Source organism: Amycolatopsis sp. NPDC049252 (assembly GCF_043197175.1).
Lineage (GTDB): Bacteria > Actinomycetota > Actinomycetes > Mycobacteriales > Pseudonocardiaceae > Amycolatopsis.
In genome coordinates, this window is sequence record NZ_JBICSQ010000002.1 from 153,349 (window position 1) to 206,134 (window position 52,786).

The 52,786-nt window shown below is 71.1% G+C and carries 62 protein-coding genes, 3 tRNA genes and 1 pseudogene (1 of these 66 cut by a window edge); 38 read left to right on the forward strand and 28 right to left on the reverse strand.

All coding sequences use genetic code 11. From position 1 onward, the window contains the following. Positions 1-450: 450 nt before the first annotated feature. The 9 genes from ACGFMK_RS03540 to ACGFMK_RS03580 all read left to right on the forward strand — a co-directional run bounded on the left by ACGFMK_RS03540 (position 451) and on the right by ACGFMK_RS03580 (position 4,288). Complete coding sequence (locus tag ACGFMK_RS03540; RefSeq protein WP_392758086.1) at positions 451-705, forward strand: hypothetical protein; 255 nt, start codon at positions 451-453, stop codon at positions 703-705. A 167-nt stretch (positions 706-872) separates the two neighbouring features. Continuing rightward, entirely contained in the window at positions 873-1,658 is a 786-nt protein-coding gene (locus tag ACGFMK_RS03545) for a hypothetical protein (RefSeq protein ID WP_392758088.1), read from the forward strand. A 101-nt stretch (positions 1,659-1,759) separates the two neighbouring features. Further along, positions 1,760-1,832 (forward strand) — tRNA-Glu (locus tag ACGFMK_RS03550). A gap of 28 nt (positions 1,833-1,860) precedes the next feature. After that, positions 1,861-1,934, forward strand: a tRNA-Asp gene (locus ACGFMK_RS03555). A gap of 31 nt (positions 1,935-1,965) precedes the next feature. Beyond that, positions 1,966-2,039: transfer RNA gene (locus ACGFMK_RS03560), tRNA-Phe, on the forward strand. Between the two features lie 246 nt (positions 2,040-2,285). Then, positions 2,286-2,801: a hypothetical protein gene (locus tag ACGFMK_RS03565; RefSeq protein WP_392758089.1), complete on the forward strand. Its 516-nt coding sequence runs from the start codon at positions 2,286-2,288 to the stop codon at positions 2,799-2,801. After that, a complete protein-coding gene (locus ACGFMK_RS03570; RefSeq protein WP_392758090.1) occupies positions 2,798-3,346 on the forward strand; it encodes a class I SAM-dependent methyltransferase in 549 nt (182 codons plus the stop codon). Before ACGFMK_RS03565 ends, ACGFMK_RS03570 begins: the two co-directional genes overlap by 4 nt. 233 nt (positions 3,347-3,579) lie before the next feature. Next, on the forward strand, positions 3,580-3,843 hold the full coding sequence (locus tag ACGFMK_RS03575) for a cytochrome P450 (RefSeq protein WP_392758612.1): 264 nt from the start codon (positions 3,580-3,582) through the stop codon (positions 3,841-3,843). A gap of 94 nt (positions 3,844-3,937) precedes the next feature. Then, positions 3,938-4,288, forward strand: a complete 351-nt coding sequence (locus ACGFMK_RS03580) for a YciI family protein (protein WP_392758091.1) — start codon at positions 3,938-3,940, stop codon at positions 4,286-4,288. Positions 4,289-4,329: 41 nt separating this feature from the next. Here ACGFMK_RS03580 and ACGFMK_RS03585 read toward each other — a convergent pair whose 3' ends face one another. Together ACGFMK_RS03585 and ACGFMK_RS03590 are read right to left on the reverse strand one after the other, a co-directional pair. Continuing rightward, positions 4,330-6,645: an EAL domain-containing protein gene (locus tag ACGFMK_RS03585; protein ID WP_392758093.1), complete on the reverse strand. Its 2,316-nt coding sequence runs from the start codon at positions 6,643-6,645 to the stop codon at positions 4,330-4,332. A gap of 40 nt (positions 6,646-6,685) precedes the next feature. Beyond that, positions 6,686-7,438 (reverse strand): rhomboid-like protein, encoded by a 753-nt coding sequence (locus ACGFMK_RS03590; protein ID WP_392758095.1) that lies wholly within the window; start codon positions 7,436-7,438, stop codon positions 6,686-6,688. A gap of 130 nt (positions 7,439-7,568) precedes the next feature. Here ACGFMK_RS03590 and ACGFMK_RS03595 point away from each other — a divergent pair, with 130 nt between their 5' ends. Continuing rightward, positions 7,569-8,093, forward strand: a complete 525-nt coding sequence (locus ACGFMK_RS03595; protein ID WP_392758096.1) for a hypothetical protein — start codon at positions 7,569-7,571, stop codon at positions 8,091-8,093. Here ACGFMK_RS03595 and ACGFMK_RS03600 read toward each other — a convergent pair whose 3' ends face one another. Both ACGFMK_RS03600 and ACGFMK_RS03605 read right to left on the reverse strand, forming a co-directional pair. Continuing rightward, positions 8,094-8,243: a hypothetical protein gene (locus ACGFMK_RS03600; protein WP_392758098.1), complete on the reverse strand. Its 150-nt coding sequence runs from the start codon at positions 8,241-8,243 to the stop codon at positions 8,094-8,096. After that, positions 8,240-9,571 carry a nucleobase:cation symporter-2 family protein gene (locus tag ACGFMK_RS03605; RefSeq protein ID WP_392758099.1) on the reverse strand — a complete coding sequence of 444 codons (1,332 nt, stop codon included), beginning with the start codon at positions 9,569-9,571 and terminating at the stop codon, positions 8,240-8,242. The genes ACGFMK_RS03600 and ACGFMK_RS03605 overlap by 4 nt, the downstream gene beginning before the upstream one ends. Before the next feature lie 132 nt (positions 9,572-9,703). On the opposite strand from ACGFMK_RS03605, the gene ACGFMK_RS03610 reads away from it, so the two are divergent. The 5 genes from ACGFMK_RS03610 (at position 9,704) to ACGFMK_RS03630 (ending at position 14,087) form a co-directional block, all read left to right on the forward strand. Continuing rightward, positions 9,704-10,843 (forward strand): 5-methyltetrahydropteroyltriglutamate--homocysteine S-methyltransferase, encoded by a 1,140-nt coding sequence (locus ACGFMK_RS03610; protein WP_392758101.1) that lies wholly within the window; start codon positions 9,704-9,706, stop codon positions 10,841-10,843. Next, positions 10,843-11,160, forward strand: a complete 318-nt coding sequence (locus tag ACGFMK_RS03615; protein WP_392758102.1) for an NIPSNAP family protein — start codon at positions 10,843-10,845, stop codon at positions 11,158-11,160. Before ACGFMK_RS03610 ends, ACGFMK_RS03615 begins: the two co-directional genes overlap by 1 nt. 75 nt (positions 11,161-11,235) lie before the next feature. Next, positions 11,236-12,021, forward strand: a complete 786-nt coding sequence (locus tag ACGFMK_RS03620) for an IclR family transcriptional regulator (RefSeq protein WP_392758104.1) — start codon at positions 11,236-11,238, stop codon at positions 12,019-12,021. 58 nt (positions 12,022-12,079) lie between these two features. Beyond that, positions 12,080-13,294 carry an NAD(P)/FAD-dependent oxidoreductase gene (locus ACGFMK_RS03625; protein WP_392758614.1) on the forward strand — a complete coding sequence of 405 codons (1,215 nt, stop codon included), beginning with the start codon at positions 12,080-12,082 and terminating at the stop codon, positions 13,292-13,294. A 52-nt stretch (positions 13,295-13,346) separates the two neighbouring features. Continuing rightward, positions 13,347-14,087: a Clp protease N-terminal domain-containing protein gene (locus ACGFMK_RS03630; RefSeq protein WP_392758105.1), complete on the forward strand. Its 741-nt coding sequence runs from the start codon at positions 13,347-13,349 to the stop codon at positions 14,085-14,087. 157 nt (positions 14,088-14,244) lie between these two features. On the opposite strand, the gene gndA is transcribed toward ACGFMK_RS03630, so the two are convergent. Together gndA and ACGFMK_RS03640 are read right to left on the reverse strand one after the other, a co-directional pair. Next, the gene (gene gndA, locus ACGFMK_RS03635) at positions 14,245-15,684 is read right to left on the reverse strand and encodes an NADP-dependent phosphogluconate dehydrogenase (RefSeq protein ID WP_392758107.1); all 1,440 of its coding nucleotides are present in this window, start codon (positions 15,682-15,684) and stop codon (positions 14,245-14,247) included. An 85-nt stretch (positions 15,685-15,769) separates the two neighbouring features. Continuing rightward, positions 15,770-16,690 (reverse strand): MBL fold metallo-hydrolase, encoded by a 921-nt coding sequence (locus ACGFMK_RS03640; protein ID WP_392758109.1) that lies wholly within the window; start codon positions 16,688-16,690, stop codon positions 15,770-15,772. A 237-nt stretch (positions 16,691-16,927) separates the two neighbouring features. On the opposite strand from ACGFMK_RS03640, the gene ACGFMK_RS03645 reads away from it, so the two are divergent. The 4 genes from ACGFMK_RS03645 (at position 16,928) to ACGFMK_RS03660 (ending at position 20,180) form a co-directional block, all read left to right on the forward strand. Beyond that, on the forward strand, positions 16,928-17,791 hold the full coding sequence (locus ACGFMK_RS03645; RefSeq protein ID WP_392758111.1) for a helix-turn-helix domain-containing protein: 864 nt from the start codon (positions 16,928-16,930) through the stop codon (positions 17,789-17,791). A 102-nt stretch (positions 17,792-17,893) separates the two neighbouring features. Beyond that, positions 17,894-18,724, forward strand: a complete 831-nt coding sequence (locus ACGFMK_RS03650) for an SAM-dependent methyltransferase (RefSeq protein WP_392758113.1) — start codon at positions 17,894-17,896, stop codon at positions 18,722-18,724. Continuing rightward, entirely contained in the window at positions 18,721-19,569 is an 849-nt protein-coding gene (locus ACGFMK_RS03655; protein WP_392758115.1) for an SAM-dependent methyltransferase, read from the forward strand. Before ACGFMK_RS03650 ends, ACGFMK_RS03655 begins: the two co-directional genes overlap by 4 nt. 2 nt (positions 19,570-19,571) lie before the next feature. Further along, a complete protein-coding gene (locus ACGFMK_RS03660) occupies positions 19,572-20,180 on the forward strand; it encodes a class I SAM-dependent DNA methyltransferase (protein ID WP_392758616.1) in 609 nt (202 codons plus the stop codon). A gap of 64 nt (positions 20,181-20,244) precedes the next feature. Here the strand turns inward: ACGFMK_RS03660 and ACGFMK_RS03665 are convergent, their stop codons facing one another. Then, positions 20,245-20,493, reverse strand: a complete 249-nt coding sequence (locus ACGFMK_RS03665; protein ID WP_392758117.1) for a hypothetical protein — start codon at positions 20,491-20,493, stop codon at positions 20,245-20,247. A gap of 3 nt (positions 20,494-20,496) precedes the next feature. After that, positions 20,497-20,766, reverse strand: a complete 270-nt coding sequence (locus tag ACGFMK_RS03670) for a hypothetical protein (RefSeq protein WP_392758119.1) — start codon at positions 20,764-20,766, stop codon at positions 20,497-20,499. 284 nt (positions 20,767-21,050) lie between these two features. Here ACGFMK_RS03670 and ACGFMK_RS03675 point away from each other — a divergent pair, with 284 nt between their 5' ends. Then, the gene (locus ACGFMK_RS03675) at positions 21,051-21,305 is read left to right on the forward strand and encodes a DUF397 domain-containing protein (RefSeq protein WP_392758121.1); all 255 of its coding nucleotides are present in this window, start codon (positions 21,051-21,053) and stop codon (positions 21,303-21,305) included. A gap of 130 nt (positions 21,306-21,435) precedes the next feature. On the opposite strand, the gene ACGFMK_RS03680 is transcribed toward ACGFMK_RS03675, so the two are convergent. The 5 genes from ACGFMK_RS03680 to ACGFMK_RS03700 all read right to left on the reverse strand — a co-directional run bounded on the left by ACGFMK_RS03680 (position 21,436) and on the right by ACGFMK_RS03700 (position 25,854). Continuing rightward, positions 21,436-21,981: a hypothetical protein gene (locus ACGFMK_RS03680; protein WP_392758122.1), complete on the reverse strand. Its 546-nt coding sequence runs from the start codon at positions 21,979-21,981 to the stop codon at positions 21,436-21,438. Further along, complete coding sequence (locus tag ACGFMK_RS03685) at positions 21,974-23,116, reverse strand: hypothetical protein (protein ID WP_392758124.1); 1,143 nt, start codon at positions 23,114-23,116, stop codon at positions 21,974-21,976. The genes ACGFMK_RS03680 and ACGFMK_RS03685 overlap by 8 nt, the downstream gene beginning before the upstream one ends. A 16-nt stretch (positions 23,117-23,132) precedes the next feature. Further along, positions 23,133-23,525: a FixH family protein gene (locus ACGFMK_RS03690; protein ID WP_392758126.1), complete on the reverse strand. Its 393-nt coding sequence runs from the start codon at positions 23,523-23,525 to the stop codon at positions 23,133-23,135. Beyond that, positions 23,522-24,922 (reverse strand): hypothetical protein, encoded by a 1,401-nt coding sequence (locus tag ACGFMK_RS03695; RefSeq protein WP_392758128.1) that lies wholly within the window; start codon positions 24,920-24,922, stop codon positions 23,522-23,524. The genes ACGFMK_RS03690 and ACGFMK_RS03695 overlap by 4 nt, the downstream gene beginning before the upstream one ends. A 95-nt stretch (positions 24,923-25,017) precedes the next feature. Further along, on the reverse strand, positions 25,018-25,854 hold the full coding sequence (locus ACGFMK_RS03700; protein WP_392758130.1) for an alpha/beta fold hydrolase: 837 nt from the start codon (positions 25,852-25,854) through the stop codon (positions 25,018-25,020). A 71-nt stretch (positions 25,855-25,925) separates the two neighbouring features. On the opposite strand from ACGFMK_RS03700, the gene ACGFMK_RS03705 reads away from it, so the two are divergent. After that, a complete protein-coding gene (locus ACGFMK_RS03705; RefSeq protein ID WP_392758131.1) occupies positions 25,926-26,471 on the forward strand; it encodes a CGNR zinc finger domain-containing protein in 546 nt (181 codons plus the stop codon). 49 nt (positions 26,472-26,520) lie between these two features. Here ACGFMK_RS03705 and ACGFMK_RS03710 read toward each other — a convergent pair whose 3' ends face one another. The 3 genes from ACGFMK_RS03710 to ACGFMK_RS03720 are packed head-to-tail and all read right to left on the reverse strand — an operon-like array spanning position 26,521 to position 29,326. Continuing rightward, the gene (locus ACGFMK_RS03710; protein ID WP_392758133.1) at positions 26,521-27,399 is read right to left on the reverse strand and encodes an oxygenase MpaB family protein; all 879 of its coding nucleotides are present in this window, start codon (positions 27,397-27,399) and stop codon (positions 26,521-26,523) included. Then, the gene (locus tag ACGFMK_RS03715) at positions 27,399-27,974 is read right to left on the reverse strand and encodes a TetR/AcrR family transcriptional regulator (RefSeq protein ID WP_392758135.1); all 576 of its coding nucleotides are present in this window, start codon (positions 27,972-27,974) and stop codon (positions 27,399-27,401) included. Before ACGFMK_RS03715 ends, ACGFMK_RS03710 begins: the two co-directional genes overlap by 1 nt. Next, entirely contained in the window at positions 27,941-29,326 is a 1,386-nt protein-coding gene (locus ACGFMK_RS03720; RefSeq protein ID WP_392758136.1) for an amidase, read from the reverse strand. Before ACGFMK_RS03720 ends, ACGFMK_RS03715 begins: the two co-directional genes overlap by 34 nt. Positions 29,327-29,450: 124 nt before the next feature. On the opposite strand from ACGFMK_RS03720, the gene ACGFMK_RS03725 reads away from it, so the two are divergent. Then, positions 29,451-30,014, forward strand: coding sequence for a dihydrofolate reductase family protein (locus tag ACGFMK_RS03725; RefSeq protein WP_392758138.1), 564 nt, complete (start codon positions 29,451-29,453; stop codon positions 30,012-30,014). Further along, positions 30,011-31,039, forward strand: coding sequence for a D-cysteine desulfhydrase family protein (locus tag ACGFMK_RS03730; protein WP_392758140.1), 1,029 nt, complete (start codon positions 30,011-30,013; stop codon positions 31,037-31,039). The genes ACGFMK_RS03725 and ACGFMK_RS03730 overlap by 4 nt, the downstream gene beginning before the upstream one ends. An 81-nt stretch (positions 31,040-31,120) precedes the next feature. On the opposite strand, the pseudogene ACGFMK_RS03735 reads toward ACGFMK_RS03730, so the two are convergent. Beyond that, a pseudogene (locus tag ACGFMK_RS03735) lies at positions 31,121-31,684 on the reverse strand (DUF998 domain-containing protein); the annotation flags it as partial. Positions 31,685-31,736: 52 nt separating this feature from the next. Beyond that, the gene (locus ACGFMK_RS03740; RefSeq protein WP_392758142.1) at positions 31,737-32,522 is read right to left on the reverse strand and encodes a hypothetical protein; all 786 of its coding nucleotides are present in this window, start codon (positions 32,520-32,522) and stop codon (positions 31,737-31,739) included. Positions 32,523-32,612: 90 nt separating this feature from the next. Between ACGFMK_RS03740 and ACGFMK_RS03745 the strand changes: the two genes are divergently transcribed. Both ACGFMK_RS03745 and ACGFMK_RS03750 read left to right on the forward strand, forming a co-directional pair. Beyond that, the gene (locus ACGFMK_RS03745) at positions 32,613-32,822 is read left to right on the forward strand and encodes a helix-turn-helix domain-containing protein (RefSeq protein WP_323329256.1); all 210 of its coding nucleotides are present in this window, start codon (positions 32,613-32,615) and stop codon (positions 32,820-32,822) included. After that, the gene (locus ACGFMK_RS03750; RefSeq protein WP_392758144.1) at positions 32,822-33,349 is read left to right on the forward strand and encodes a Clp protease N-terminal domain-containing protein; all 528 of its coding nucleotides are present in this window, start codon (positions 32,822-32,824) and stop codon (positions 33,347-33,349) included. The genes ACGFMK_RS03745 and ACGFMK_RS03750 overlap by 1 nt, the downstream gene beginning before the upstream one ends. On the opposite strand, the gene ACGFMK_RS03755 is transcribed toward ACGFMK_RS03750, so the two are convergent. After that, positions 33,346-33,993 (reverse strand): YitT family protein, encoded by a 648-nt coding sequence (locus ACGFMK_RS03755; RefSeq protein ID WP_392758146.1) that lies wholly within the window; start codon positions 33,991-33,993, stop codon positions 33,346-33,348. The genes ACGFMK_RS03750 and ACGFMK_RS03755 overlap by 4 nt on opposite strands. Before the next feature lie 61 nt (positions 33,994-34,054). On the opposite strand from ACGFMK_RS03755, the gene ACGFMK_RS03760 reads away from it, so the two are divergent. Next, positions 34,055-35,509, forward strand: a complete 1,455-nt coding sequence (locus ACGFMK_RS03760) for a PLP-dependent aminotransferase family protein (protein WP_392758147.1) — start codon at positions 34,055-34,057, stop codon at positions 35,507-35,509. Between the two features lie 496 nt (positions 35,510-36,005). Here the strand turns inward: ACGFMK_RS03760 and ACGFMK_RS03765 are convergent, their stop codons facing one another. Beyond that, on the reverse strand, positions 36,006-37,223 hold the full coding sequence (locus tag ACGFMK_RS03765; protein ID WP_392758149.1) for a hypothetical protein: 1,218 nt from the start codon (positions 37,221-37,223) through the stop codon (positions 36,006-36,008). Between the two features lie 523 nt (positions 37,224-37,746). Further along, positions 37,747-38,913 carry a pyridoxal phosphate-dependent aminotransferase gene (locus ACGFMK_RS03770; protein WP_392758150.1) on the reverse strand — a complete coding sequence of 389 codons (1,167 nt, stop codon included), beginning with the start codon at positions 38,911-38,913 and terminating at the stop codon, positions 37,747-37,749. Positions 38,914-38,942: 29 nt separating this feature from the next. Here ACGFMK_RS03770 and ACGFMK_RS03775 point away from each other — a divergent pair, with 29 nt between their 5' ends. After that, a complete protein-coding gene (locus tag ACGFMK_RS03775; protein ID WP_392758151.1) occupies positions 38,943-40,241 on the forward strand; it encodes a DUF445 domain-containing protein in 1,299 nt (432 codons plus the stop codon). Positions 40,242-40,452: 211 nt separating this feature from the next. On the opposite strand, the gene ACGFMK_RS03780 is transcribed toward ACGFMK_RS03775, so the two are convergent. Further along, positions 40,453-40,914, reverse strand: a complete 462-nt coding sequence (locus ACGFMK_RS03780) for a CGNR zinc finger domain-containing protein (RefSeq protein WP_392758153.1) — start codon at positions 40,912-40,914, stop codon at positions 40,453-40,455. 90 nt (positions 40,915-41,004) lie between these two features. On the opposite strand from ACGFMK_RS03780, the gene ACGFMK_RS03785 reads away from it, so the two are divergent. Genes ACGFMK_RS03785 through ACGFMK_RS03795 form a run of 3 tightly spaced genes read left to right on the forward strand, consistent with a single transcriptional unit; the run spans position 41,005 to position 42,362 of the window. Further along, entirely contained in the window at positions 41,005-41,373 is a 369-nt protein-coding gene (locus ACGFMK_RS03785; protein ID WP_392758155.1) for a VOC family protein, read from the forward strand. Between the two features lie 7 nt (positions 41,374-41,380). After that, positions 41,381-41,758 carry a zf-TFIIB domain-containing protein gene (locus ACGFMK_RS03790; RefSeq protein WP_392758157.1) on the forward strand — a complete coding sequence of 126 codons (378 nt, stop codon included), beginning with the start codon at positions 41,381-41,383 and terminating at the stop codon, positions 41,756-41,758. A gap of 1 nt (position 41,759) precedes the next feature. Then, the gene (locus ACGFMK_RS03795; protein WP_392758159.1) at positions 41,760-42,362 is read left to right on the forward strand and encodes an ABC transporter ATP-binding protein; all 603 of its coding nucleotides are present in this window, start codon (positions 41,760-41,762) and stop codon (positions 42,360-42,362) included. 322 nt (positions 42,363-42,684) lie between these two features. On the opposite strand, the gene ACGFMK_RS03800 is transcribed toward ACGFMK_RS03795, so the two are convergent. Beyond that, positions 42,685-43,857, reverse strand: a complete 1,173-nt coding sequence (locus ACGFMK_RS03800) for a methyltransferase domain-containing protein (RefSeq protein ID WP_392758161.1) — start codon at positions 43,855-43,857, stop codon at positions 42,685-42,687. Between the two features lie 149 nt (positions 43,858-44,006). On the opposite strand from ACGFMK_RS03800, the gene ACGFMK_RS03805 reads away from it, so the two are divergent. From ACGFMK_RS03805 to ACGFMK_RS03830, 6 genes are all read left to right on the forward strand, one after another. Next, positions 44,007-44,432 (forward strand): helix-turn-helix domain-containing protein, encoded by a 426-nt coding sequence (locus ACGFMK_RS03805; protein WP_392758163.1) that lies wholly within the window; start codon positions 44,007-44,009, stop codon positions 44,430-44,432. Further along, complete coding sequence (locus tag ACGFMK_RS03810; RefSeq protein WP_392758165.1) at positions 44,429-45,115, forward strand: hypothetical protein; 687 nt, start codon at positions 44,429-44,431, stop codon at positions 45,113-45,115. The genes ACGFMK_RS03805 and ACGFMK_RS03810 overlap by 4 nt, the downstream gene beginning before the upstream one ends. An 84-nt stretch (positions 45,116-45,199) precedes the next feature. Next, positions 45,200-45,499, forward strand: a complete 300-nt coding sequence (locus tag ACGFMK_RS03815; RefSeq protein ID WP_392758167.1) for a DUF2516 family protein — start codon at positions 45,200-45,202, stop codon at positions 45,497-45,499. Between the two features lie 51 nt (positions 45,500-45,550). After that, positions 45,551-46,093, forward strand: a complete 543-nt coding sequence (locus tag ACGFMK_RS03820; RefSeq protein WP_392758169.1) for a YbaK/EbsC family protein — start codon at positions 45,551-45,553, stop codon at positions 46,091-46,093. After that, positions 46,090-47,097 carry an ornithine cyclodeaminase family protein gene (locus ACGFMK_RS03825; RefSeq protein ID WP_392758170.1) on the forward strand — a complete coding sequence of 336 codons (1,008 nt, stop codon included), beginning with the start codon at positions 46,090-46,092 and terminating at the stop codon, positions 47,095-47,097. Before ACGFMK_RS03820 ends, ACGFMK_RS03825 begins: the two co-directional genes overlap by 4 nt. Then, positions 47,094-48,515 (forward strand): aromatic amino acid lyase, encoded by a 1,422-nt coding sequence (locus ACGFMK_RS03830; RefSeq protein WP_392758171.1) that lies wholly within the window; start codon positions 47,094-47,096, stop codon positions 48,513-48,515. The genes ACGFMK_RS03825 and ACGFMK_RS03830 overlap by 4 nt, the downstream gene beginning before the upstream one ends. 364 nt (positions 48,516-48,879) lie before the next feature. Here the strand turns inward: ACGFMK_RS03830 and ACGFMK_RS03835 are convergent, their stop codons facing one another. Together ACGFMK_RS03835 and ACGFMK_RS03840 are read right to left on the reverse strand one after the other, a co-directional pair. Continuing rightward, the gene (locus tag ACGFMK_RS03835) at positions 48,880-49,119 is read right to left on the reverse strand and encodes a GNAT family N-acetyltransferase (RefSeq protein ID WP_392758173.1); all 240 of its coding nucleotides are present in this window, start codon (positions 49,117-49,119) and stop codon (positions 48,880-48,882) included. Positions 49,120-49,474: 355 nt separating this feature from the next. Continuing rightward, entirely contained in the window at positions 49,475-49,618 is a 144-nt protein-coding gene (locus ACGFMK_RS03840) for a hypothetical protein (RefSeq protein WP_392758175.1), read from the reverse strand. Between the two features lie 60 nt (positions 49,619-49,678). Here ACGFMK_RS03840 and ACGFMK_RS03845 point away from each other — a divergent pair, with 60 nt between their 5' ends. Then, positions 49,679-50,242 carry a cadmium resistance transporter gene (locus tag ACGFMK_RS03845; protein ID WP_392758176.1) on the forward strand — a complete coding sequence of 188 codons (564 nt, stop codon included), beginning with the start codon at positions 49,679-49,681 and terminating at the stop codon, positions 50,240-50,242. Here the strand turns inward: ACGFMK_RS03845 and ACGFMK_RS03850 are convergent. Together ACGFMK_RS03850 and ACGFMK_RS03855 are read right to left on the reverse strand one after the other, a co-directional pair. Further along, complete coding sequence (locus ACGFMK_RS03850; protein WP_323329294.1) at positions 50,239-50,949, reverse strand: ABC transporter permease subunit; 711 nt, start codon at positions 50,947-50,949, stop codon at positions 50,239-50,241. The genes ACGFMK_RS03845 and ACGFMK_RS03850 overlap by 4 nt on opposite strands. Next, the gene (locus ACGFMK_RS03855; protein ID WP_392758177.1) at positions 50,946-51,644 is read right to left on the reverse strand and encodes an ABC transporter permease; all 699 of its coding nucleotides are present in this window, start codon (positions 51,642-51,644) and stop codon (positions 50,946-50,948) included. The genes ACGFMK_RS03850 and ACGFMK_RS03855 overlap by 4 nt, the downstream gene beginning before the upstream one ends. Before the next feature lie 138 nt (positions 51,645-51,782). On the opposite strand from ACGFMK_RS03855, the gene ACGFMK_RS03860 reads away from it, so the two are divergent. Continuing rightward, positions 51,783-52,706 (forward strand): ABC transporter substrate-binding protein, encoded by a 924-nt coding sequence (locus tag ACGFMK_RS03860; protein WP_392758178.1) that lies wholly within the window; start codon positions 51,783-51,785, stop codon positions 52,704-52,706. 39 nt (positions 52,707-52,745) lie between these two features. Here ACGFMK_RS03860 and ACGFMK_RS03865 read toward each other — a convergent pair whose 3' ends face one another. Next, positions 52,746-52,786, reverse strand: partial view of a class I SAM-dependent methyltransferase gene (locus tag ACGFMK_RS03865; RefSeq protein ID WP_392758180.1) — the 3' end only. 748 nt of this gene lie beyond the right edge of the window; 41 of the gene's 789 nt are visible here — the last part of the coding sequence; its start codon lies off the right edge, out of view — the gene reads right to left on this strand; it ends in the stop codon at positions 52,746-52,748.

Sequence of the window (52,786 nt, forward strand, 5' to 3'; positions counted from 1 at the left end):
AAAAAACCAACACTCCGGCCCACCCAACCCCCCCCCGGGCGCGCCCGGGGGGGGGGGGGGGGGGGGGCCCCCCCCCCCCCCGCAAAACACCGAAATGATCGGGGTCCGAAGGGCGAAGCCCGAAGGCCCCCGAGAAATGGAGGACCCCCGCGCCAGGGGGAGGAACGCGGGGGTCGGAGGGGATCTCCACAGGCGCTGACCGGGGGTGTGTCAGCACTTCGATTGTTGCACGTCTTGCGTGGTTGGGCGAGTGGAGAGCGGGAAATTTCCGCGTGTGGTGTCACTTCGCGTCCGGGGTGACGTTCGTTCGGGTGGAGTTGTTCTCCGGGTGTGCTGATTGCGCTGCGTTGAGCGGAGCGTGGCCTCAGGTTCACTCTCCGGGGGGCTGTGTGTGGCGGCTCGCGCTGGTTAGCCTCGCGGCCAAGTTGTTGTGAGCCGTATGGAGGGGCTATGAGCGGGTCTGTTGAAGTGCGGCAGTTCCTCCTTCGGTACGAAGGTGCCGATGGGGGTGCTGCTCCGTTCGCCGGAGGGTTGCCGGCGCAGCGGACCGGTGCCGCGGATGCGCAGCGGGTTTCGGACGATCAGGTCCGGCGGGCTCGGCTGGCGGTGGCGAACGGTGCGCTGGGGGTCGAGGACTGCGTCCAGTTGCTGGAGATGCTGGGCTTGAACCTGGACGAGGACGGGCAGGCGCCGGTCCAGCGTTGAGCGGGTGGTCGGCCGGGGGTCCGGTGGGCGGTGCGGGTGCCGCCGGGCCTGTCCGGTGATGTTCGTGCAGGTTGTCGCCCTTTTTCGGGGGTAATTTCCGAGTGGTCGCCGGTTTCTTGACGCCCGTTTCGTAACAGTGTTACGTTTGCCGCGTCGAAAGGGTGGACATGACGGCGATCGAGGACGCGGCCGGGGTGGCGAACCGGATCCGGTCGGTGGTGCAGGTGCTGGGCGGCAGGTTCATGACGTCGCCGGAGCTCGCGGCGGTCGAGAGTGAGGTGGGGCTCCCGCCGCGTTCGCTGTACATGCGGGGCCGGTCGGCGGTGCTCGGCGACGTGCCGCCGCACGTGGCCGCGGAGCTGTTCGGCATCTTCCCGCACTGGCTGTTCGACTACGTCCTGCCGCCGGCGACGGAGATCTTGGATTCGGCCGCCGCGGTGCGTGCCTACGCGGAGTCATCGGCGCGCTGGTCCCGCGTCAACCTTTCGGCCGTACCGGAGCCGGGTCGCGTGGCGGACCTGCTGTTCCGCGTGGTCGACGCAGCGGACGCGAGCGGCCTCGCACTCTTCGCTGGCTGGCAGCGCGCTCAACGTCCCGAGGGTGACGTCGAGCGCCTCGGGTTCGCGTTGATGGTCTTCCGCGAGCTGCGCGGCGGTCTGCACTTCGCGGCGCTACGCGCGGTGGGCCTGTCGGTGCCGGAGGCGGTGGTGGCCGACCCGGAGGGTGGTCGCGAGCGCCTGCTGCGCACGGCGTGGCCCGAGGACGCGGCGGACGAGCTGGTGGCGGTGGCGGAGCGCAAGCCGGACCTGCGCGACCGCTGGCACCGTGCGGAGTCCCTGACCGACGATCGGATCGGCGAGCTGCTGGCGACGGCGCTGACGGCGGAGGAGATGGCCGGGCTGGAGCACTGTCTGCTGACGTTTGCGCAGGTCCCGGCGCCGGTGCGGGGTTAAGGAACCCCCGGTGCAAAGGGGTGGCGGCGTGCCCTATGCTTGTAATCGCTCCCGGGGGACAACCTGAGAGCGCGGTCGGTCGGTTAGCCGAAACTGATCGGGCTCCCATCGTCCAGCGGCCTAGGACTCCGCCCTTTCAAGGCGGCAACGCGGGTTCGAATCCCGTTGGGAGTACGTAGTACCGTAGTAAAGCAGTACGCAAGGCCCTGTGGCGCAGTTGGTTAGCGCGTCGCCCTGTCACGGCGAAGGTCGCGGGTTCGAGTCCCGTCAGGGTCGCAAGATCGTTCGGCTCCAGGCCGGCGTTCCCGGCCAGGTAGCTCAGTTGGTACGAGCGTCCGCCTGAAAAGCGGAAGGTCGCCGGTTCGACCCCGGCCCTGGCCACCGCTCACGAAAACCGTCTCGACTCAGTCGAGGCGGTTTTTTCGTTACCCGGCTTCCACCGTGCCCGGCTGGATTCGCTGGGGCCGGTGTTCTCCACGATCAGCCGGCGCCTTCGGCCGCCCAGCTCAGCTCGCCGGAGGGGACACCTCGCACCACGAACGACGCGAGCCCGGTGTCGGCGGTTTCCGGTGGCACGAAGGCGTCAGTCACACGACGCGACCGCGGAACGGGAACGGGGTGGCGTCCATGGGCCCGATTCTGCCGGGGGGACAGCGCGAGCACCGGCAGAATGAGCGCATGTACTGCCTGGAAGCGGTCATCGCGAGGGAAGCGGTGCTTCGGCGGGTTGCCGGTTCCGTTGACGCCGCCCGTGTTGTTCCCCTCGGTCAGGGTCTCTCCCTGTTGCCGATGACGGACGAGTTCTTCGACGCGGTGACCGTCGCGGGCGCGGGCGAGCTGGACGGGTTCTGGAAGGCGCCCGCGGGGTTCGGCGACACCTTGGCGATCAGCTCGCGACACGGCCCCTTTGCCTACGTCGAAGCGGACTACTTCGGCGGCGAGGGCATGCAGTGTGCGCAAGTCTGGAGCGGCGGGGCGGTGACCCTCGGGCCGGTGCGGACGGGGCTAGGTGAACGGCCGCCAGCGAGCGGGAGTCCGATCTCGCAAGCTCTTCGGGCGATCGGTGTTCTTCGTGGCGCTCACTTCGACGAGTTCGACGCCGTCGGTCTCGGGCGGCATCGGGAGACGGTGGGGTGGCTGTGACGCAGAACCCTTGGGACGCCGAAGCCGCCACCTTCGACGAGCAGCCCGACCACGGGCTGCGTGACCCCGACGTCCGGGTGGCCTGGGCCGAGCTTCTCCTCCCGCTTCTGCCACCCGAGGCCGTCGTGGCGGATCTTGGTTGTGGGACCGGCACTCTTGCCGTTCTCCTTGCTGAAGCCGGGCATCGTGTCGTCGGCGTCGACCTGTCCGAGCGGATGCTTGACCGGGCAAGGCAAAAGGCCGGGGCGCGGGTCGAGGTGAAGCAGGGTGACGCCGCCGATCCGCCGCTGGACGACCACTCCTTCGACGTCGTCCTCGTCCGGCATGTCCTGTGGGCCTTGCCGGACCAAGAAGCCGCTGTGGGGCGGTGGTTCACCGGGGCCGGGATCGGCGCCGACGAGTGCCGGGCGTTGTTCGACGCGCACCACGTCGGGACGCGGGTCCGCGTGCTCGACGATCCCGCGCTCTGGGGTGCCGCGATCGAGGACGAGCGGTACCTCGTCGTCGCCGAACCCCGGGTGGGTGCATCGGGCGACGTTGCTTAGGGGGCGGGTGGTCACCGGGGGTACGCCGAAGCGAAGGCAGCGCTCGTTGATCCGCGGCTGCGGAAGGCGGGGGAGTCACATGCTCGACGCCGATCCGCCCGATCACACCTGGCGTGGAACCCTGACGCGCGGGCCGAATTCCACCGCCGCAGCCGGGATCTCACCGATCCCGGGCTCAGGACGTTCCTCGGCGAACTACCGTCCACCTCATCGGCAACGGCGCGTACGCCCTCCTGCGGAACCCGGACCAGTTCGACGCCCTGCGCGTGGACCCGGCGCTGGTGCCCGCCGTCGCGCGGCACCCCGCCGGGCACGTCGCCTTCGGGCACGGCCTCCGCCACTGCGTCGGCGTCCCGCCGGCTCGGCTGGAGGCGCAGATCGCCTTCACCCAGCTGGTCCGGCGCTTCCTGCGGTCAAGCCTGGCCGGTGACGTCCGATGGCGGGACGGCATCCGGAGCCACGGGCTGGTCGAGCTGCCCGTTAGGCCGAACGAGTGAACCCCGAATCGCCGTGTCCGAACCCGGCGAGTGGTTCCGACCCCACGGCGAAGGCAGCCCGAGAACGGGCCGCCACCCACCACGGGGAGCCGAGATGCGATACCTGCTCACGCTGCACATGAACCCGACCCTCTGGGCCACCTTGTCCGACGACCAGAAGAACGAGGTCTACGAAGGCCACGGCACCTTCACCAAGCTGATCACCGACTCCGGCGAGATGGTCGAGACCAAGGCGCTCGTCGATCCCGCCGGGACCAGGACCGTCCGCGTCAAGGACGGCGTGGCGCACACGGAAAGCGGCACCTTCGTCGAGTCCGACTCCTTCCTCTGCGGCTACTACGTCGTCGACGTCGAGAGTGTGGAGCGGGCCGTCGAGCTGGCCGCGGAGATCCCGGACGCGCGGTACACCGCCGTCGAGGTGCGCCGGGTGATCCACGAAGCTTGACCGATGCCACTGCTGGTGGACGATGGCCCGGCTGTTCGTGGTTACCGGGGCCCGAACAGCTCGGCCGCCGGCACCGGCCGGCCCAGGTGGTAACCCTGCGCCTGGTCGCAGTCGAGCTTGCGGAGCAGGTCCAGCTGCTCCGCGGTCTCGACGCCTTCGGCGATCACGGTCAGGTCCACCGCGTGGGCCATCGCGATGATGCTCGTGACGATCGCTTCGGCGTCGCGTGATTCGGCGATGCCGGTGATGAACGAGCGGTCGATCTTGAGCGTGTCCAGGGTCAGCCGGCGCAGCTGCGCTAGCGACGAATAGCCGGTGCCGAAGTCGTCGATGGCCAGCAGCACGCCCAGGGATCGCAGCGCGGCCAGCACTTCCCCGGCCGCTTCCTGGTCGCGCATCAACGCGCTTTCGGTGACCTCCAGGCAGAGCGCGCCGGCCGGCAGCCCGGTGCTGGTGAGCGCGTCCTGGACCGCGGGCACCAGGTGCGGGTCGTCGAGCTGACGCGTGGAGATGTTGACCTTCAGCGTCAGGTCCAGCCCCTGGTTCGCGCGGCGCGAGGCGAGCTCGCGGGTGGTCGCGCGGAGCATCTCCTTGCCGATCACGTTGATCAGGTCGCTCTCCTCGGCCAGCGGGATGAACTCCGCCGGGGAGATCGCGCCGTGCCGGGGGTGCGTCCAGCGCAGCAGCGCCTCGACGGCGACCATCTCGCCGGTCTTCAGGTCGACCACCGGCTGGTAGGCGGGCCAGAGCTGGCCGTCGTGGACGGCGTCCCGCAGGTCCTGCTCCATCCGCAGCCGCCGCTGCATCCGCTCGCGCAGGCCGACGTCGAAGAAGTGGTGACGGCCGCGCCCGAGCGTCTTCGCCTGGTACATCGCGACGTCCGCGTCGCGCAGCAGGTCTTCGGCGCTGCGGCGGTCCGCGCCGTCGACGAGCACGACGCCGATGCTGGCGTCGAGGTGCAGCTGCCGGCCGAGCACGCCGATCGGCTCGGCCAGCGCGGCCCGCAGGTGCTCGGCCAGCGCGCGGACCTCGCCGGGCGCGGTGACCTCGTTGGTGACGACGACGAACTCGTCACCGCCCAGCCGGCCGACCAGGTCGGCGCGGCCCGAGCAGCGCCGCAGCCGCTCGCCGACGATCCGCAGCACCTGGTCGCCGACCGAGTGGCCCAGCGAGTCGTTGATGACCTTGAACTTGTCCAGGTCGAGGAACAGCACCGTCGCCGCGCTCCGGCGGGCCCGGACGTCGAGGCGGTCCAGGACCAGGGTCCGGTTCGCCAGCCGGGTCAGCGGGTCGTGGGTGGCGTCGTGCGCGAGCCGGGCGCTGATCGCGCGGGTCTCGCTGATGTCGGTGAACGACGTGACGACGGTTGCCGCCGTCGGGTCGTCCGGGTCGAGGAGCCGGGAGGTCAGCGACACCCAGACGTCGCGGCCGTCCGGCCGGCGCAGGCGCACGACCAGGCCGTTGTGCGTGACGCCGGTCCGCCGTGTCTGCACCGACGGCATCTCGTCCGGCGGGATCCACTGCCCGCCCTCGGTGAACAGCACCAGCGTGTGGCACGGGACGCCGACGAGGTCGGTCTCGGCGACGCCGAGGATCCGGCACGCGGCCGGGTTCGCCGCCTCGATGAGCCCGCCCGGACCCATCACCAGCACGCCTTCGTCGAGCGAGGCGACGACCGTGCGGTAGTTCTGCTCGGCTCGCCGTCGCGCGGTTTCGTCGGCGCAGACGAGCACCCAGCCGTCGTTCATCTCAGCTGCCGAAACGCGGACGGTGAGCGGTGCGCCGTCCCGGCTGCGGTGCACGGCTTCGACGACGCCACCGCGGCGCAGCTCCAGCGGCGCGCCGACCAGCTCGCTCGCCCGGCGCCCGACGGCTTCGGCGGCGGTCCACCCGTACACCGTCTCGGCGGCCGGGTTCCAGCTGGTCACGACCCCTTCGCCGGTGGTCGCGATCAAGGCGTCGCTGACGTGGGCCACGAGCGCGGCCTGGTAGCGGAGGGCGTCGGCGGCCGCCTTCTTCGCGGTGATGTCCCGCATGACGACCTGGTAGGCGTCCCCGGCCACGCGCACGGTCTGCGTCTCGACGGCGAACTTGCTGCCGTCCAGCCGGGTCATCAGGGCTTCGACGGGCTCGGTGGTGGCGCCCGGCTCGGTCAGCAGCGCGAGTTTCTCCAGCAGCACGGGCCGGGAGTCCTCGGTGACGAAGTCCGTGAACCGGCGGCCGACGACCTCGCCGGCGGAGCAGGCGGCGAACGCGTCCAGGGCGGCGCGGTTGGCGTAGGTGACGACGCCGTTCTCGTGGACGCAGACCGCGTCCGGGCTCAGCTCGACCAGCGTGGCGAGGGAGTCTGCCTCCATGAGCGTCCGTCCCCCAAGCAATCGGCGTGTGGCCCGTCGATTACACCACCGACTCCGGCCGCTGCATACCCGGCGGAATCAGCGTCCGGCCTGCGGATGCGCGGCGCAGCCGCGGTCCCCAGAACAGCAGGCCGAAGTGCGCGGCGGCCGCGTGGCCGAGCAGCGTGACGACCGAGTCGAGGGTCGTGGGGTCGTCGCTGACGTAGATCACGGCGATGAACGCCTCCGTCGCGGCCAGCGCGAGGAGCCGTGCCCGGCCGCGGCACAGGAACACCAGCGCGCCCGCCGTGGTGAAGAAGCCGTAGCTGACCCCGATGTCGAGCCAGTGCCCGGCCGAGTTCGGCAGGACGTGCGCGCTGATCAGGCCCATCACGGGCAGCTCGGTGACGAGCGTCGCCAGCACGTGGCCGGAGAAGAACACGACCACCGCGCGGCGGGCGCCGAACCGGCGTTCCAGCGGCGCGACGGCGATCGCGAAGATCACGACGTAGACGAGCCAGCCTTCGTCCGCCAGCCAGAGCGCGCTGGTCAGCAGCGAGGTCAGCGGCCGCCGCCACAGGTTGTGGGCGTCGGTGCTCGACAGCTGGAGGAGACGGTTGGTCAGCGACTCGTCGGCGAACCGGAGCAGCAGGGTGGTGCCGAGCAGGAGGACGAGGTAGCCGAAGGTGAACGGAGTCGTCTTCGGATTCGGGAGGAACCGGACGAACTGCCGCCAACTTCGCCGCACCGGACCGGCGAGGTCGAGGACCCGCGGTTCGGCTTTCAGCAGCATGGTCTCAGCTTCGCCGCTCATTCTGGGAGTATCACGAAAGCCAGCTGTGAAACCCCTGTGGATAGTCACTGACTGTCAGCTTGCACAGCACGTAACGAATTTTTGCCCCTACCTCACCCATTCGGGTGCTTTGTGCGGTAAAAATACCGCCGTGAACGACGAGGTATCGGTTGCCGAGCTGCTCGTGCGCGAGGGCTGGGCCGACCGTCCGGTGCAGTCGCGGTGGCGGGTGGTCGCCGTGATGCTCGCCGTCGTCATCGGCTGCGGGGCCGCCGCGGTGCTGGTCGCGTTCAGCAGCGGCCAGGTGCGCCAGGACGCCGCCCCGGTCGACCGGATCCAGGTCGTCCCGATGCCGCAGCGCACCACCGGCCTCGGTGGTGCGGACCAGGCGACGGACTCCCCGCCCGACGGCGGGATCGGCGGGGGCACCGGCGGCGACGTCGTCGTCCAGGGGACTGGGACGCACGAAGGCACCGTCACCGAGGTGCCGGGCCGCACGTCGGACACGCCGAGCAGCACCGAATCCTCGACGTCGGTCACGCCGACCAGCGCGACGGCCTCGAGCTCGAGCCCCCAGACGACCGGGGCGATCGCTCCGCCCGCGCACCAGGCGCCGTCCACCACGCCGACGCCGCGCCAGACCTGCACGATCTGGCTTCTGATCTGCCTGGGCTGATCAGCCTTCGCCGAGGTCGCTGAAGTCGGACGTGTTCCAGCGGTCCGGACGCATCACGATGGCGATGTCGTTCCCGTGCACCTCGTCGGTCGCGTCCGTGCAGGCCTCGCTGAAGCGCGTGCTGTTCCGGCTCGTCGACCGGTTGCTCAAGACGCTTCGAGCAGGTCCGGTTCCGCACGCCGGCCGAGGTGGTTGAACAGCAGGTTCAGCGCGAACGCCAGGATCGCCGTCACCGTGATCGAGCTGCCGCAGATCGTCTGCAGCCAGGCCGGGAAGTGCTGGAAGATGTCCGGCGCGAACGCCGGCAGCAGGCCGACGCCCAACGCCACCGCCACGACGAAGGTGTTGTGGTTGCCCGAAAACTCCACCGTGCGAAGGTTCTGCGCGCCGACCGCGGCGACCATCGCGAACATCACCACCGCGACCCCGCCGACCACCGGCTGCGGGATCGCCGCGATGAACGCGCCGATCTTCGGGACCAGGCCCATCAGCACCAGGATCCCGCCGGTCACCGCGACCACCCAGCGGCTGCGGACGCCGGTCATCCGCACCAGCCCGACGTTCTGCGCGAAAGCCGTGTCGGGGAAGGAGTTCAGCACACCGCCGAGCACGGCCGAGAAGCCGTCGGTGGCCAGGCCGCGGGCCAGGTCGGAGTCGGTCGGCGGCCGCCCGGTGATCTCGCCGACGGCGATCATGTCGGCGGTCGACTCGGTGAACGTCACCAGCATGACCACGCACATCGACAGGACCGCGGCGACCGGGAACGTCGGCGCGCCGAAGTGGAACGGCGACGCGAGGCCGAACCAGCCGGCCGTGCTCAGGCCGTCCCAGTGCACCAGCCCCAGCGGGATCGCGGCCACCAGCCCGATCGCCAGGGCCAGCAGCGGCCCGATCTGGTTGGCGAACCCGCGCAGCACACGCGTGAACAGCACCAGCAGCGCGAGCACGCCGAACGCGAGCAGGATGTGCGACAGGGCCGCGTAGTCCGGCGCCGTCGGGTCGTTGCCCGCGATCAGTCCCGCGCCCGGGCCGAGCAGTGAGACGCCGATGACGAGCAGCAGCGTCCCGGTGACCAGCGGTGGGAAGAACCGGATCAGCCGCGCAAAGGGTCTGGCGATGAGCAGCCCGAAAACGCCGGACGCCAGCATCGCGCCGTAGACCGCGGTCAGTCCGTACTGCGACGCGATGAGGATCATCGGGTTGACGACGCTGAACGTCGCACCCGCCACCACCGGCAGCCGGATACCCAGCAGCTTCCCGATGCCGATCGACTGGATCAGGGTGGCGATGCCGGCGACCAGCAGGTCGGCGTTCACGAGCAGGCCGATCGTCGCCGCGTCGAGCTTGAGCGCGCTGCCGACGATCAGCGGCACCGCGACGGCGCCGGCGTACATGATCGACATGTGCTGCAGGCCGAGCAGCGCCAGCCGCCCGGCGGGCAGGCCCTGGTCTACCGGGTGGACCTCGGGTTTCGTCATCAACAGCCCCCCGTCTTAGCTGACACAGCCGGGCATAGCCAACGCGGTGCGGATGACGGTAGCAAGACGCCGCCGTGATGATCGTGTTTCCGGGGTGCGGCGGATCGGGCCGTGATGTGTGACCATCGGTGCATGACTTCGGGTGGTATTTCCCAGGTGGGCCCGCCGTTTCGCGCCGATCACGTCGGGAGCCTCCTGCGGCCCCCGGTGCTGCGCGACGCGCGACGGCGGCACGAAAGCGGTGAGATCGGCGCGGAGCAGCTCCGCGCGGTCGAGGACGACGCGATCCGTGACGTGATCAAGATGCAACGGGCGGCCGGGCTGAGCTCGGCCACCGACGGCGAGTTCCGGCGCGCGTCGTGGCACATGGACTTCATCTACGCGCTCGGCGGCGTCTCCCAGAGCGACGAGCGGCTGCACGTCAAGTTCCACAACCTGGCGGGTGATCTCGAGTTCAGCCCGCCGGGCCTGCAGGTCGACGGCAAGGTGCGGCTCGAGGAGCCGATCTTCGCCGACCACTTCCGGTTCCTGCAGTCCCATGTGGACCCCGGCGTGACGCCGAAGCTGACCATCCCGTCGCCGAGCATGGTCTACTATCGCGGCGGCCGGGCGGCGGTCAGCGAGACCGTCTACCCGGAGCTGGAAGAGTTCTTCGACGACCTCAGCGCGGCGTACAAAGCACAGGTCACCGCGATGGCCGGCCTCGGCTGCCGCTACCTGCAGCTCGACGACACGAGCCTCGCGTACCTGAACGACCCGGCGCAGCGGGAGCTCGTCGCGCGGATGGGCGGCGACCCGGACACCCAGCACCTGCGCAACATCGCGACGATCAACGCGGCGCTGGCCGGCCGTCCGGACGGGCTGACCGTGACGACCCACTTGTGCCGTGGGAACTTCCGGTCGTCGTGGGCCGCGGAGGGCAGCTACGAGTTCGTCGCCGAGGCGGTGTTCGGTGAGCTGGCCGTCGACGGGTTCTTCCTGGAGTACGACGACGAACGCTCCGGCGGTTTCGAGCCGCTTCGGTTCGTGCCCAAGGACAAGAAGGTCGTGCTCGGCCTGGTCACGACCAAGCGGCCGGAGCTGGAGGACCCGGACGTCCTGGTGCGGCGGATCGAGGAGGCGTCGCGGTACGTCGACATCGACCGGCTCTGCCTGTCGGGGCAGTGCGGGTTCTCCTCGACCGAGGAGGGCAACGACCTCACCGTGGACGACCAGCTGCGGAAGCTGGAACTGATCGTGAAGACGGCCGACCGCGTCTGGGGCGGCCACTGATGATCACCTGCGTCGTCGACTACGTCATCGACCCCGCGAAACTGCCCGACTTCGAACGGTTCGCCGCCGCGTGGATGCGCTTGGTGCACCGGGAAGGCGGTATCCACCACGGTTACTTCCTGCCCTCCGAAGGCGCGAGCGACGAGGCTCGGGCGTTGTTCAGCTTCGAGAGCCTCGCGGCGTACGAGCGCTACCGGACGCTGTTCGGCGTCGACCCGGACTTCATCGAGGCCGACAAGATCCGCGACGAGAGCGGCTGCGTGATCCGGTTCCGGCGGACGTTCATGCGCCCGCTGCTGCCGGACGACGACCTCTGACGAGCGCGCCGCCCCGGGCGAGTCCCGGGGCGGCGCGGGTTGCGGCGATTCCCGCCGATGCGAAGACTGATCCCCATGCGACACAGCGCGCAGCGGCCACCGTCGGTCGTCGACCGGGTGCTCGACCTGCTCGGCGCGTTTTCCGCCGAGCGGCCTCGGCTCACGTTGTCCGAGCTGAGCCGGCGCGTTGATCTGCCGCTGTCGACCACGCACCGGCTCGCCGGGGAGCTGACCCGCCGCGGCGCGCTCGTCCGCGACGAGGCGGGCGCGTACCGCGTCGGGCTTTGGCTGTGGGAGGTCGCTTCGCTCGCGCCGCACGGGGCCGAACTCCGTGAGAGCGCGATGCCGTTCCTCGAGGACCTTTACGAGGCCACGCACCAGAACGTGCAGCTCGCGGTGCTCGACGGGCCGGAGGTCGTCTACGTCGAGCGCATCTCTGGGCGTGGCGCGGTCAACGTCCTGACCCGGGTCGGCGGCCGGTTGCCGGCGCACGCCACCGGTGTCGGCCAGGTGCTGCTGGCGCACGCTCCGGCCGACGTCCAAGCCGACGTCGTCGAGAGCCCGCTGAAGGTGTTCACGCCCAAGACGATCAGCTCGGAAGGTGCGCTGCGGCGCGTGCTGGCCGACGTCCGGCGCAACGGGTACGCGATCAGCGACGGCCAGATCGAGCTGATCGCCCTCTCCGTGGCGGCCCCGGTCTACGGCGCCGACGACGAGGTGGCGGCGGCGATCTCGGTCGTCGTCCCGGCGGAGGGCACCGACCCGCGGACGCTGGTCCCGGCGGTGCGGGCGGCGGCGCGGGGGATCTCGCGCGTGCTGGGCGCGCCGCGGGCGCTCAAGACGAGCGGTGAACCCCACTGATCCACTCCTCGACGCGCCGAGCGGGTTGTGCTCAGATGAAGTCATGGGTGAGCAGGGAGTGACCACGGTTCTGGTCGTCGGAGCCGGGCAGAGCGGGTTCCAGGCCGCGGCGTCGTTGCGCGACCGGGGTTTCGACGGCCGGGTCGTGCTGGTCGGGGACGAACCCGGCGTGCCGTACCAGCGGCCGCCGCTGTCGAAGGCCTACCTCGCCGGGACCGCCGGGCTCGAACAGCTGCACCTGCGCGGCGAGGACTTCTTCGCCGAGAAGGACATCGAACTCGTCGACGCGCGGGTCAAGTCGATCGACCGCGCGGCGAACCGCATCCACCTCGAAGACGACCAGGAGCTGGCCTACGACCACCTCGTCGTGGCCACCGGCGCGCGCAACCGGGCGCTGCCGGTGCCGGGCGCGGACCTGCCCGGTGTGCTGACCCTGCGCACCCTCGGCGACGCCGACCAGCTCCGCGCGTCCCTGGCGGAGGCCGGGAACGTCGTCGTGGTCGGCGGCGGTTTCATCGGGCTCGAGTTCGCCTCGCACGCCGGCCGTCCGGTGACGGTCGTCGAGGCGCAGGACCGGCTGCTCAACCGGGTCGCGTCGCCCGAGATCTCGGAGTACTTCGCCGACCTGCACCGCGAGGCCGGGCACACCGTGCTGCTGGGCCAGGGCGTTTCCGCGCTGCACGGCGACTCGCAGGTGCGCGAGGTCGAGCTGTCCGACGGCACCCGGCTGCCCGCCGACCTCGTCGTGATCGCCGTCGGCGTCGTGCCGGAGACGTCGCTGGCCGAGGCCGCCGGTCTCGACGTCGCGAACGGCGTGGTCGTCGACGAGCACCTCCGGACGTCCGACCCGCGGATCTTCGCCATCGGCGACTGCGCGAACTTCCCGTGTGTGCAGGCGGGGGCGGCGACCCGGCTGGAGTCGGTGCAGAACGCCGTCGACCAGGCCCGGTGCGTGGCCGCGGCGCTGACCGGCACCGAAGAGCCCTACGCGAGCTTGCCGTGGTTCTGGACCGACCAGTCGGGCGCGAAGCTGCAGATCGCCGGAATCCTGGCCGACGCGGACCGGACGGTCGTCGCGGGCGACCGCGAGGCGGGGAAGTTCTCGGTGCTGTCCTTCCGAGACGACGTCCTCATCGCGGTCGAGTCGGTGAACCGCCCGGCCGACCACATCGCGGCCCGGCGCCTGTTCACCGCCGACCCGCACCCGCGGTACGCGGACCTCGAAGCGAGCGGGTTCGACCTGAAGGCGCACCTGAAGGCGCGCGCCGCCTGAGATCGTCAACTCGTGGTTGACGCACCGAGTGCGTCAACCTAAAGTTGACGCCATGAACCTGCCCGACTACACCGTCAAACTCGACGACCTCATCACCGCCATCAAGAGCAACAACGACAAGGACGCCCTCGCCCAGCTCTCCGACGCCGTCTACATGGGCGAGCACCTCGGCGACGTCGCCGACCACCTCATCGGCCACTTCGTCGACCAGGCCCGCCGCTCCGGCGCGTCCTGGACCGAGATCGGCAAGAGCATGGGCGTCACCAAGCAGGCCGCGCAGAAGCGGTTCGTGCCGAAGGTGGACCCGGGCGGTGACGCCTCCGGCGCGATCGAGCGCGTCTACGGCCGCTACACCGACCGCGCGCGGCACGTGATCGTCGCCGCGCAGAAGGCGGCCATCGACCACGCCAGCCCCACCATCGACACCGTGCACCTCGTGCTGGGCCTGCTCACCGAACCCGCGGCCCTCGCGGCGGGCGCGATCCTGGCCCAGGGCGTGACGCTGGAAACCGTCCAGGAAGCCGCCGAAGCGCGGCTGCCCGAGCGGGCCGAGGAGGCGCCCAGCCCGATGCCGTTCAGCCCCGGCGGGAAGAAGGCCCTGGAGCTCACCCTGCGCGAAGGGCTGCGGCTGGGGCACAACTACATCGGCACCGAGCACATCCTGCTGGCGCTGCTGGAACAGCGTGAAGGCGCCGGCTTCGAGGTGCTCGACGGCCTGGGCATCAAGAAGGACAAGGCCGAGGAGAAGATCGTCGCGGTCCTGACGGAGATCCTCGCCGCGCGGGGCCAGTGAGGCCCCTCCTGCTGGCCGTGCTGCTCGCGCTGGCCTTGGTGACGCTGCTCTGATCGGGACGGACCAGGGGGTCTTCCCGCTCAGGCACCCCGAAAAGCCGTGAATGGCACATCGAGGGACTCAGAGTCCCTCGATGTGCCATTCACGGACTTGAACCTCAGGCGTCGGACTCCGGGCGGCCGTCCTCGGCCCAGGCCGTGTGGAACGAGCCGTCGCGGTCGACGCGGCGGTACGTGTGCGCCCCGAAGAAGTCGCGCTGGCCCTGGACCAGGGCCGCCGGGAGGCGGTCGGCGCGCAGGCCGTCGTAGTACGCCAGCGCCGTCGAGAAGCCCGGCGTCGGGATGCCCAGCCGCACCGCCGTCGAGATCACCGACCGCCACGAGTCCTGCGCGTCCTCGACGGCCTTGCGGAAGCCGCCCGAGGTGAGCAGGGTCGGCAGGCCCGGCTCGTCGGCGTAGGCCGCGGTGATGTCGTTGAGGAACTTCGCGCGGATGATGCAGCCGCCGCGCCAGATCGAGGCGACCTTGCCGAGGTCGATGTCCCAGCCGTACTCGGTCGCGCCGGCCTGGATCTGGTTGAAGCCCTGCGCGTACGCGACGACCTTCGACGCGTACAGCGCCTGCTCGACGTCGTCGGCGAAGCGCTCCAGCGACGAGCCGGTCAGCGGCGACCGGGCCGGGCCGCCCAGCCCGCGGGCGGCCGAGCGCAGCGACGTCGAGCCGGACAGCGAACGCGCGAAGACGGCTTCGGCGATGCCCGAGATCGGGACACCCAGGTCGAGGCCGATCTGCACGGTCCAGCGGCCGGTGCCCTTCTGCTCGGCGGCGTCCGCGACGACGTCGACGAACGGCTTGCCGGTCGCCTTGTCGACGTGCGCCAGCACCTCGGCGGTGATCTCGATCAGGTAGGAGTCGAGCCGCCCGGTGTTCCAGGTCCGGAACACGTCGGCGATCTCGGCGGGGGAGTAGCCACCCGCGCCGCGCAGCAGGTCGAACGACTCCGCGATGAGCTGCATGTCGGCGTACTCGATGCCGTTGTGCACCATCTTCACGAAGTGGCCGGCGCCGTCGGCGCCGATGTGCGTGCAGCACGGCTCGCCGTCGACCTTGGCCGAGATGTCCTCGAACAGCGGGCCGAGGGACTCGTAGGACTCCTTCGAGCCGCCGGGCATGATGCTCGGCCCGTGCAGCGCGCCTTCCTCGCCGCCGGAGACGCCGCTGCCGACGAAGTGCAGCCCGCGCTCGCGCAGGGCCTTCTCCCGGCGGCGGGTGTCGGCGAAGTGGGCGTTGCCGGCGTCGATGATCACGTCGCCGTCTTCCAGCAGCGGCGCGAACTCTTCGATGACGGCGTCCGTCGGGGCGCCCGCCTTGACCATGATCACGACCTGCCGGGGCCGCTCGAGCGCGTCGACGAACTCCTGCGCGGAGTACGCCGGGATGAAGTCGCCCTCGTCGCCGAACTGGTCCACCAGCGTGCGGGTCCGCTCCTCGGACCGGTTGTGCAGGGCCACCGTGTGCCCGTGCCGCGCCAGGTTCCGGGCCAGGTTGCGGCCCATGACCGCCAGGCCGGTGACCCCGATGCTCGCCTTCTTGCTCATCCGCATCCTTCCGAAGACTCTCTCGATTCAGACACTAGTCCGATCGACGCCTCAAGGGAGGTCACGGCGACGGGGGCCACTCAGTTCAGGAGAAGCAGCGGATCGGCTCGCCGTTGTAGGCGACCATGTCCGTGACGGCCGCGAGCAGGTCGATCTGCGCGCCCCATTCGGCACCGTCCAGCTCGGCGTACGCCCGGTGCAGGTTCCCCGGCAGCCGCTCCTGCTCGCTCAGCGACCCGAACTCACCCGGGTCGGTGTCCCTGGCCAGCTCCAGCGGAGCCAGCCCGGCCGCTTTCCCGCGTTCGGCCGTCTTCTGGACGAAGGCCAGGTACGCGTCCACCCGGTCGACGACGTCCAGGCCGCACGCCGGGCCGTGGCCGGGCAGGATGACCGCCGGCTCCAGCTCGCGGACGACGTCCAGCGCCTTCCGCCAGCCGGCCACCGAGCCCATCAGCGCGAACGGGCTGCCGCCGTTGAACACCAGGTCACCGGCGTAGAGGACCCGCTGCTCGGGCAGCCAGACGAGCACGTCGTTGGTCGTGTGGGCGGCGTGGCCGGGGTGGATCAGCTCGATCGTGACGTCGCCCGCGTGCACGGTCAGCCGGTCGTCGAACACGACCTCGGGCGGGCGCGACCGCAGCTCGCCCCAGTCGCTGCCGGTGAAGATCCCCTCGAACGTCTGGATGCCCTCGGCGACCATCAGCTCGCGGGTCTTGCGGTGCCCGATGATCGTGGCGCCCTCGACCAGGTAGTTGCCGTTGGTGTGGTCGCCGTGGTGGTGGGTGTTCACCAGCGTCGTCACCGGCCGGCCCGTGGTCTCCTCGACGGCGGCGAGCAGGGCCCGCGTCCGCCGCTCGGTCGAGCACGTGTCGACGAGCACCGTGTGATCACCGGCGTCGACGAAACCGCAGTTGTTGATGTACCAGGAGCCGTCCGGCTGGACGTACCCGTGGACCTGGTCGGCCAGCAGGGTGACGGCGGCAGCGGCGGGAGAACGATCGGTCACGCGCACCAGTCTGCCCGAGACCCGGCTCCGCCGGTTGGCGGAATAATTCGGAATTTCGCTGGTCCAGGCGAGTGACAACGCAGGTGACTGGCATTCCGCGACATTTCCTGGAACGCTGCGCGATGTCATCATCGAGATCCGCAAGGTCAAGCACTAGCCTGGGTGGGTTCGATAGTTCGCGCGCGACGGCGACCGGGAGGCCGCCGTCGCTTGGTAGTGGTCCGGGAGAGCAGGGCGATGGCCAGCACCGTCACCTCGCGCCGGAAGCAGCTCGGAAACGAGCTCCGGCACGCCCGCACCGCGGCGCGGATGACACAGCAACAGGTCGCCGAGGTCCTCGGCTGCACCCAGGGCAAGGTCAACAAGATCGAGTCCGGTGCCGTCGGGGTCAAACTCGGGGATGTGCGATCGATGCTGAACGCGTTCGGGATCAACGGTGAAGAGGCCGACACGCTGATGAACCTGGCGCGCGCGGCCGCCGGGCAGCGCGGCCACTGGTCCGGCTACCGCTCCGTGGTGCCGCACTGGTTCCGCACCTTCACGGACCTGGAGCCGGCCGCCGCGGAGATCCTCACCTGGCACGGCGAGCGCATCCCCGGCCCGCTGCAGTCCGAGCACTACATGCTCAAGCAGTTCACCGAGTTCGGCGCCACGGACGTGACGTCGCTGGTGCGCAACCGGCTCGACCGCAAGGCCGTGTTCGAGCAGCAGCAGCCGCCGTACTACCGGTTCATCATCAGCGAAGGCGCCCTGCGCCGGGCACCCGGCGGGTTCGCGCCCGCGGTGATGCTGGACCAGGTCGAGCACCTGCTCTCACTCGAGCGGCACCCGCGGGTGTACGTCCACGTCCTGCCGTTCGGCGCGCGCCTCGCCGCGGTGCCCAACGACTTCACGATCATGCGCTTCCCCGACCGCACCCGGGACTTCGTCTACATCGAGCACTCCGCGGGCGGGCTGTACCTCGACGACGTCAAGGACTTCAACATCTTCGTCGACTCCTGGGACAGGCTGCGCGGGGCCGCACTGGAGCGCCAGGAGACCCGGCAGTTCCTCAAGGAGCTCGCGGAGGGTTACCGCGCCCAGATGCAGCAGATCCAATAGGGCGAACGGCGGTGCGAGTCGTCCAAGTGGTGAACAACTTTCGGTAGAGTGCTGCTGTTGCGCCCCGACCCACCACCGGAAGCTGCGCCCGAAGGGGACATCGTGGACCCCGACTTCCTCCCCGACGCCGTCGATCTCGACCGGCCGAACGTGGCGAGGATCTACGACTGGGCCCTCGGCGGCACCGCGAACTGGGCGGTCGACCGGCAGTACGGCGAGCAGGCGCTGCAGGCGTTCCCGCTGGCGCGCGCCCTCGCCCGCGGCAACCGCGACTTCCTCGGCCGCGCCGTGCGCTACTGCCTTTCCCAGGGCATCCGGCAGTTCCTCGACCTCGGCTCCGGCATCCCGACCGCGGGCAACGTCCACGAGGTGGCCGACGACCACATCGACGACGGCCGCTGCGTCTACGTCGACAACGAGCCGGTCGCCGTCGCGCACGGGCGGATGCTGCTGGAGGAGGCCGGTGATCCCGCGCGCCACGCGGTCCTGTACGCGGACCTGCGGGACGCGGAGGAGGTCTGGGAAGCCGCGCTGGCCACCGGCGTGCTCGACCCGGACGAGCCGATCTGCCTGCTCAGCGTGGCCGTGCTGCACTTCCTGCCCGACGTCACCGGCGTGCGCGAGGCGATCCGCGACTACCGGACGCTGCTCGCGCCCGGGTCGGCCTACGTGCTCTCGCACGCGACCGAGTCGGGGGTCACGGGAACGGAGCTGGCGCAGATCCGGCGTCTGGTGAAGCTGTCCGAGCGATCGAGCTCGCCCGCGGTTTCCCGGTCGCTCGACGAGATCGCCGCGTTCTTCGGTACCTTCGACGTGGTCGAGCCGGGAATCGTGCCTGTGGGAGAGTGGCGCCCTGACCCCGGCGCCGCCACGGTCCCCCTCGCGAGCGTGGTCGGTGGTGTCGGCCGCAAGCCTGGAGGACGGAACGCATGACGACGCAGGATCCCGAGGCCCCCGAAGGCGTCGACCTGGAGCGGCCGAACGCGGCCCGCATCTACGACTGGTTCCTGGGCGGTGACGCCAACTGGGCCATCGACCGCCAGTTCGGCGAGCAGGCGGTCAAGACGTTCCCGATGATCAAGACGGTCGCCCGCGTCGGCCGGGACTTCCTCGGCCGTGGTGTGCGGTACCTGGCGCGCAACGGGATCGACCAGTTCCTCGACCTCGGCTCCGGCGTCCCGACGGTCGGCAACGTGCACGAGGTCGCGGCCGAGGTGAACCCGAACGCGCGGTGCGTGTACGTCGACAACGAGCCGGTCGCCGTGGCGCACTCCCAGATCCTGCTCGAGCAGGAGGGCGTCGCCGACCGGCACGCGGTGCTGCAGGGCGACCTGCGCGACCCGGCCGACATCTGGAAGCGCGCGCTCGACACCGGCGTCCTCGACCCGAACCGGCCGATCGGCCTGATCATCGTCGGCGTCCTGTACTTCCTCGGCAAGGACGAGCCGGTGGCCGAGACCATCCAGAAGTACCTGTCGCTGCTGCCTTCCGGCTCGTACTTCCTGTCCTCGCACCTGACCACCGAAGGCCTCGACGCGCTGGCCGACTCGGACAGCCGGGCGTCGATCGTGGAGCAGTACGAAAAGTCCAGCACCCCGCTGTACCTGCGCAGCAAGGCGGAGTTCTCGTCGTTCTTCGAAGGCCTGGAGCTCGTGGAGCCGGGCATCGTCTACCTGCCGGAGTGGCACCCGGAGGAGATCGAGTCCCGGGCCACGAGGAAGCTCGCGAACGACCCGGCGTTCAGCGGCCACATCTGCGGTCTCGGCCGCAAGCCGTGAGCGTGACGGCTGCCGCCTACGACGCGATGGCCGTCCGGTACGCCGAGTTCGCCCGCGAAGTCTGGGACGCTTCGCCGTTGGACAACGCCGCCCTGGCGGCGTTCGCGGACTGCGTGCGCGGCACCGCCGGGCCGGTGGCCGACCTCGGCTGCGGGCCCGGCTACGTCACGGCGCACCTGCGGGACATCGGCCTCGACGCGTTCGGCGTCGACCTGTCCCCGGCGATGATCGAGATCGCGCGCGCGGCCCGGCCGGGGATGCGCTTCGAGGTCGGGTCGATGGCGGCGCTGGACATCCCGGACGCCTCGCTCGCCGGGATCCTGTCGTGGTACTCGATGATCCACACGCCGCCGGAAGAGGTGCCGGGGTACTTCGCCGAATTCACCCGGACGTTGGCCTCGGGTGGTCACGTTCTGTTGGGCTGCTTCGAATCCGACGGCGAGCCGCTGACCGTGTTCGACCACGCGGTGACGCCGGCCTATCGGTGGCCGCTGGACGACCTGGCCAAGCTGGCCCGGGACGCGGGCCTCGTCGAGATGGGGCGCGTCTACCGCGTGCCTGGCGAAGGCGAACGCTTCCGCCGCGGGTGCCTCCTGCTGCGGAAACCGTAGCCTCGCAACGGCAAGAGCCCCGGTTCGTCGTGAACCGGGGCTCCTTCGTGGTGGTGGGGCTCAGTCAGGCGCGCGAACCGATGCGGCCGCGCAGCAGCGGGGCCAGGTCGATCGCGGTCTCCAGCGGCCGCGTCGTGCGGACGCCGTCGGAGTGGCGGGCCGGGACGTCGAGGTCCGTGGCCCAGGTGGTGGTCTTGCGCAGCGGTGCCTGGATCAGGCTGAAACCGAACCGGTTCCGCAGCTCGTCCGCGATGCCGAGGCGACCGTGGTGGTCTTCCTCACGGCGGAAGAGCGAATTCAAGCGGACGGCCATCGTCTACACCCCCAGCTCTCGTCGCGGTGACCGGGCGGGTTCGCCGGTGGTCAGTCCGAGACAGGGTTCACAAGGCATGCCGACCCCGGGGGCCAGCCATTCGACATCGGTGCGGGAAAGCGCTTCCCCGCACTTGGTACGGACCAGCTCACTCGTGGCCACGGCGGCCCCCACGCCGAAGACGTGGACCACCCGGCGGGCCTCACCGGCGGTTCCCCTGGCGAGCCTGCCCACGACGACGACGCCGGGTGGCGCACTGTCCTCGGTAATCACGCTGGTCCTCCCCCATGAGGTTCTGCGATGGTGGATGGTGCGCTGTGCGCGGCCGGCGCGGCGATCGTGCCGCCCGCCGCATGCGGGTTGTCGTTCACCGACAGCGCCGCCCCCGGCCGATGCGATTAATCCTACTCCTGGAATAATCTTCATGTCGAGGCCGGAGCTAGTTGATCACCCGCTTGGCCCTGCACTCTGCTCCATTGAGACACTGAGTAGCCGGGAGCGGGTACCTTCGACCAGGTCACGGCCGCGCCCCCCATCGATCCACGGAGGTACGACCCATGGCGGATTATCCGTCGTTCGCGGATTACGATCCGAGCACGGCCGTGTCCCTGTTCGAAGAGGCCGCGTGGGAGAAGTCGTTCGCCAGCGAGCCCAACGGAGGCAGCTGCGTCGAGGTCAACCTGGGTCGGGAAGGCCTGATCGGAGTTCGCGACACCAAGCTCGCGACCAGCCCCGTTTTCGTGTTCGACTCCGCCGAGTGGGAAGCGTTCCTGGTTGCCGTGAAGGCTGGGCAGTTCGATCTGCCCGCCTGACATGTCCCCTGCACGGGTGATCATGATCACCCGACCGTGTAAGAAAATCGCGAAGGCCCCCTTCCCTCTACGGTGAAGGAGGCCTTCGCGACAGCGTGGATACGTGCGACTGCCGTATGTGACAGATATCTCACCCGATTGCCGGGAGCTCCCCACCCCGCAGCCGGCCCCGCGTGCGACGCCACGCCAGCACGACGATCACCACGAGCCCGATCAACGGGAGCGTGCTGATCGCCCAGCTCAGCCCCATCGGCGGCCCCGGCTGTTCGAGCACCGGCAGCGCACGCAGTTCGCCGGTGCCGGACCCGGCCGGCCCGTTCACCACGAAGCGGAACGTCCAGTCACCCGGCCGCGGCATCGACCGGACGTCCAGGCCCCAGACCTCGCGCTTGCGCGGGTGCCGGACCAGCGGCTGGATCCGGTTCTTCCCGCCGTCGGGGTTGATCATCGTGAGCGTGCCGGACTTGTTCTCGATCCCGCCGTCGGGGATGAAGGTGAAGTCCAGCGACTGCTCCGCGCGCAGCGGCCAGGTGCTGAACCCGATGGTCATCGCGTACGGCCCGGCCTGCACGTGCTCGGTGTGCACGATGTTGACGGGCTCGTACGCGTTCGCCGGTGCCTCGGTGGCGAACAGCAGCCCGGCCACGGCGGCCAAGGCCAGAAGTGCCTTACGCATCAGCGGTTTCCCCCTTCTTCGCGGGCGCCAGCAGGCAGAGCATCCCGCCGAACCGCCACCCGGCGAACCCGCCGAGCAGCCCCAAAGCCGCGCTGAGCACGGCGGTCGTGGTCAGGTACCAGACCGGCGGCACGTGCGCGCCGGTGTAGAGCACGGCTCGCTGCAACGGCAGGCTCAGCCCGATCAGCAGCCCGGCGAACCCGCCCACGGCCACCGAAACGCGGCCCGCGCGCCAGCCGCGGCGACGGCCGAAGAGGTAGCCCAGCTCCATCAACGCGGCGACCGGCAGCAACGCCATCGGCGTCAGCGCCGGCATCTCCGGCACCCCGGAGATCGCGTCCCGCATCGGCAGGCCGACGAGGTCGGCGTAGGCCCGCGCGGCCCACGGCGAGAACCACCAGAAGACCGCCTGCACGGCCGCGACCATCGCCGCGGTGCCGAGCGCGCCGCCCGGGCGGCGGAAGAACCCGGCGCCGACCGCGACCAGCAGCACCGCCATCATCGAGCAGCCGACCGAGACGGCGTCGGCGTAGTCGTCCGGCACCTGCTGCAGGCCGAGCGCCAGCACCGGCCCGAAGGTGAGCAGCACGGTGAGCGACGCCAGCACGCCGATCCGGCCCCAGCGGTGTTCCCGGGCCGCGGCGAACACGGCGGTCGTGCCGATCAGCGAGATCGTGATCGACAGCAGCAGGCCGATGTGCGGCGGTGAGTCGATGACCGCGTCGAAGCCGTAGAGCCCGTGCCACCACTGGTCCCACAGGCCGTACAGCAGGAACGTCGCGGCGCCGACGCCCGAGACCAGGTAGCCGATCGGGGCCGCGAAGGTCTTGCCGAACACGTTGACCACGCGCCCGCCGACCCGCGGGTCGACCGGGCGGCCCGCGCGCCGCGCCGCCGTCGTCAGCAGCACGACGGCCAGGCTCGCCAGGCCGACGACCGCGCTGCCCGCGTACAGGAACAGGTGCGGCAGCGTGAAGAACGTGTCCGGCCCGACGTCGCTGTGCCACTGGATGTCCCAGGTCAGCCCGACGAGTGACAGCAGCGAACCGCCGAGCACGACGTTCGCCGGCAGCAACCCCGTTCGCGCCTGTTTCGCCACCGACGCGGTGTGCACGCCGGATGCGGTGAGATCCATTTCCCCCGACCTTTCTTTACTTGACGAGCAACGGAAAGACGACCTGCGCGGGCCCGCCCGGGCCGCGCAGTGAGACGGTGATCTCCCACTGCCCGGACATCGGCAGCCCGACGTCCGGGGCGCGGAAGTGGCCGGGCCCGTCCGGCCCGGCGGGGACCGGCGCCAGCGCGTGGCCCATCTGCGCCATCACGGGCGCGACGGTGACGGCGTCCGGGGCCGGCCCGGTGACGGCGACCGCGAACGTGTTGCCGCCGATGCGCGGCTGGTCCGCGGAGAACTGCACGGTGTACGGCCCGGAAGTCGCTTGCTGCGTGGTGGGTTTCGCGCCGCTGCCGCCCCAGAGCAGCCAGGCGGCACCGGCCGCGACGACCAGCACGACCACGGTGATCAGCAACGTCGGGCGTTTCATCGGCCGGCTCCTGTCGTCGGGACGTCGACCACGGCGGGAACGGTGACCACGCGGTAGTCGCGTTCGGCCTGCAGCCAGATCCGGTACCGGCCGGGCGTGGTGAAGGTGTAGGTGAAGCTGACGTCCGGGCCGTACGCGGCGACGGTCTCGTCGGGGCGGTCGAGCCGGCCGGCGACCGGCGGGATCATGGCGTGGACGTGCGCCCACGCCGGGGCCTTCGCGGCGGCCGCGCCGACGTCCGGCCCGGTGATCGGCCCGGCGACGATGAGGTGGCCGAGCATGCCCAGCCACGGCTGGAGATCGCCGGCCGGGAAGTGCGCGGTGACGGTGGTCGGCGTGCCGGGGGAGATGGTGAGGTCGACCGGGATGCCGTCGACCGTCCGCGGTCCGGCGCCGGCCGGCTGCGGCGCGGGTGCGGCGGTGCCGGTCAGGTCCACTGTGGACCGGGCGAGCTGGACCCCGCCGCCGCGCCGGACGAGCTCCGCGGCCACGGCGTACGTGCCCGCCTCCGGATCGGCGACGGTGACGCGGTAGTCGCCGGGACCGACGCGGACCGGGTGCAGGTGGCTCAGCCGCCCCGACGGCGACACGAGCACCAGGTGCACGAGGGCGTTGTCGTGGATGAGCAGGTCGTCGACCGGCAGGCCGGTGGCGCCGTCGGTGAGCGCCAGCCGCAGGCCGCCGGGCTCGGTGCGCACGGCCAGGTTCACCGGCGGCCGTGAGTAGTCCACTGTGGACAGCTGGGCGTTCGCGTACGGGTCGGTGACGTTGTCGAACGTCGGGTCGAGCTGGCTGCCGGGCGCGGGTGGCGGGGGCGTGCTGGCCGACAGCAGCGCGCCGGTGACCGCGACGGCGAGGGCGGCGACCAAGCCACCCGCGGGGATCAGCGCGAACGCCGTCCGCCGCGCCCGGATCCCGACGACCAGCGCGAGCAGCAGGAACACCCCCGCCGCGACGAACCCGCCGTAGGTCGCCCTCTCCCACGGCGGGACGACCCGCGCGGGCACCAGGAACGGGATCGTCGCGGCCGGCCCGGTCCCGTCGCCGAGCGAAAGCAGCCACGGCCCCGGCTTGTCGACCTGCAGTGTTCCCGGGTACATCCCGGGCGTGGCACCGAGGACGACGTCACCCCGCGACGTCACGACCCCGTCGGCCGCGGCGGTGAGGTGCAGCGTCCCGGGCGCGGTTCCCTGGTGCGTCACGACGTCGATCCGCAGCGGCGACGGTGTCGTGTCGACCCGCCGGATGATCACGGTCAGCTCGCGCGCGCCGAGCGTCTGCGCCACCTGGATGTCGGCGCCGGACGGTGCGCCGTCGGCGTGCGCGGTCCCCGTGCCGAGCGTGATCCCCAGCAAGGCCAGCAGGAGCAGCAAAGTGGCTTTCGGTGTGGTCCCCATCGTGGTCCGAACCTAGCGACGCCACGGGGTGGCGGGCGTCACGGCGGCGAGGGAACCTCGGTCCCCAGGCCGGGGGACTAGCACCCCCAGGAGTCTCAGGGGTTGAGGAATTTCCGCAGGTGGGAGACGACTTCGCCGGGCTGCTCCTCGGGCAGGAAGTGTCCGCATTCGGCCAGCGCGACGCCGGTGACGTCGTTCGCGTACTCCCGCCAGATGTCCAGCGTCGGCAGCGTGCCGAGCAGGCCGTTCGCGCCCCACAGTGCGAGCAGCGGCTGGGTGATCCGCTTGCCGGCGGCGAAATCGGCGTCATCGAGGTCGGCGTCGTCCGGGAAGGACGCGCGGTAGTCGTCGAACCCCGCCCGCAGCGCGCCGGGCTGCGAGAACGCGCGGACGTACTCGGCGACGGCGTCCGGGTCGAGGCTGTGGCGCTGGTAGGTCCAGCGCTCGTAGAAGTAACCGAGGTAGGCGGCGATGTTCTGGCCCGCCAGGATCTCCGGCAGGTCGGGCTGGAGGTGGAAGAGCCAGTGCCAGTAGGCCTTCGCGACGCCGGTGTCGAGCCGCTGCCACATCGCGCGGGTCGGCGCGATGTCGAGCACGGCGAGGCGTTCGACCTGGTCCGGGCGGTCCAGCGCCCAGCGGTGCGCGACGCGGCCGCCGCGGTCGTGCCCGGCGACGGCGACCTTTGCGAACCCCAGGTGCTCGGCCAGCGCCGCGACGTCGGCGGCCATGGTGCGCTTGTCGTAGCCCTGGCGCGGCTTGTCGGTACGGCCGTAACCACGCAGGTCGGGGGCGATCACGGTGTGCGTCTCGGCCAGCGGTTCGAGGACCTTGTGCCAGCAGTGGGACGTCTGGGGCCAGCCGTGCAGCAGGAACAGCGGCGGCCCGTCGCCGGCGCGCCGGTAGTGCATCCGCAGGTCGTTCACCGTAGCCATGCTTTCTAACCGATTCATAGGGTTAGACGGTACGCGGGGTTCTAACCGCATTCAAGGGTTAGGATGACGGCATGGAATGGGTCTTCGACGGCGGCCGCCCGTGCCTCGACCTGGTCAACACGCGCCGCGCCCGGCACGCCGAGGGTGTCGAGCTGCTGACCGGCCCGGATGCGCTGGCCGAGTGGCTCGGCCTGGCCGGCTTCACCGCCGGCTCGGTCACGGCCGGGAACGTCCTGGCCGCAAAGGCGTTACGGGAGGCGGTGGACCGCGTCCTGCTCGCCGAGCTGCCCAGGAGGAGGGACGTCGACCTGCTGAACACCGCGGCCGCCGCGGCCCCGGCCCCACCCGCGCGGCTGGCGTTCGGCGACGGTGGGCTGCGCCGCGAAGTCCCGGCGCCGCCGGACCCGGTGGCGACAGCCTTCGCGGCCCTGGCCGCGGATGCCATCGACCTGGTGACAAGCGACGCCTCGATCCGCATCTGCGCCGCCGACGACTGCGGTCTGCGCTTTTCCGACGCGTCCCCCCGGCGCAACCGCCAGTGGTGCTCGATGTCCCGCTGCGGAAACCGCGCCAAAGCCCGCGCCCACTACGCCCGGCTCCACCCCCACGCCCCCTGACGCATCTTTCCCTGCGAAAGCTCCACGGAGACCGAGAGCGTCACTTTCGCTATGAAAGATGCGTGTCGGGGCGTGCGCCGGGGCCGTTGTCGTGGCGGATCAGGAGGCGGTAGGCGCGCGGGTGGGCGCGGAACCAGACGTTGAGCTTGCCGATCCAGCGCATGTGGGCCGTCCGGAGGCCGGCCGGGATCGGCGTGCTCAGGAGTCGTACCCAGCGAGCGAACCGGGTGAAGCGGCGCTGGTCGGCGACCGTCCACTGTAGACCTAGGCGGGCGCGGAACTCCGGTGGCAGCGTGGCCCGGAGCAGGAACAGCTGGACCCGGGCGTGCAGCCGCCACCACGAGTCCGGCAGCCAGGAGACCGGCTTGTCCACGGTCCGGATCGTCTCGAAGAGCGTGGTGATCGCCGGGTTCAGGTCGAAGCCCGCGACCATCGCGTCGTGGTAGCGCTCGAACGCCGCCCAGTCCGGGGGCAGGTCCTGCTCGCGCACGCCCAGCATCCGGCCGACGTCCCGCATCTGCGCGTAGTACTCGTCCAGCTCCGAAGTGGACAGTGGGTGACCGAAGAACCGTTGCGCGTCAACGGGAACCTTCACCAAGGTCGCGTGCACCCAGGCGTACGCGGCGGGGTCCAGCGCGCTGTAGCGGCGTCCACCGGAGACGCCGGTGAAGGTGCGGTGCAACGAGCGCAACCGGGCGGCTTCGACGCGCGCGCCCGCGTCGCCGCCGTAGACGTAGATCGAGAGTGACGCGCCGGTGCGCATCAGCCGCGTCCACGGGTCCTCCGTGTAGTTCGAGTGGTCGCGCACGCCCGCCGTGACGACCGGGTGCGCCACCTGCAGCACCAGGACCTGCCCGGCCAGCAGCCCGTCGCGGAAGTCGCCGAAGTACTTCCACGCCGCCGTGCCCCGGACGATCGGCGGCGCCATCAAGCCCCGCGGATCAGCATCATCAGCGGCTCGGCGACCGGGGTCGCGGTGTCCCCGGTGGCCAGCCGCCGCAGCTGCAGCCCGGCGATCAGCGCGACGACCGGCCCGGCCAGCCGCCGCGGATCGGGCACGGCCAGCGCTTCGAGGATCGTCACGGCGAGTTCGTCGTACGCCGCGAAGCAGCGCGAAGACGCTTCGTGCAGCTTGGGGTCCCGCGCGGACTGGAGGTACAGCTCGTGCGCGCCGAGCTCGTCGGCGCCGAACGGCAGCTGCGCGATTACGTGCTCGACGATCGACGCCGCCTGCTCGAGGCTGAGGCCGTCGGAGCGGTAGCCGTCGACGATCGCGCCGAGCTTGGTCGTCTCCTCCTCGACGAACAGCAGCATCGCCTCACGCAGCAACGCCGTCTGGCTGGGGAAGTGGTAGGTGAGCGTGCCGAGCGAAACCCCGGCGGCCGCCACGATCCGGCGGTTCGTGAGGCCGCCGACGCCGTGTTCGCCGACGACGGTCAGCGCGCCGCGCAGGATGGCGTCCCGGGTGCTTACCAGCTTGTCTCGGGATGCCGCTCCGGCCACCGTTCGACCTCTTCCAGTTGCGCGGCAAGCGAAATCAGCCGCTCCTCGGCGTGTGACGGGCCGAGCAGCTGGGCCCCGAGCGGGAGCCCGCCGTCGGTGAGCCCGGCCGGGACGTTGACCCCCGGCCAGCCCAGCACGTTCCACGGCCAAGCGTACGGGCAGGCGGCGATCATGGCCTGGTCGGTCTCCCAGCCGGACAGGCCGTCGAACGTGCCGATCGGCGGCGGCGGGGTGGCGGTCGTCGGGGTCAGCAGGACGTCGACGCGGCCGAAGACCGAGCCGATCCGGCGGTGCAGCCCCGGCTCGAGCGCGCGGGCCAGGCGCAGCGCGGGCCCGGCCAGCAGCCGGCCCTGGCTGGCGTTGCTGCGGGTGCGCGGGTCGAGCCCGGCCCGGTCGGGCACCCGCAGCGTCCAGTCGCGGACGCCGGTGAGCGAGCGCGGCAGGAACGTCAGGCCGATCAGCCCGTAGTCCGGCTCGACCTCGACGATCTCGTGGCCCAGCCCGGCGAGCGACTCGGCGAGGCGGCGCACGGAGGCTTCGACGACCGGGTCGAGCCGGGTCTTGGTGGCGGTGAACGGGATCCGCGTCGACAGCCCGATCCGCAGCCGCCCCGGTTCGCGGGTAGCGGCCGCCTGGAACGTCCGGCCGATGCCCGCGGCCGCGTCCAGCAGCAGGGCGGCGTCCTCGACGGTGCGGGCGAGCGGGCCGAGCACGGTGAGGCCGTGGAACAGCTCGCCGTCGGTGGGGATGCGGCCGCGCTGGGTCTTGACGCCGACGAGCCCGGTCCACGCGGCCGGGATGCGCACCGAGCCGGCGCCGTCCGAGCCGAGCGCGGCCGCGATGACCCCCGACGCCACCGCGGCCGCGCTCCCGCCCGAGGAACCGCCGGGCGTGTGCCCGAGGTCCCACGGGTTGCGTGTGGTCCCGAAGGCCGGCCCTTCGGTGAACGGCCATTGGCCCAGCTCGGGCGTGTTGGTCTTGCCGATGATCACGGCCCCGGCCTCGCGCAGCAGGGCGATGGCGGGTGCGTCCCGCGTGGCGGCCGGGAACTCGCCGGCGCAGCCGAACGCGGTGGGCAGGCCGGTGAGGTCGACGTCGTCCTTGATCGCGACGGGCACCCCGAGCAGCGGGGAGCGTCGACCGGCGGCCAGCCGCCGGTCGGCTTCGGCCGCGTCGGCGAGGGCGTCGTCGTCGCGCAGGTACCGGAAGGCGTTGAGCGTGGCCTGGCTCGCGTGCGCCCGCCCGAGCGCGGCGGCCGTGAGCTCCGACGAGGTGACCGCGCCCGCGGCGAGCTGCCCGGCCTGCGCGGCGAGCCCGGTGAAGTCGAGGCCGGTCTTCGGTGTCGCGGTCATGGCAGCCCCCGGGAGTTCTCGTTCGTTCGAACGAACGTTACCGGAAACCGACGGTTTCTGAAACTCCCGATGAGTTTTCGCGGCTCGGGACGTCTACCCCGGAAACACCACAGGAGGAGCAACGATGGCCACGGTGCACGCGGGCATGACCATGTCGCTGGACGGTTTCGTCGCCGATCGGCAGGGCCGCACGGCGCGGCTGTCCGACCCGGTCGCGTCCCGCGGCGCGTTCATGGACGAGCTGATCCGGGAGACCGGCGCGGTCGTCCTGGGCCGCCGGACGTTCGCCATGGCCGAGGACCCGGACTGGTACGTCGGCAACTACGAGTTCCAGGTCCCGATCTTCGTGGTCACCCACACGCCGCCGCCCGTGCCGCCGAAGCAGGACGAGAACCTGACCTTCACGTTCGTCACGGACGGGATCGCGTCGGCGGTCGCCCAGGCGAAGGTGGCCGCCGGGTCGAAGGCCGTCAAGGTGATCGGCGCGAGCGTCGTCCGGCAGGCCCTGCGGGCCGGGCTCGCCGACGAACTGCACGTCGACGTGGCGCCGGTGCTGCTGGGCGCCGGGCTGCGGCTGTTCGACGACCCGGACCTGGACGGCGTCACCCTCGAGAAGATCGACGCGCGGGACGTGGGGACGTTCACGGCCCTTCGCTTCCGGTGCGCGGCCCCTATCGTGAGGGCATGACGTTCGACTTCGACGGATTCCCGGCCGCCGCGCTGGACGCCGTTCCCCGCGTCGACCTGGGCGGCTGGCCGACTCCGCTGCGCGCGGCGCCCCGGCTCGGCGAGGCGCTCGGGCTGCCGAACCTCCTGCTGAAGCGCGACGACGTCCACCCGCTCGGCGCGGGCGGCAACAAGCTCCGCAAGCTGGAGTACCACCTCGGTGCCGCCCTCGAAGCCGGCGCGGACACCGTCATCACCTTCGGCGCCCTGCAGACCAACCACGGCCGCCAGACCGCCGCGGCCTGCGCGAAACTCGGCCTGCGCTGCGAGCTCGTCCTCACCGCGAAGGTCCCGCGCGACGGCGACGCGTACGAGCACTCCGGCAACATCCCGCTCGACTGGCTCTTCGGCGCGACGGTCCACGTCTGCGCCGACGGCGAGGAGACCGGCCGGACCTACGACCGGCTCGTCGCCGAAGCTCGGCAAGAGGGCCGCAAGGTCGCCACGGTCCCGGTCGGCGGGTCCAACGAGCTGGGCGTGCTCGGGTACGTCCGCGCCACGCACGAGCTCGCGACCCAGCTCGCCGAACGTGGCGTCGACCGCGCCCACCTCGTCGTCCCGCACGCCAGCGGCGGCACCGCGGCCGGGGTGGCACTGGCCGCCGGGCTGCTCGGCGGCCTCGGGGTCGGCGTCGCCTGCGTCAGCCACCCGCTCGCCGAGGCCACGGAGAACCTGCGCGAACTCACCTCCGGCGCGGCGAAGCTGCTCGGCGTCGCACCGCCGTTGCTCGACCACGTCCGGCTGGGCGACTCCACGCTCGGCCCCGGCTACGGCATCCCGACCGACGCGGTCTGGGACGCGCTAAAGCTGTTCGGGCGCACGGAAGGCGTCGTGCTCGACCCGGTCTACAGCGGCAAGGTGGCCGCCGCGCTGATCGAGTGGGCCGGCCACTTCGCCCCGGACGACCACGTGGTGTTCCTGCACACCGGCGGGATGCCCGGCCTGTACGGCTACGCGCCCGAATTCGCGGCTGCCGTCGAAGGCTGATTCGAGCCGGGTCGCCACCCGGAGCAGGGTCAGCAGCAGCACGACGTCCGCGAGCAGCAGCACGCGCTGCGTCACGCCGATCGGGACCACGTCCGACAGGAACGGGAACGGCTCGACACCGGCCTCGCTCAGCCGCACGAACACGAAGCTCAACGCGAAGACCCCGAACGTCACCGCCGAGAGCCGCAGCGTGCGGACGACGAAGACGCGTTCCGGACGGCCCTTCAGCGGTTCCAGCAGCGTGAACGCCGCGCCGGGCAGGCTGCAGAACGCGACCAGGCACGCGTACAGGTGGATCTCGCCGCTCACCGGGTTCGGCGCGGCCGGGTAGCTCGCCGGGAACACCGCGGCGGCGGCCATGCCGAGCGACCAGAGCGCGAGCAGCAGCCGCGTCGTCCGCGACAGCGGCACGCCGGCGACGTGCAGCGCGCCGAGCACGGCCAGCGAGCCGATGGCGAGCGACAGCACGCTCGCCGCGAGCATGCCCTCACCTCGGTCGGTGACGGTGTAGCTCGACAACGTGTCGTACACCGGGTCGTGCGAGCTGATGATGTGCAGCACCACGGCCGTGAACAGGCCCCAGCCGATCGCGCCCAGCGCCACGAACGTCCACGGTCTCGTGCGCTTCCCCTGTTCCGTCCCCATGCCGTCCAGGTTCTCGAAGAACCGGACGGGCGTGATCGGGGAAGACCCTGATTCACACCCTGGAACAGGCCGCGAAGTCGACGAGGACGAGCGCCTGGTCGTCGTGGCGTTTCGGCCGCGGCCAGCGCTCGCCGTCCGGGTCCTGCTTCTCCGCGGTCCGGACGGCGTCCAGCACCGCGTCCGGGCCGTCGGCGCGGGTGGTCGCCAGTGCTTCGCCCCAGTCGAACAGCCGGTACTGGTCGACCCCGATGGACACGCCGTCGCTGGCGAGCAGGACGGCGTCGACATCGGCGCGCCGCCAGCTGCGCTTCACCGCGTGCGCGGCGGCACCCGGGTCGGCCTCGGCGACCCAGAACCCGTCGTGCGCGTTGCGCCGGCGGCGGACGTCCGCGCCGGTCTGGAGCATTCCGCGCCGCCGGAGCCCGGCGAGCCGGTCGTCCGAGACGACGTCGACGCCGTCGGTGCCGAAACCGCCGAAGCCGATCACCGGGCTGTCGGCCAGTACCAGCGCGTCGACGCGGTCGTCGAGCCAGCGCACGGCCGCGACGGTGCTCGACGGCGACCGCTGGGGGCGCAGCTCGTTCTCCGCCGTGACGACGGCGATCGCGCTGGTCAGGACGTCGGTCAGGTCGGCTTCGGGGGCGGTGCGCAGGTCGTCGGCCAGCCGCCGGGCCAGCCGTTCCGCGTACCAGCCACCCGGGGGCAGCGAGGGATCCGACGAGGTGGCGCCGTCGAGGAGCAGAACCGCGTTGTCCAGCACGACGACGTGGTCCTCGGTCGGGCGGGGGTGGCCGTCGGCGCCCACCCCGGCCCGCTCGGCGAACACGATCTCGGGCATGGCCCGACTGTACGTCGGCGGACCGGTCCTTTCGCGGTGAGCGCGTCAACCAAAGTTGACAGGTGCGAGATGTCAACGTAGGTTGACGGCATGACGGAAGCGACAGACCTGGCCGCCCGGGCCGGCGACCGCGATCCCCGGGTGGGACTGCGTGCGGTCGCCGCGCTCCGGCGGCTGTTGGAACAACTGGAGGCCGTGCAGGTCCGCAGCGCGCGGATGCACGGCTGGTCGTGGCAGGAGATCGCCGCCGAGCTGGGGGTCAGCCGGCAGGCCGTGCACAAGAAGTACGGGAGGCACTGATGTTCGAGAGGTTCACGGCCGACGCGCGGATGGCGGTCGTCGAGGCCCAGATCGTGGCGCGGGAGTCCGGTTCGACGGAGATCGCGCCGCCGCACCTGCTCGCCGGGCTGATGAAGACCGAAGTCCCGCTGCTCACCGAGCTGGGCGTCTCCGCCGAAGACATCGCCGCGGAGCTGGCCCGCACCCGGCGCCGCGGCGGGGTCAGCGACGCCGACGCCGAGGCGCTCACCGAGTTCGGTATCGACGTCGAGCAGATCGTGGAAGCCGTCGAGCAGACCCACGGCGAAGGTGCGCTGGCCGGCCGGCTCGGCCCGGCCAAGCGCGGGCACATCCCGTTCACCAGCCAGTCGAAGAAGACGCTGGAGCTGAGCCTCAAGGAAGCCGTCCGGCTGGGGGACAAGCACCTCGGGCAGGAGCACATCCTGCTGGCGCTGGCCCAGCAGCGCGGCACCGACGACGTCCTCGCCCGCCGCGGCGCCGACTACGTCACGCTGCGGCGGATCGTGCAGCAGCACAAGGCGGGTTAGTGAGCGCGCTCCTGCTCTTCGCTCTTCGCTTCGCGCCAGGTGACGAGGGGCAGCAGCGCCTGGGTGAGCGGGCCGATCGCCAGTGCGTAGAGCACGGTGCCGACCCCGACGGTCCCGCCGAGCAGCCAGCCGATGGCGACCACGGCGACCTCGATGCCGGTGCGCACCAGCCGGACCGACCAGCCGGTGCGCGCCGCGAGCCCGGTCATCAGGCCGTCACGGGCGCCCGGGCCGAGCCGGGCGCCGACGTAGGTCGCGGTGGCGACACCGTTCAGCGCGACGCCACCGACCAGGAACGTGACCTGCCAGGCGAGGTCGTGCTGGTCCGGGAGCACCGCCCGGACCAGGTCGACCACCACCGAGATGACCACGACGTTCGCGACCGTGCCGATCCCGGGCCGCTGGCGCAGCGGGATCCACAGCAGCAGCACGGCCACCGAGACGACGCCGGTCACGGTGCCGAAGGTCAGCCCGGTGTGCTTCATGACGCCTTCGGCCAGCACGCCCCAGGGTTCGAGCCCCAGGTGGGCGCGGGTCAGCATGGCCGCGCTGGTGCCGTAGAGGGCGAGGCCCGCGAGCAGCTGGACGCTGCGGCGGGCGGGGTCACGGGAGATCCGGACGGGCCGGAGATCGATCTGAGCCACGTCACCACTATCAGGGGTAAGTGGTCTGGTAAACCATAGCCAATTCTGGGATATTGGCCTGATGGAACCGGTACTCCCACTGGGTGGACGCATCTCTGGTCCGCGACTGGCCGTCATGCTGGGCTCGTGGCGTCAGGGCGGCTCCCGGCAGGGCGCGGCCGATCTCGCCGCGGCCATCGAGCTGCAGGTGCTCGACGGCCAGCTCCCGCTCGGCACCCGGCTGCCCGCCGAGCGCGAGCTGGCCGAGGCGCTCGGCGCCAGCCGGACCCTGATCGGCGGGGCACTGGACCGGCTGCGGGAGAACGGGTTCGTCGCCAGCCGCCGCGGCGCGGGGTCGTGGATCGCCGCGCCCGGCCGGCGGCGCCGCGAGCCGCTCGCCCCGGCCGGCGGCGAACTGATCGACTTCACGCACGCGTCCTCGCCGGCCATCCCGGGCATGATCGGCGCGGTCGACGTCGCCCGCCTCGAGCTCACCGGCTACCTCGGCGGCCACGGCTACCAGGAGCGTGGCCTGCCCGGCCTGCGCGAGCGGATCGCCCAGCGCTACACCGAGCGCGGGCTGCCGACGACACCCGCGCAGGTCATGGTCACCAACGGCGCGCACCACGCGTTCGTGCTGGCCCTGCGCATGCTCGCCGGCCCGGGGGACCGGGTGCTCGTCGAGCAGCCGACCTACCCGAACGCGCTGGAAGCGATCCGCGCCGCGCACGCGATCCCGGTGCCGGTGGCCCTCGACCCCACCGGCGAGCGCGGCTGGGACATCGCCGGGGTCGACGCGGCGCTGCGCCAGGCGTCACCCCGGTTCGGCTACCTGGTGGTCGACTTCCAGAACCCGACCGGCCTGCGCCTGGACGCCGAAGGCCGGGAACGGCTCGGCGCGGTGCTGTCCCGCGCCCGGACGCCGGTCGTGGTGGACGAGACGCTCGTCGAGCTGGACCTGGAGGGCGACCCGCTGCAGGGGCCGCCGCCGCTGGCCGCGTTCGCCGGCGACCTGGTGATCTGCGTCGGCTCGGCGTCCAAGTCGCACTGGGGCGGGCTGCGGCTCGGCTGGATCCGCGCGTCGGAGGACCTGCTCGGCCGGCTCGTCTCGGCGCGCTACGCGGTCGACCTGGGGTCGCCGGTGTTCGAGCAGGTCATCTTCACGGAGCTGCTGCGTGACGAGGGCTGGGCCGCGCTCGCCCGGCGCCGTGAGGAGCTTCGCCGCAACCGTGACGCGCTGGCCGCGGCGGTGCGCGAGTACCTGCCGGACTGGACGTTCACGCTGCCCCGGGGCGGGCTGTCGCTGTGGTGCCGGATGCCGGAGCCGGTGAGCTCCCGGCTGGCGGTGGCGGCCGCGGGGCACGGCGTGCAGATCGCGCCGGGCTCGCGCTTCGGCGTCCACGGTGGTTTGGAGCGCTGGCTGCGGCTGCCGTTTTCGCTGCCCCCGGAGACGATCAACGAGGCGGTCCGCCGCCTGAGCGCCGCCGAGGCCGCGGTCCGCGGCACACCGCGGTCACTGGACGCCCCGGTCGCCTGAAACGAACGGACCGGTGCGCCGGATGCGAGCCTGCTCCCAGGGATGGGCGGCGTTCGTGTGCATCCGGCGCACCGGTCTGTTTCCACCACCCGCATCGGTACGTGACTCCGATGCGGGTACCGCGGCTTCCCGGCACAGCCCCTCGACGTGCCGGGAAGCCGGCGGCTCAGGCGGGCTCTCGGTAGAACGAGCCCCTGCTCGGCGCGGTGAGCAGGAACTCCCGGAGCACGCCCGGTGTGGGTCCCGGCGTCGCAGGGGCAGTGCGACGCCGGGACCGGGATCCGACCCGGCCGGGCGCGGTCGGCCGGTCGGAAAGACTGTGGTTGCTGCGCATGGGTCGCCCCTGGGGTACGTCGGACGCGGCAAGGCGTCACGAGACGTGAAAGGGTCACGGATCACGTACTGGAGCAGGGGAAACGTCACGCGCCAACGGCGTGGGCGTCCGACAAGATGATCTTGGTTTGGACGCAGTTGTCCCCGGCTGCCCGGTTCGGGGTCAGTCGGGTGAGGTGGTGGGCAGGGCGGCTTCGCGCCCCGCGCCGTCGACGTCGTGATCGCGGCTGGCTCCGATGAGCTTCAGCTGCGTGGTGGTCACGTCGTCGGTGTGCACCGCGAACTGCGGGCGGGCGCCGCCGGGGCCGTCGTGGCCCGGAGCGGCGGTGGGAGCCGGCGCGCTCGGCGCGGTGGTGCCGCCGCCGGGCAGGCCGGGAGTCGAGTCGCCGCCACCGTTGCGAGCGTGAACGCCCGAGTCGCGGGGCTGCTCCTGGACCGCCGGCCGCACGCTCTGCACCTCGACCAGGTGCACGAGCGCGATCCGGCCGCCGGTGGTCTGGGTGTCCGCGGCGGCCGGAGTCGTCACGGGCGCCGTCTGGGTGGTGGTGCCGGCGGGGGTCGTCACCTGGGTGACAACGGCGGTCACCGTGCCGGGCACGGTCGCCGTGACACCGGCGGAGTTCGAGACGCCGTTGAGGATCGGGTTCAGCACGTCGTCGAGGGGGAGCAGCACCGGCGCGTTCGGGTTGTTCGCGGGCGGCTGGGTGAGCGGCGCGAGAACGGTGTGGCTCAGGGTGTCGGTGACGGTGCTGACGGTGTGCGTGACGACGCCGACCGTGTTGGTGACGGTGGTGAGCGTGCCGCCGACGACGTCGAGGACGTTGCCCACGAGCCCGCCGAGCAGGCCGCTGCCCGACGTCGTCGCCTTGGCCGACGGCGCTTCGGCGGTCTGAACGTCCTTCGTGGACTGTTGCTTCGCCAGGCTCTGCTTCTGGGCGGCCGGGCTCTCGACGATCTTGGTCTCGACGGTCGCGCTGTCGTCGGTCTTCGTGGTCTCGACGGGAGTGGTCTCGTCGGCGGGGGTTTCGGCCTGCTGCGCCGGGTCGTCCTGCTTCGTGTCGTCACCGGCCGAGGGCTGCTGCGCGCAGGTGGCGGCGCCGGTCTCGTGGTGACTCGTGCGGTGGTGGTGACCGTGCTTGCCGTGCTCCACAGTGGACACCGTCGAGTGCTGGCAGGTCGCCGGTTCGGCGGCCGACGCGGTGTTCCCGGACAGCGCGGCGCCGAGCAGCCAGCCCGCCAGGGTCAGGCCGCCGGCGAGCAGGATCCGGGCCGCGGGACGGGGGAGCGCCGCCGCCCAGGGGCGCGGCGCGGGCGTGGCCTCACCGGCTGTGAGCGCAGGTCGCGCCGGAGCGCCGGGGCGCACGAACACCGTGCCACTCACCGTCACCACCACCGTCCGCGCCTGTGGCTCTCGCGATGCACGCTCGAGTCCGATCTTGCTGGGGTCTTTCTCCGGCCAGGTCGCAGATCCCCCGGGGCTGCACTCTTTCTAGCACCGCTCGGGAGTCTTTCATCTCTCCCGCGTTCTATCCAGCCCGTAAGGCGGAACGGCCCTACCGGGCAAGGTATCTAGGGCCGACGAGTTGATCACTCTCAGTGCCGTTCGGACGTCTCTCTGCGGCCATTCGGACGAGTGCCGGGTTTCGGGGCATTTGGCGTTGACCTGATGTTTTCGGTGCCCGGGTGGCGGACCGTGCCCGACCGGTCGCACTCGGTGCGTGTTCGCCGATTTCGATTGAGGGATCAGCACGTTTCCGAATTGTGAGACGTCCGGCTGCGGTCCGTGACCACCGGCGGCCCGACGGCGGCATCGGCCCGCCTTCGGTGACTGCGGAGCGTCACAAAGCGCTGCGGCAAGTGAGGGACTCGCCCCCTCGTGGCCACCAAAGGCGCGACCGCGGACGTCAGACCAGTTTGCGCAACCGGGTGATGGCCTCGTCGATGACTTCATTGCGCTTGCAGAACGCGAAACGCAAAAGATGTTTCCACTCGTCCGGGTGATCGGTGAACACCTTGACGGGCACCGCGGCGACACCGACCCGGCCGGGTAGTTCCCACGCCAGATCGGCGGCGTCCGTGAAACCGAGCGGCCGCACGTCGACGCAGACGAAGTAGGTGCCCGCGGTCGGCCGCACGGTGAACCCGGCGTCGGCGAGCCCGGCCGAAAGCCGGTCGCGCTTCTCCTGCAGGCTCTCGCGCAGCCCGTCGACCCACGGCAGCTCGTGGTCGAGCGCGTACGCGACGGCCGGCTGCAGCGGCCCGCCGGAGACGAACGTGATGAACTGCTTCGCCGCCTTGACCGCGGCGACCAGCTCGGGCGTCGAGCAGACCCAGCCGATCTTCCAGCCGGTGCAGTTGAACGTCTTGCCGGCGCTGGAGATGCTCACCGTCCGCTCCCGCATGCCGGGCAGCGTGGCCAGCGGGATGTGTTCCGCGTCGTCGAACACCAGGTGCTCGTAGACCTCGTCCGTGACGGCGATCAGGTCGTGCTCGACGCAGAGCGCGGCCAGCGCCTCCAGCTCGGCGCGGGTGAACACGGTGCCGGTCGGGTTGTGCGGCGAGTTGACGAGGATCGCCCGGGTCCGCGGCGTGACGGCGGCCCGCAGCCCCTCGACGTCCAGGCCGAACCGGCCGTCCTCGCCCTCGACCAGCCCGACGACCCGGCGCTGCGCACCCGCCATCGCGACGGCGGCGGCGTAGGAGTCGTAGTACGGCTCGATGACGATGACCTCGTCGCCGGCCTCGGTCAGGGCCATCAGCGTCGCCGTGATGGCCTCGGTGGCGCCCGCGGTGACCAGGATCTCCGTGTCCGGGTCGTACTCGGTGCCGTAGCGCAGCCGGTGCCGCGCGATGGCCGCGCGCAGCTCGGGGCGGCCGGGCCCCGGCGGGTACTGGTTCGCGCCGCCGAACAGGGCGTTCTTCGCCGCGTCGAGCATGCCGGCGGGGCCGTCGGTGTCCGGGAAGCCCTGGCCGAGGTTGACCGCGTCGTGCTTGACGGCCAGCGCCGTCATCTCGGCGAAGATGGTCGAGGTGAACGGCCGCAGGCGGGGGACGAGAGCAGGTTCGCGCACGATCAGCCATCCTCACGGACAATGGTGGGGTGGAGCAACTGACCCCCGCCAAGGTGACCCCGGCCGATCCGCCGGGCGGCGCAGCCGGTGAAGCGGAAAAGCGGCGCGCGCTGCGCAAGATGAAGCTGGTCGCGCTGTCGTTCCTGATCGGCGCCACCGTCGTGTTCCTGCTGACCAGCTGGGCGCAGGCCAGCGGCTGGGCGGGCTGGGTCGGCTACGTGCGGGCCGCGGCCGAAGCCGGCATGGTCGGCGCGCTGGCCGACTGGTTCGCCGTCACGGCGCTCTTCCGGCACCCGCTCGGCCTGAAGATCCCGCACACGGCGATCATCCCGAACAAGAAGGACGCGCTGGGCAACAGCCTCGGCGAGTTCGTCGGGTCCAACTTCCTCTCCGAGGAGGTCATCCGCGACAAGCTCAAGCGCGTCGAGATCGCCCGGCGCCTCGGCGCGTGGGTGGCGCAGGAGGACAACGCCGAGCGCGTGACGTCCGAGCTGGCCACGGTCGTCCGGGCCGCGGTGAAGGTGCTCCGCGACGAGGACGTCCAGGCGATCATGGAGCAGGCGGTCGCGCGGCGGATCATCGACAAGCCGTGGGGTCCGCCGCTGGGCAAGATCCTGCAGGGCGTCTTCGCCGACGGCGCGCACCACAAGCTCGTGGACCTGATGTGCGACCGCGCCTACGAGTGGGTCCGCGACAACCACACGACGATGCTGCGCGTGGTGTCCGACCGGGCGCCGAGCTGGTCGCCGAAGTTCGTCGACGAGATGCTCGCGGACAAGGTCTACGGCGAGGTGCTGTCGTTCGCGTGGGCGGTCAAGACCGACGTCAACCACCCGATGCGGCTGGCCTTGGACAAGTTCCTCGGCGAGTTCGCCCAGGACCTGCAGACCAACCCGGACGTCATGGCGCGCGCCGAGCAGGTCAAGGGTCAGATCGTGCACCACGAAGAGGTGCAGCGGCTGATCGGCTCGGCGTGGAGCACGGCCAAGGAGATGCTGCTCAACGCGGCCGAGGACCCGTCGAGCGAGCTGCGCCGGCGCGTCCGCACCGGGCTGGTGTCGCTGGGCGGGCGGCTGGTCTCCGACGACCAGATGCGCGGCAAGGTCGACGGCTGGGTCGAGGGCGCCGCGGCGTACCTGGTGAAGAACTACTCGCAGGAGATCACCACGATCATCACCGACACGGTGGAGCGCTGGGACGCCGAAGAGACGTCCCGCAAGATCGAGCTCCAGGTGGGCCGTGACCTGCAGTTCATCCGGATCAACGGCACGGTCGTCGGCGCTTTGGCCGGGCTCGTCATCTACACCGTCGCGGAGCTGCTGTTCTGACGGCGGAGACGTATACCACACGCGGGGGACCTTCAAACCAGTTGTCCACAGGAACCTGAGTTATCCCCCGGGTTATCCACAACTTTTCACGGTGATGGCCTAATCCCTGTCCACAACGTCTGGGGGTAAGCCCGGCCGGGGCGTGGATATGTGGTGCTGGTGTGACGAGTTGTCCACAGCCGGTCGAGGGTCCGCCGCTCGGATGAGAGTCTCAGCCCGTGGCCGCGCGGGCCCGCCAGCCGCGCGCCTTCTCGCGGTTGCCGCAGACGCGCATCGAGCACCACGTCCGCGAGCGGTTGCGGGACTCGTCGTAGAACGCCCACAGGCAGGTGTCGGCGGGGCAGATCTTCAGCCGGATCCAGTCGCCGCGCACGACCAGCCGGGTGCAGGCGGCGAACACCGCGCCGACGACGTCGTCCGCCACCAGGGCCGGGCCGTCGTCGGTGAGGGAGATCCGGGTGCCCACGTCGACGCTGCCGCCGGGCAACCGCGGATCGCCGATCGCGGCCCGCAGCGCGTCGCGCGCCGCCCGGGCCTCGGCGGCCGGGTTGGCCCGCAGCGCGTGCCCGGTCGCCCACTCGCGCCACTGGCCGGGATGTTCAAGCAGGTCCGTGCCCTCTTCGACGTTGACCGTGTTCAGGAACTCCACCACGAGGGACGCGTCGGTGTGCACGGAACCAGTGTACGGCGGAAGGTGGTTGCGCCCTCAAGAGCTAACCCACATACTCCGTTCACTGGTTACTCGCGATCGAAGGGAGCGACGATGGGTGCGGTACCGACGCTGGGAGTGGTGGCCCTCGACTGTCCCGACCCGGTGGCCCTGGCCGCGTTCTACCGGGCGGTGCTTGAGTGGGGCGAGCCCGAGGTCGCCGAGGACGGGCACTGGGTGACGCTGCCCAACCCGGCCGGCGGCGCGGGCATCGCGTTCCAGCGGGTCCCCGACTACCGGCCGCCGGCGTGGCCGTCCGCCGAGAACCCGCAGCAGATGCACCTCGACCTCGACGTCACCGACCTGGAAGCGGCGCACGAGCGCGTGCTCGGCCTGGGTGCGAAGCTGCTGGACGACGCCCCGAAGACGTTCCGCGTCTACGCCGATCCGGTGGGGCACCCCTTCTGCCTCTGCGCCTGCTGAACGGAATATGCGTAGTCTCGGATGTGTGATTTGTCCGAAGTGTCAGAACCAGATGCGTACCGTGGACAAGAACGGCGTCCACATCGACCAGTGCGAGGGCTGCCGCGGGATCTTCCTGGACCGCGGTGAGCTCGAAGCCATCTCGGGTGCGGAAAGCTCCTTCTACGGCCAGGTTCCACCGCCGTACGGCGCGCCGGTCCCGCAGTACGGCCGCGCCGACTCGCCGCGCCCGTACCGGGGCGGTCACCCGGACTCGCCGAAGGGCTACCGCGGCGGGGGCTACTCGGACTCGCCGCGGCCGCACCGGGGCGGGTATGCGGATTCGCCGAGGCCGTACGGCCACGGCCACCGCAAGCGCGGCTTCCTCGAGAACCTCTTCGACTGAGGTGACGCTCGACCTGCGGATCTGCCCGTCGTGCGGCGACCGGGCAGCCCGCCCGGTCGCGGCCGGCGCCGTCCTGACGTGCGCGCGGTGCGAACACCGGTGGCCGTTCACGCGGCTGCCGCTGTTCGCGCTGACCGGCCCCAGCGGAGCCGGCAAGTCGACGGTCGGGCCCTTGTTGTTGTCGCGCTTCGCCGGCGAGGTGGTAGTGCTGGAGCAGGACGTCCTGTGGGCGGACGCCCTGCGCGACGACGTCTGGGCGTTCCGCTCGGCCTGGCTCCGCATGGCGGCGATGCTGCACCAGAACGGCCGCCCGGTCGTCCTCTGCGGCACGGTCGCACCCCCGGAGTTCGAGCAGCTACCGGAGCGCGTCTTCTTCAGCGAGATCCACTACCTGGCCCTGGTCAGCTCGGCGGAGTCACTGCGGCGCCGCTTGCGCGCCCGTCCAGCGTGGCGCGAGTGGGACGAGCCACGGATCGAGGAGATGCTGGAGTTCAACGACTGGCTCCGCAACTCGGGCGTGGACGTCTTCGACACCACGGACGTCGAGGCGGAGGACACGGCGGATCACGCGGAGAAGTGGATCCGCTCCCACTTGCCGGGCTGAGCTGTCCCTGGCCGCCGCGGTTGTCCCTGGCTGGCCGCGGTTGTCCCTGCATGGCCGCGGTTGTCCCGGGCTGGCCGCAGTGGTGCCGGGCTGGCCGCAGTGGTGCCGGGCTGGCCGCAGTGGCCGGGCTGGCCGCGGTTGTCAAGTCCGCGATCCACAGGCCGCAAGTTGTCCACAGATTCCCGCGCACCCCGTTTTCCCAGGTCACCGGCGGTACGCTGGGATCGGGGACGCCCCCCGGGAAGGGCGGGGGCTGCTCTTGTGACGGTTGCTTCGGGCGGGGCTGCTTTGGCAGCGGCGTCGGGGCAGCTGCCGGCGGGGCTCAGGCCAGCGGCCAGGTGCGGCCGTCCGGGGCGTCGAGCCAGAACTCCTGCCGCTCGCCGGCCACCGTCACGCCGAAGCGGTCGCGCTCCGGCTTGTCCAGCTCGCACCACTCCACGTACGCCGCTTCCGCGACCTCCCACAACGCCCGCGGGCCGCCCTGGGCGACCTCGTGCGCGCCGGCGCGTTTGCGGTGGCGGACCCACGAGCCGTCCGGGTGCACCAGGGCGATGCCGGCCTCGCCCGGGCCGCCCGCCGCGGCCGGGTCGACGCCGTCGTGTTCCCGCACCGCCCGGACGCCCGGCAGCGACAACCCGGCGAAGAACTCGAACTGCCTGCGCGGCTGCAGCAACGTCGACATCGGCAGCCGCGTCTGCTCCCAGTCTTCACGCGACGGCATCGGCAGCGGCTCGGTGTCCGGCAGCCGATGCGCGCGAAGCGGCATGAAACGGCCGTCGCGCGCGAGGACCGGCCCCTGTGCGGCGCCGTCCTCGCCCACGACGAGCCGGACCAGTCCAGCGCCGATCGGCCGGTTCAGCGTCGTCACGATCAGGCCGCCCGGCACCGTCTGCTCCAGCCACGCCGGCGGGATCGACGTCACCGACGCCGTGCACAGCACCCGGTCGAAGACGGTCCCCGCCGGAAAACCGAGTGCGCCGTCGCCGACCGCGCACGTCGGCCGGTAACCGGCCTCGGCCAGGCGATCACGCGCGTCGGCGACGAGCCCGGGGTCGATGTCCACTGTGGACACCTGACCGGCGCCGCAGCGGTGGCTGAGCAGGGCGGCGTTGTACCCGGTGCCGGTGCCGATCTCGAGCACGCGGTGCCCGTCTCGCACCCGCAGCTCTTCGAGCATGATCGCCATGATCGCGGGCATGCTCGAGGAACTCGTGGGGGTGCCCGTCACCGGGCCGGAGGTCCGGGCGAGCTCCCAACGGCCGGGGTCGTCGTCCAGCTGCGTCACCAGGACGTCGCGCGAGTAGACGGCCTCGAGCCAGCCGGGATCACCGCGCTCGACCGCTGACCACAGCCCGCCGGCCGCGGTGAAGAACCGCGGCAGGAAGACGTGGCGGGGGACCGCGCGGAACGCGGCGATCCATTCCGGGGCGTGCAGGACGTCCTCGTCGAGCAGCAGCTCGACGAGCCGTCGCCGCAGCCGGGCCGCGCTCGTCATGCGACCACGTTAGCGGTGAGCACCACCACACCAGCTATTGCAAGCAGGGTGCTTGCAATAGCTAGCACACGCGCGTAGCGTCGTTGGTGTCGCGAGGAGGTGACCGGATGACAGAAACCGGTGGGACGCAGCCAGGATCCGGCAGCCCCATGGAGAAGGTCGCGGACATCGCTTCCGACATCGGCGAGTACATCCGCCAGCAGCGCAACACCGCGAAGATCTCGTTGCGCCAGCTGTCGAAGCTCGCCGGAGTGTCCAACCCGTACCTGAGCCAGATCGAGCGCGGGGTGCGCAAGCCCAGCGCCGAGATCCTGCAGCAGATCGCCAAGGGACTGCGCATTTCAGCCGAGGCGCTGTATGTGCAGGCCGGGATCCTCGATCTGCCGACGGGTGGTCCGGTGGGCGACGCGATTCGCGCCGACGCCGAGCTGACCGAACGGCAGAAGCAGGTCCTGCTCGACGTCTACGAGTCCTTCCGGCGGGAGAACGCCGCGGCACGGCCGGCCGCCGAATCCCCCACCGCAGACACCCCAGACACCACACCAGCCGCAGACACCAAGAAGGAGTCAGCATGACCACCCCCAAGACCGAAGACGTCAAGAAGGCCGTCAACACTGCCCTCGACCAGGTCCGCACCCCGCTGCTCGCCGCGCTCGGCGCCGGCAACCTGGCCGGCCAGGCCGTCACCGACGCCGTGGCCAAGGCCCGCGAGAACGTGACCAAGAGCAGCGAGACCGCCCGCAAGAACCTGCAGGAGCTGCCGACCGACGTCGAGAGCCTCCGCGAGAAGCTGGACCCGGCCGAGCTGCGCAAGGTCATCGACGAGTACACCGAGGCCGCGCTGAAGCTGTACAACAAGCTGGCCGAGTCGGGCGAGCAGGCGTGGGACAAGTTCTCCGCCCAGCCGCAGGTCAAGAAGGCCATCGAGCAGCTCGAGGAGGCCCTGACCACCGCGCAGGGCCAGGTCGAGGGGGTCACCACCGAGGTGCGTGAGCGCGTCGACGGCGTGCTGGGCACCTTCACCAAGCGCACCCGCTCGGTCGGCGAGAAGACCGCCCGCAAGGTGACCGAGGTCGCCGGCGAAGCCGCCGAGGCCGTCGAGGAGCTGGGTGACGACGTCGCCCACGAGACCCGCTCGGTGTCCCGCAAGGTCGCGAACAAGACGGCCCCGAAGACGGCCGCCCCGGCCCGCCGGACCACCACCAGCACCACCAGCACCGCCGCGAAGAAGCCGGCCGCGCCGAAGGCCGACAAGTAAAAACGCCGTGAACCCCCGGCCCCGCCATCGTCCCCTCGGTGGCGGGGCCGGGGTCGTACGGGCGGTTTGCCGTAAGCTGTGGCTGTGCTAGTCGCCGTCTGGATCATCGAAGTCATCCACTGGGGCAGCGCGCTGGTCGGGCTCTTCGCCTTCGTGCACGCGCTGCTCCAGCGTGCCGACGCGTACTCCGCGGCCGACCGCAAGTCCAAGCCCATCTGGATGCTGATCACCGGCGGGGCCACCCTGGCGATGGTGCTGTTCTACCTGGATCCCTTCTCCCCGGGCATGATCTTCTGGGTGCCCGCGGCCGCGGCGTCGCTCGTCTACATCGTGGACGTCCGCCCCAAACTCATCGAGGTCCAGCGCGGCGGCTCCACCTGGTGAGCTCCTTCCCGCCCCCGCCGCACTCGGCGGGGGCGCTGTTTTAATGGGGTCGTGACCTGGACCATCGCCGGGAGCCTGACCGTCGTTCCCGCACCCACGCGTACTGACCTCCTCGCCGAGCCCGTCGCCAAGGCGCTGACCGCGCTCGCCGAACCGGATGCCCTCGGCGTCACGGAAATCGACCCGTCGCTGGCCGACACCGCCGCCTTCTGCGAGGCCTACGGCTCGCCGCTGACGGCGTCCGCGAACTGCGTCGTCGTCGCGGGCAAGCGCTCCGGCGAAGTCCGCTTCGCGGCTGCGCTCGTGCTCGCGACGACCCGCGCCGACGTCAACGGCGTGATCAAGCGCCGCCTCGACGTCCGCAAGGCGTCGTTCGCGCCGATGGACGAAGCCGTCTCACTCACCGGGATGGAGTACGGCGGCATCACGCCCGTCGGCCTGCCCGCCGAGTGGCCGATCCTGATCGACAAGGCCGTCGCTGACGCGGCCGAGCTGGTCATCGGCAGCGGGATCCGCGGCAGCAAGCTGCTGATCTCCGGCGCCGCGCTGGCCGCGCTGCCCGGGGCCGAGGTCATCGAGGGTCTCGCGCAGTGACGTCGGTCTGGCTCCGGTACCTGACCGGCGCCGACATCGACTCGCTCGGCGTCACGGACGCGGACATCGTCGGTGCGGTCGAAGACGTGCTCGCCGACCACGGCCGCGGTCAGGTCGTCTTCGAGCCGCGCACCCACCTCGTGCCGGACAACGGTGGCAAGGGCCACTTCAACATCCTTCGTGGCCACCTGTCGGCGAAGCAGGTCAGTGGCGTGAAGGTCGTCGGTGACTTCGTGGGGAACTTCGAACGGGGCCTCCCTTCGGAGATGGCTCTGATCCTGCTGCTGGACCCGGACACCGGCATGCCGCGGGCGATCGTCGACGGCACGATGATCACCGAAGCCCGCACCGGCGCGATGACCGCCGTCGGCGCGAAGTACCTCGCCCGCCCGGATTCGCGCGTGCTCGGGCACATCGGCGCCCGCGGTACGGCCTGGTGGAACGTCGTGCTGCTGGACTCGTTGTTCGACTTCGCCGAGATCCGCGTGACCAGCAAGCGCCCGGAGTCACGTGAGGGCTTCGGCCGCCGGCTGTCCGAGCGGCTCGGCAAGGACGTCCGCGTCTGCGCCACGGCCGAGGAGACCCTGGACGGCGCGGACATCCAGGTCGAGGCCTCCCGGCTGGTCGAACCCGAGGCGCTGGTGCGCCGCGAGTACCTCCGGCCGGGCACTTTCCTGGTGCCCTACGGCACGATCAGCGCGTTGGAGCTCACGCTGCTCGAGGACGTCGACAAGGTCGTCGTCGACGATTGGCGTGAATCGCAGTCCGGCAACCCGCGATTCGGCGCCCTGCGCCCGCAGCTCAACGCCGGCCTCCTCACCGCGGACGGGGTCCACGCCGAGATCGGCGACATCGTGGCCGGCAAGAAGCCCGGCCGCGAGCACGACGCCGAGCGCATCCTGTTCTGGCACCGCGGACTGTCCACAACGGACGTCGCGGTGGCGAACATGATCCTGGCCCGTGCCGAGGCTTCCGGCGTCGGCACCATGCTGCCGTACCGATGATGATCACCGGAAGCGATTTCGCCGACGGTGAACGGTTGGTTCTGGACAAACCGCTGGTAGAAGCCTTGGAGAGGCGCCGGAACGAGGTCTTGACGGCCCTTCGAACGGGTGAAAACCCGGTCTACGGCGTCAACACCGGGATGGGTCGCCTCGCGGGTGTCGCGCTCGACGCGCGCCAGCAGGCCGAACACCAGCGCAACCTGCTGATCGGCCGGGCCGTCGGCGGGCCGCCGTGGTTGCCGGCGGAGGACGTCCGCGCGCTGCTTGTCCTGCGGCTGCGCGACTTCCTGCGCCCGTGGTCGGGCGTGAGCGCGGACCTGGTGCAGTTCCTGGTCGACCGGCTGAACGACGGCTTCACCCCCGCGGTTCCGCGTACCGGGCTGGGCAGTTCGGGCGAAATCATCCCGTTGTCGCACGCTTTCCAGACTTTCCTGGGGATCGGCACGGTCCTCGAGAACGGCGTCGAGACGCCCGCGGCCGAGGCGCTCGCCGCGCGTGGTGCCGAGCCGTACGTCCTCGGCCCGAAGGAAGGCGCGTCCCTGATCCAGGGGTCGCCGCTGGCCGTGATGCTCGCGCAGCGCGGCTGGGCGGAGGCGGGGCGGCTGATCCACCTGCAGACGTTGACGGCGGCCGTCTCGATCGACGTTCTCGGCGCGCCCCGCGCGGTGTTCTCACCAGTGATGGCTGGCGGCGACGACCAGCTGCGGAAGTTGCTGGAGAAACTGAACCACCTGGTCAGCGGCGGTTTTGTGCGCCCGGACGTCGTCCAGGCACCGCTCTCGGTGCGGGTCGCGCCGCGAGTGCTGGCTCACGCGAGCCGCGTCGCCGCGGACCTGCGCGAGACGTGGCTGCGCTGGGAGTCGATGCCCGGGGATTCGCCGTCGTTCGTCGACGGCGAATTCGTGCCGGGCACCGGCTATCACGCGGTGGACCTCGGGCTGCGGATGGACGCGCTGACGGCGGCGCTGGTGCACCTCGGGGAGGTGTCGGTGCAGCGGACGCACCGGCTGCTCGACGAGCGCTTCAGTGGCCTCCCACCGCAGCTCACGGCCGATCCCGGGCCGCGTGCCGGTCTGGTGCCGCTGCACAAGCGCGCGGTGGGCGAGCTGCACGCGCTGCGCCGTCTCGCCGCACCGGCGACGCTCGGTTCGATCGACACCTCAGCCGGCCAAGAGGACGTGCAAGCGTTTGCGTGGGCGGCGGGGGAGCAGCTGCGTTCGGCGGCGGCCCACCTGTTCGCGATCACGGCGTGCGAGCTGGTCACGGGCTCCCAGGCCCGGTATTTGGCCGGGGGCGAAGGTGCCGCGGGGCTTCGCGAGTCGTACGAATGGGTGCGGTCGGTGGTGCCACCCCTGGACGAGGATCGCCCGCTCGGCCCCGAGATCGAGCGCCTGATCGCCGCCTGCCGAGCCGGTTGACGGCGTCCAGGTCACCGAACTTCCTTAAAGCGCCAGGCTTTGCTTCCTTTAGCTCCGCGCGCGTGGGGGCGCCCCCGGTCTCGGGTCTATCGGCCGGTGCCGACAATTCCGGGCCGCGCAAGGGAAACCACCGAGTTGTCCACAGGCCGGTCCCGATGTGGACAACCGGCCGGGAACCGCCCTCGAATCGGACAGGCCGGACGCCGCGGCCGCTACGTTCGTCGGTGTGCGCCCTCCGGGGACGCGGACCCCGAGGAAGGAGGGATACGCCGGTGGGTCCGGGTGAAGGTGAGGGTGCGCGCACAAGGGCGGAAGCCGAGATCGCGGTACAACGGGAGGGCAGCTGGGGATTTCGGGTGACCGATCACGGACTTTGCGGGCGCGGCGACACGTGCAGCGCGGCGAGGCACACCGAGCGGGCCAGGCCCTTACGACGGAACTCCGGCAAGGTTCCGACGGGCTCCAGTTCGCCGACGGCGTTGTGTTCTTCAAGCCAGATCAGGCACTGGGCGGCGATCCGGCCGTCGGGTGCTTCCACGGCCCAGTCCAGTCGGCCGCAGTAAGGCCAGGCCGTCATGACGTTGCGGTAACTCGCTTCGGTCACCCGCGAGGGGTGCCACACCGCACGATGCACGGCCACGCGCCGCGCCAGATCGTCCGCGCCGACCGGGCGGACGGTGAACCCCGCCGGGCACCACCGGTTCCGGCAGATCTTCGAGGAGGTGAGACATGTACGACTGGAAAACGGGACCCTCTTGAAGCGCGTAACCGCTTCGCTCCAACGCGGCGACGACAGGCTTCTCGGCGGCGGCAGCCGTGTCCTCGAACCAGCCGAGCACCTCGGACGCGAGTCCGGGGCGCGCGGGATCAACGAGCAGCGCCAGTTCACCGGATAGCGAAACCCGGCCCCAGGCCACGACATCGCTTCCTGCTTCCCACAGCGCGGTCGGCCACCCGGCTTACCGGCCGACGTGCTGGAACCGCTGCCACACGAGGTCCCCGACGTGCACCGAACTCGACGGCGACCAGATCCGCTGGGCCGGCGCCTGCATGGCCCGCCGGTCCTCCGGGCCGGTGTAGCCGCGGCGCTTGACGGCGATCATGGGCAGAATCGTCCTGTGCCGCGTCGGCCCCGGCCAAGCGGACTTCCGGGAGGGGTGGGTGTGGACGCCGGGCTGATCGGGCGTGCGGTCGCGATGTTCGCCGTGACGAACGTCGACGACCTGGTGCTGCTCGCGGTGTTCTTCGGCCAGGCGGCCGGGCGTCGCGGCGAGCTCAAGGTCGTGGCCGGGCAGTTCCTCGGCTTCGCGGCGATCTTGGCCGCGTCGGTCGCCGGTGCACTCGGAGCGGGGCTGCTGCCGGAAGGTGCCGTCCGCTGGCTGGGCGTCCTGCCGGTGCTGCTCGGGATCCGCGCGGCCTGGCAGGCGTGGCGCAGGGACGAAACCGAGCCGGCTCCGGCGAGTGGCGTGCTCGCGGTCGCGGTGGTGTGCTTCGCCAACGGCGGCGACAACATCGGCGTGTACGTGCCCGCGTTCGCGGCGACCGGGCTCCCGGGCCTGGTCGGTTACGGCGTGGTGTTCCTGGTGGGCGTCGCGGCGTGGTGCGTGGTCGGCCGGTACCTCGCGACCCGACCGGGCGTGGCACGGGTCCTCGCGCGCTGGGGGCACGTGGTGCTGCCCGTGACGCTGATCGCGCTCGGTGTGCTGATCCTGACCGGTGCGTTCTAGTCGCGGCGGGCGTTCTGGAGGGCGAGGCCACGCGGTGTGGCGAGGCGGGTGATCAACGCGAACGCGCCGTCGCACGCCAGCGCCAGGACCACGGCAGCCAGGCCGCCGGCGAAGATCTCGCCGTAACCCTGAGCGCCCAACGCGAAGCCGTCCACGATGTAGCGGCCGAGGCCGCCGCCGTCGTTGACGATCGCGCCGATCGCGACCGTGGCGATCAGCTGGAGGAACGAGACGCGGGCGCCCGCCAGGATGATCGGCGACGCCAGCGGGAGCTCGAGCCGCAGCATGATCTGCCACTCGCGGTAGCCCGTGCCGCGGGCGGCGTCCACCGTCTCCTGCTCCAGGGAGACCACGCCGGCGTAGGTGTTGGTGAACAACGGCGGCATCGCCAGGGCGACCAGCGCCAGCAGGAGGGGCCAGAACGTCGTGTCCAGCTCCCAGCGGCTGGCCAGGAACCAGAACAGGATGATCAGGCCGAAACTCGGGATCGCGCGGCCGATGTTGACCGCGCTGCTCGCGAGGAACGCACCCCGGCGGTAGTGGGCCAGCCACAGGGCCGCCGGGATCGTCAGCACGGCCGCGACCACGAGGGCGAGGAGGGAGAACCTGAGGTGCTCGAGCGTCCGGTAGGGGATGCCGGCCTTGTCGGTCCAGCTCCAGCGGTTGGGGTCGGACAGCCACGCGTTCAGCTGGTCGAAGAAGCTCATCGCGCCCGCACCTTCCGGCTCCAGGGGGCCAGCAGGCGTTCGCTGAACCAGAGGATCAGGTCGACGACCACGGCCAAGACCACCGACAGCACCACGCCGACGATGATCTCCGTCGGGTTGGGGGTGGCCGTCTGGATGCCGGCGCGGATGAAGTAGCCCAGTCCGCCGAGGCCGAGCATCGAGGTGACCGTGACCAGGCCGATGGTGGTCACGGCGGCCACGCGCAGGCCGGCGATGACCACCGGCAGGGCCAGCGGCAGCTCGATCTGCCACAGCAGCCTGCCGCGCGTGTAGCCCATGCCGATCGCGGCCTCGCGGACCTCGTTGGGCACCTGGTCGACGCCGGTGACGATGTTGCGGACCAGGATGAGCAACGTGTACGTCGCGAGCGGGATCATCGCGGTCACGAACGTCAGCCCGAAGAACGGCACCAGCACGGCGAACGCGCCGAGGCTCGGGATCACGTACAACGCGCCCGCGGTGCTCAGGATGACCCCGTACGACCAGCGGAAGCGCAGCGAAAACACCGCCAGCGCGATCGAGACGACCAGGCCGATACCGAGTGCGGCACCGGTGAGCGAGATGTGCTCGACGAGGCGCTGGGCGATGTCGTCGGCGTTGCGATCGACCCAGCGCCACTGGAAGATCGGCGGTCCGCTGTCGGCGGCCAACGGGGTCACCGCGGTCACATGCACCGGCCGACCCTACCCCGATCGGGCGGTGAAATTCCGCAGGCTGGGAATTCTGGGCGTCATCTCCCAACATGTGGATAGTTGTCGGTGGGTCGGGCTAGGGTCCTTTCGTCTGTTCGAGTGATGAGGGAGTGGGGATTCGTGCGCTGGTTCCGGAACGCGTCCGTGGTGGCGGTGGCCGTCGCGGCGACGCTCGGCTTGGCCGCCTGTGGTGGTGGCAGCGACAGCGGTGACAAGCCCGCCGCGCAGAGCAAGGGTGGGGCGCCGATCGTCGTCGCCTCCTTCAACTTCACCGACAGCCAGATCCTCGCCGAGATCTACGCGCAGGCGCTGGAGGCCAAGGGCTACCCGGTGACACGCAAGCTCAACCTGGGCTCGCGTGAGCTGATCTACCCGTCGCTGAAGTCCGGTGAGCTGCAGTTCATCCCGGAGTACCAGGGCGCGGCGATCACCACTGGCTTCGGCAAGGACGCGGGAAAGACCGCGCAGGAGGAGCACGACCAGCTCGCGAAGCTGTTCGAGCCCAGCGGCGTCTCGCTGCTGAACTTCGCCGCGGCCGAGGACAAGAACACCTACATCGTCAAGTCCGACCTGGCCAAGGACAAGGGCATCGCCTCGGTCAGCGACCTGAAGAAACTGGACAAGGTCGTCATGGCGGGCCCGCCGGAGTGCGAGAAGCGCCTTCCGTGTTTCCAGGGCTTCAAGGACGTCTACAAGCTGACGAACGCCACCTTCCAGACGATCCAGGAAGCCGGGCCGCGGGTCGAGCAGCTCAAGTCCGGTGCCGTCACGGTGATCCCGGTCGACTCGGTCAGCCCGCTGACCGGTGACTCGAACTACACCGTGCTCAAGGACGACCTGAACATCGTGCCGACCGAGAACGTCGTGCCGGCGGTGAACAAGAAGGTGCTCGACGAGCGCGGCGCCGACTTCGCCAACGCCGTCAACGCGGTGAGTGCGAAGCTGACGACCGACGTCATGCGGGACCTGAACAAGCGCGTCGACTCCGACGGCGAGAAGGCCGCCGACGTCGCGAAGGACTGGCTGTCCCAGGCCGGTCTCTGACCCACCGCGCGAAGGCCGTCCCGGAAGGGGCGGCCTTCGTCATGCGGTCGCCGTGCCGCGCACGACCCAGGCGCGGGCCG

What these genes read in the sequence shown, in the direction of transcription:
- ACGFMK_RS03605 (WP_392758099.1), bottom strand. Translation starts at nt 9,571, where the DNA reads ATGACGAAACCCGAGGTCCACCCGGTAGACCAGGGCCTGCCCGCCGGG.
- ACGFMK_RS03720 (WP_392758136.1), bottom strand. Translation starts at nt 29,326, where the DNA reads ATGACCGCGACACCGAAGACCGGCCTCGACTTCACCGGGCTCGCCGCG.
- ACGFMK_RS03790 (WP_392758157.1), top strand. Translation starts at nt 41,381, where the DNA reads ATGCGTAGTCTCGGATGTGTGATTTGTCCGAAGTGTCAGAACCAGATG.
- ACGFMK_RS03695 (WP_392758128.1), bottom strand. Translation starts at nt 24,922, where the DNA reads ATGGGGACCACACCGAAAGCCACTTTGCTGCTCCTGCTGGCCTTGCTG.
- ACGFMK_RS03565 (WP_392758089.1), top strand. Translation starts at nt 2,286, where the DNA reads ATGGGCCCGATTCTGCCGGGGGGACAGCGCGAGCACCGGCAGAATGAG.
- ACGFMK_RS03840 (WP_392758175.1), bottom strand. Translation starts at nt 49,618, where the DNA reads ATGATCGCCGTCAAGCGCCGCGGCTACACCGGCCCGGAGGACCGGCGG.
- ACGFMK_RS03620 (WP_392758104.1), top strand. Translation starts at nt 11,236, where the DNA reads ATGCGACACAGCGCGCAGCGGCCACCGTCGGTCGTCGACCGGGTGCTC.
- ACGFMK_RS03630 (WP_392758105.1), top strand. Translation starts at nt 13,347, where the DNA reads ATGAACCTGCCCGACTACACCGTCAAACTCGACGACCTCATCACCGCC.
- ACGFMK_RS03725 (WP_392758138.1), top strand. Translation starts at nt 29,451, where the DNA reads ATGGCCACGGTGCACGCGGGCATGACCATGTCGCTGGACGGTTTCGTC.
- ACGFMK_RS03740 (WP_392758142.1), bottom strand. Translation starts at nt 32,522, where the DNA reads ATGCCCGAGATCGTGTTCGCCGAGCGGGCCGGGGTGGGCGCCGACGGC.
- ACGFMK_RS03800 (WP_392758161.1), bottom strand. Translation starts at nt 43,857, where the DNA reads ATGACGAGCGCGGCCCGGCTGCGGCGACGGCTCGTCGAGCTGCTGCTC.
- ACGFMK_RS03610 (WP_392758101.1), top strand. Translation starts at nt 9,704, where the DNA reads ATGACTTCGGGTGGTATTTCCCAGGTGGGCCCGCCGTTTCGCGCCGAT.
- ACGFMK_RS03580 (WP_392758091.1), top strand. Translation starts at nt 3,938, where the DNA reads ATGCGATACCTGCTCACGCTGCACATGAACCCGACCCTCTGGGCCACC.
- ACGFMK_RS03760 (WP_392758147.1), top strand. Translation starts at nt 34,055, where the DNA reads ATGGAACCGGTACTCCCACTGGGTGGACGCATCTCTGGTCCGCGACTG.
- ACGFMK_RS03705 (WP_392758131.1), top strand. Translation starts at nt 25,926, where the DNA reads ATGGAATGGGTCTTCGACGGCGGCCGCCCGTGCCTCGACCTGGTCAAC.
- ACGFMK_RS03850 (WP_323329294.1), bottom strand. Translation starts at nt 50,949, where the DNA reads ATGAGCTTCTTCGACCAGCTGAACGCGTGGCTGTCCGACCCCAACCGC.
- ACGFMK_RS03710 (WP_392758133.1), bottom strand. Translation starts at nt 27,399, where the DNA reads ATGGCGCCGCCGATCGTCCGGGGCACGGCGGCGTGGAAGTACTTCGGC.
- ACGFMK_RS03785 (WP_392758155.1), top strand. Translation starts at nt 41,005, where the DNA reads ATGGGTGCGGTACCGACGCTGGGAGTGGTGGCCCTCGACTGTCCCGAC.
- ACGFMK_RS03665 (WP_392758117.1), bottom strand. Translation starts at nt 20,493, where the DNA reads ATGGCCGTCCGCTTGAATTCGCTCTTCCGCCGTGAGGAAGACCACCAC.
- ACGFMK_RS03540 (WP_392758086.1), top strand. Translation starts at nt 451, where the DNA reads ATGAGCGGGTCTGTTGAAGTGCGGCAGTTCCTCCTTCGGTACGAAGGT.
- ACGFMK_RS03830 (WP_392758171.1), top strand. Translation starts at nt 47,094, where the DNA reads ATGATGATCACCGGAAGCGATTTCGCCGACGGTGAACGGTTGGTTCTG.
- ACGFMK_RS03810 (WP_392758165.1), top strand. Translation starts at nt 44,429, where the DNA reads ATGACCACCCCCAAGACCGAAGACGTCAAGAAGGCCGTCAACACTGCC.
- ACGFMK_RS03805 (WP_392758163.1), top strand. Translation starts at nt 44,007, where the DNA reads ATGGAGAAGGTCGCGGACATCGCTTCCGACATCGGCGAGTACATCCGC.
- ACGFMK_RS03680 (WP_392758122.1), bottom strand. Translation starts at nt 21,981, where the DNA reads ATGCGTAAGGCACTTCTGGCCTTGGCCGCCGTGGCCGGGCTGCTGTTC.
- ACGFMK_RS03545 (WP_392758088.1), top strand. Translation starts at nt 873, where the DNA reads ATGACGGCGATCGAGGACGCGGCCGGGGTGGCGAACCGGATCCGGTCG.
- ACGFMK_RS03690 (WP_392758126.1), bottom strand. Translation starts at nt 23,525, where the DNA reads ATGAAACGCCCGACGTTGCTGATCACCGTGGTCGTGCTGGTCGTCGCG.
- ACGFMK_RS03700 (WP_392758130.1), bottom strand. Translation starts at nt 25,854, where the DNA reads ATGGCTACGGTGAACGACCTGCGGATGCACTACCGGCGCGCCGGCGAC.
- ACGFMK_RS03615 (WP_392758102.1), top strand. Translation starts at nt 10,843, where the DNA reads ATGATCACCTGCGTCGTCGACTACGTCATCGACCCCGCGAAACTGCCC.
- gndA (WP_392758107.1), bottom strand. Translation starts at nt 15,684, where the DNA reads ATGAGCAAGAAGGCGAGCATCGGGGTCACCGGCCTGGCGGTCATGGGC.
- ACGFMK_RS03590 (WP_392758095.1), bottom strand. Translation starts at nt 7,438, where the DNA reads ATGAGCGGCGAAGCTGAGACCATGCTGCTGAAAGCCGAACCGCGGGTC.
- ACGFMK_RS03745 (WP_323329256.1), top strand. Translation starts at nt 32,613, where the DNA reads ATGACGGAAGCGACAGACCTGGCCGCCCGGGCCGGCGACCGCGATCCC.
- ACGFMK_RS03675 (WP_392758121.1), top strand. Translation starts at nt 21,051, where the DNA reads ATGGCGGATTATCCGTCGTTCGCGGATTACGATCCGAGCACGGCCGTG.
- ACGFMK_RS03730 (WP_392758140.1), top strand. Translation starts at nt 30,011, where the DNA reads ATGACGTTCGACTTCGACGGATTCCCGGCCGCCGCGCTGGACGCCGTT.
- ACGFMK_RS03655 (WP_392758115.1), top strand. Translation starts at nt 18,721, where the DNA reads ATGACGACGCAGGATCCCGAGGCCCCCGAAGGCGTCGACCTGGAGCGG.
- ACGFMK_RS03685 (WP_392758124.1), bottom strand. Translation starts at nt 23,116, where the DNA reads ATGGATCTCACCGCATCCGGCGTGCACACCGCGTCGGTGGCGAAACAG.
- ACGFMK_RS03585 (WP_392758093.1), bottom strand. Translation starts at nt 6,645, where the DNA reads ATGGAGGCAGACTCCCTCGCCACGCTGGTCGAGCTGAGCCCGGACGCG.
- ACGFMK_RS03645 (WP_392758111.1), top strand. Translation starts at nt 16,928, where the DNA reads ATGGCCAGCACCGTCACCTCGCGCCGGAAGCAGCTCGGAAACGAGCTC.
- ACGFMK_RS03750 (WP_392758144.1), top strand. Translation starts at nt 32,822, where the DNA reads ATGTTCGAGAGGTTCACGGCCGACGCGCGGATGGCGGTCGTCGAGGCC.